43 protein-coding genes, 1 tRNA gene and 2 rRNA genes (2 of these 46 running past the window's edge) are annotated in these 57,671 nt (G+C 41.6%); 25 read left to right on the forward strand and 21 right to left on the reverse strand.

Annotation, left to right across the window (positions count from 1 at the left end):
* The 3 genes from N5852_RS01505 to N5852_RS01515 all read left to right on the forward strand — a co-directional run.
* Positions 1–1,985 (forward strand): 23S ribosomal RNA (locus N5852_RS01505); it begins 828 nt to the left of the window's first position.
* Between the two features lie 75 nt (positions 1,986–2,060).
* Positions 2,061–2,175, forward strand: a 5S ribosomal RNA gene (gene rrf, locus N5852_RS01510).
* A gap of 152 nt (positions 2,176–2,327) precedes the next feature.
* Positions 2,328–2,404: transfer RNA gene (locus N5852_RS01515), tRNA-Met, on the forward strand.
* A gap of 270 nt (positions 2,405–2,674) precedes the next feature.
* Here the strand turns inward: N5852_RS01515 and N5852_RS01520 are convergent.
* Positions 2,675–3,331: an IS1595 family transposase gene (locus N5852_RS01520; RefSeq protein WP_262098614.1), complete on the reverse strand. Its 657-nt coding sequence runs from the start codon at positions 3,329–3,331 to the stop codon at positions 2,675–2,677.
* 77 nt (positions 3,332–3,408) lie between these two features.
* The gene (locus N5852_RS01525; protein WP_262098615.1) at positions 3,409–4,314 is read right to left on the reverse strand and encodes a hypothetical protein; all 906 of its coding nucleotides are present in this window, start codon (positions 4,312–4,314) and stop codon (positions 3,409–3,411) included.
* A 554-nt stretch (positions 4,315–4,868) separates the two neighbouring features.
* Here N5852_RS01525 and N5852_RS01530 point away from each other — a divergent pair.
* Positions 4,869–6,098: an MFS transporter gene (locus N5852_RS01530; RefSeq protein WP_262098616.1), complete on the forward strand. Its 1,230-nt coding sequence runs from the start codon at positions 4,869–4,871 to the stop codon at positions 6,096–6,098.
* A 97-nt stretch (positions 6,099–6,195) separates the two neighbouring features.
* On the opposite strand, the gene N5852_RS01535 is transcribed toward N5852_RS01530, so the two are convergent.
* From N5852_RS01535 to arsC, 12 genes are all read right to left on the reverse strand, one after another.
* Positions 6,196–7,194 (reverse strand): KpsF/GutQ family sugar-phosphate isomerase, encoded by a 999-nt coding sequence (locus tag N5852_RS01535; protein WP_262098617.1) that lies wholly within the window; start codon positions 7,192–7,194, stop codon positions 6,196–6,198.
* A 193-nt stretch (positions 7,195–7,387) separates the two neighbouring features.
* A complete protein-coding gene (galU, locus tag N5852_RS01540) occupies positions 7,388–8,275 on the reverse strand; it encodes a UTP--glucose-1-phosphate uridylyltransferase GalU (RefSeq protein ID WP_262099653.1) in 888 nt (295 codons plus the stop codon).
* A gap of 145 nt (positions 8,276–8,420) precedes the next feature.
* The gene (locus N5852_RS01545; RefSeq protein ID WP_262098618.1) at positions 8,421–9,593 is read right to left on the reverse strand and encodes a vWA domain-containing protein; all 1,173 of its coding nucleotides are present in this window, start codon (positions 9,591–9,593) and stop codon (positions 8,421–8,423) included.
* A complete protein-coding gene (locus tag N5852_RS01550) occupies positions 9,590–12,007 on the reverse strand; it encodes a DUF5682 family protein (protein ID WP_262098619.1) in 2,418 nt (805 codons plus the stop codon). The genes N5852_RS01545 and N5852_RS01550 overlap by 4 nt, the downstream gene beginning before the upstream one ends.
* Before the next feature lie 111 nt (positions 12,008–12,118).
* Complete coding sequence (locus tag N5852_RS01555) at positions 12,119–13,198, reverse strand: ATP-binding protein (RefSeq protein ID WP_262098620.1); 1,080 nt, start codon at positions 13,196–13,198, stop codon at positions 12,119–12,121.
* Positions 13,195–14,670 (reverse strand): DUF5691 domain-containing protein, encoded by a 1,476-nt coding sequence (locus N5852_RS01560; protein ID WP_262098621.1) that lies wholly within the window; start codon positions 14,668–14,670, stop codon positions 13,195–13,197. Before N5852_RS01560 ends, N5852_RS01555 begins: the two co-directional genes overlap by 4 nt.
* A 4-nt stretch (positions 14,671–14,674) precedes the next feature.
* The gene (locus N5852_RS01565) at positions 14,675–16,090 is read right to left on the reverse strand and encodes an SWIM zinc finger family protein (RefSeq protein WP_262098622.1); all 1,416 of its coding nucleotides are present in this window, start codon (positions 16,088–16,090) and stop codon (positions 14,675–14,677) included.
* A gap of 445 nt (positions 16,091–16,535) precedes the next feature.
* Entirely contained in the window at positions 16,536–18,806 is a 2,271-nt protein-coding gene (gene ptsP / locus N5852_RS01570) for a phosphoenolpyruvate--protein phosphotransferase (RefSeq protein ID WP_262098623.1), read from the reverse strand.
* A gap of 394 nt (positions 18,807–19,200) precedes the next feature.
* Entirely contained in the window at positions 19,201–20,454 is a 1,254-nt protein-coding gene (locus tag N5852_RS01575; RefSeq protein WP_262098624.1) for an aspartate kinase, read from the reverse strand.
* A 454-nt stretch (positions 20,455–20,908) separates the two neighbouring features.
* Positions 20,909–21,229, reverse strand: coding sequence for a septal ring lytic transglycosylase RlpA family protein (locus tag N5852_RS01580; RefSeq protein ID WP_262099654.1), 321 nt, complete (start codon positions 21,227–21,229; stop codon positions 20,909–20,911).
* Positions 21,230–22,131: 902 nt separating this feature from the next.
* Positions 22,132–23,271, reverse strand: coding sequence for a phosphatidate phosphatase App1 family protein (locus tag N5852_RS01585; RefSeq protein WP_262098625.1), 1,140 nt, complete (start codon positions 23,269–23,271; stop codon positions 22,132–22,134).
* Between the two features lie 227 nt (positions 23,272–23,498).
* Positions 23,499–23,864 (reverse strand): arsenate reductase (glutaredoxin), encoded by a 366-nt coding sequence (arsC, locus tag N5852_RS01590; protein ID WP_262098626.1) that lies wholly within the window; start codon positions 23,862–23,864, stop codon positions 23,499–23,501.
* A 669-nt stretch (positions 23,865–24,533) separates the two neighbouring features.
* Between arsC and trxB the strand changes: the two genes are divergently transcribed.
* The 6 genes from trxB to N5852_RS01620 all read left to right on the forward strand — a co-directional run bounded on the left by trxB (position 24,534) and on the right by N5852_RS01620 (position 31,421).
* The gene (gene trxB / locus N5852_RS01595; protein ID WP_262098627.1) at positions 24,534–25,487 is read left to right on the forward strand and encodes a thioredoxin-disulfide reductase; all 954 of its coding nucleotides are present in this window, start codon (positions 24,534–24,536) and stop codon (positions 25,485–25,487) included.
* A 224-nt stretch (positions 25,488–25,711) separates the two neighbouring features.
* Positions 25,712–26,617: a LysR family transcriptional regulator gene (locus N5852_RS01600; RefSeq protein WP_262099655.1), complete on the forward strand. Its 906-nt coding sequence runs from the start codon at positions 25,712–25,714 to the stop codon at positions 26,615–26,617.
* A gap of 518 nt (positions 26,618–27,135) precedes the next feature.
* Entirely contained in the window at positions 27,136–28,017 is an 882-nt protein-coding gene (locus tag N5852_RS01605) for a DUF4167 domain-containing protein (protein WP_262098628.1), read from the forward strand.
* A gap of 770 nt (positions 28,018–28,787) precedes the next feature.
* Entirely contained in the window at positions 28,788–29,609 is an 822-nt protein-coding gene (locus tag N5852_RS01610) for an RNA ligase family protein (RefSeq protein ID WP_262098629.1), read from the forward strand.
* Entirely contained in the window at positions 29,609–30,730 is a 1,122-nt protein-coding gene (locus tag N5852_RS01615; protein WP_262098630.1) for an AAA family ATPase, read from the forward strand. Before N5852_RS01610 ends, N5852_RS01615 begins: the two co-directional genes overlap by 1 nt.
* A 103-nt stretch (positions 30,731–30,833) precedes the next feature.
* Positions 30,834–31,421 (forward strand): HutD/Ves family protein, encoded by a 588-nt coding sequence (locus tag N5852_RS01620; RefSeq protein WP_262098631.1) that lies wholly within the window; start codon positions 30,834–30,836, stop codon positions 31,419–31,421.
* A gap of 16 nt (positions 31,422–31,437) precedes the next feature.
* Here N5852_RS01620 and pcaQ read toward each other — a convergent pair whose 3' ends face one another.
* Positions 31,438–32,361 carry a pca operon transcription factor PcaQ gene (pcaQ, locus tag N5852_RS01625; protein ID WP_262098632.1) on the reverse strand — a complete coding sequence of 308 codons (924 nt, stop codon included), beginning with the start codon at positions 32,359–32,361 and terminating at the stop codon, positions 31,438–31,440.
* 104 nt (positions 32,362–32,465) lie between these two features.
* Here pcaQ and pcaD point away from each other — a divergent pair, with 104 nt between their 5' ends.
* The 10 genes from pcaD (at position 32,466) to N5852_RS01675 (ending at position 42,228) form a co-directional block, all read left to right on the forward strand.
* Positions 32,466–33,275 carry a 3-oxoadipate enol-lactonase gene (gene pcaD / locus N5852_RS01630; protein WP_262098633.1) on the forward strand — a complete coding sequence of 270 codons (810 nt, stop codon included), beginning with the start codon at positions 32,466–32,468 and terminating at the stop codon, positions 33,273–33,275.
* Entirely contained in the window at positions 33,268–33,669 is a 402-nt protein-coding gene (gene pcaC, locus N5852_RS01635; RefSeq protein WP_262098634.1) for a 4-carboxymuconolactone decarboxylase, read from the forward strand. The genes pcaD and pcaC overlap by 8 nt, the downstream gene beginning before the upstream one ends.
* Positions 33,659–34,399: a protocatechuate 3,4-dioxygenase subunit beta gene (gene pcaH, locus N5852_RS01640; RefSeq protein ID WP_182418305.1), complete on the forward strand. Its 741-nt coding sequence runs from the start codon at positions 33,659–33,661 to the stop codon at positions 34,397–34,399. The genes pcaC and pcaH overlap by 11 nt, the downstream gene beginning before the upstream one ends.
* 1 nt (position 34,400) lies before the next feature.
* Positions 34,401–35,027, forward strand: a complete 627-nt coding sequence (gene pcaG / locus N5852_RS01645) for a protocatechuate 3,4-dioxygenase subunit alpha (protein ID WP_262098635.1) — start codon at positions 34,401–34,403, stop codon at positions 35,025–35,027.
* A 142-nt stretch (positions 35,028–35,169) separates the two neighbouring features.
* Positions 35,170–35,970, forward strand: coding sequence for a shikimate dehydrogenase family protein (locus tag N5852_RS01650; RefSeq protein ID WP_262098636.1), 801 nt, complete (start codon positions 35,170–35,172; stop codon positions 35,968–35,970).
* A gap of 36 nt (positions 35,971–36,006) precedes the next feature.
* Positions 36,007–36,831 (forward strand): sugar phosphate isomerase/epimerase family protein, encoded by an 825-nt coding sequence (locus N5852_RS01655; protein WP_262098637.1) that lies wholly within the window; start codon positions 36,007–36,009, stop codon positions 36,829–36,831.
* Between the two features lie 33 nt (positions 36,832–36,864).
* The gene (locus N5852_RS01660) at positions 36,865–37,902 is read left to right on the forward strand and encodes a Gfo/Idh/MocA family protein (protein WP_262098638.1); all 1,038 of its coding nucleotides are present in this window, start codon (positions 36,865–36,867) and stop codon (positions 37,900–37,902) included.
* Positions 37,903–38,045: 143 nt separating this feature from the next.
* The gene (locus tag N5852_RS01665) at positions 38,046–39,782 is read left to right on the forward strand and encodes an FAD-dependent oxidoreductase (protein WP_262098639.1); all 1,737 of its coding nucleotides are present in this window, start codon (positions 38,046–38,048) and stop codon (positions 39,780–39,782) included.
* A 13-nt stretch (positions 39,783–39,795) separates the two neighbouring features.
* On the forward strand, positions 39,796–41,520 hold the full coding sequence (locus N5852_RS01670) for an FAD-binding protein (protein WP_262098640.1): 1,725 nt from the start codon (positions 39,796–39,798) through the stop codon (positions 41,518–41,520).
* A 90-nt stretch (positions 41,521–41,610) separates the two neighbouring features.
* Positions 41,611–42,228: an NIPSNAP family protein gene (locus tag N5852_RS01675; RefSeq protein WP_262098641.1), complete on the forward strand. Its 618-nt coding sequence runs from the start codon at positions 41,611–41,613 to the stop codon at positions 42,226–42,228.
* 82 nt (positions 42,229–42,310) lie between these two features.
* Here N5852_RS01675 and N5852_RS01680 read toward each other — a convergent pair whose 3' ends face one another.
* A complete protein-coding gene (locus N5852_RS01680) occupies positions 42,311–44,344 on the reverse strand; it encodes a TonB-dependent receptor, heme/hemoglobin family (RefSeq protein ID WP_262098642.1) in 2,034 nt (677 codons plus the stop codon).
* A 354-nt stretch (positions 44,345–44,698) separates the two neighbouring features.
* On the opposite strand from N5852_RS01680, the gene N5852_RS01685 reads away from it, so the two are divergent.
* Both N5852_RS01685 and N5852_RS01690 read left to right on the forward strand, forming a co-directional pair.
* Positions 44,699–45,667 (forward strand): arsenic resistance protein, encoded by a 969-nt coding sequence (locus N5852_RS01685; RefSeq protein WP_262098643.1) that lies wholly within the window; start codon positions 44,699–44,701, stop codon positions 45,665–45,667.
* Positions 45,668–45,818: 151 nt separating this feature from the next.
* On the forward strand, positions 45,819–48,764 hold the full coding sequence (locus tag N5852_RS01690; protein ID WP_262098644.1) for an autotransporter outer membrane beta-barrel domain-containing protein: 2,946 nt from the start codon (positions 45,819–45,821) through the stop codon (positions 48,762–48,764).
* 50 nt (positions 48,765–48,814) lie between these two features.
* On the opposite strand, the gene N5852_RS01695 is transcribed toward N5852_RS01690, so the two are convergent.
* The 3 genes from N5852_RS01695 to N5852_RS01705 form a co-directional block, all read right to left on the reverse strand.
* On the reverse strand, positions 48,815–49,933 hold the full coding sequence (locus N5852_RS01695) for an FRG domain-containing protein (protein WP_262098645.1): 1,119 nt from the start codon (positions 49,931–49,933) through the stop codon (positions 48,815–48,817).
* Between the two features lie 857 nt (positions 49,934–50,790).
* Positions 50,791–52,044, reverse strand: coding sequence for an aminopeptidase (locus N5852_RS01700; protein ID WP_262098646.1), 1,254 nt, complete (start codon positions 52,042–52,044; stop codon positions 50,791–50,793).
* 696 nt (positions 52,045–52,740) lie between these two features.
* Positions 52,741–53,193 carry a DUF2569 family protein gene (locus N5852_RS01705; RefSeq protein WP_262098647.1) on the reverse strand — a complete coding sequence of 151 codons (453 nt, stop codon included), beginning with the start codon at positions 53,191–53,193 and terminating at the stop codon, positions 52,741–52,743.
* Positions 53,194–53,571: 378 nt separating this feature from the next.
* On the opposite strand from N5852_RS01705, the gene N5852_RS01710 reads away from it, so the two are divergent.
* Positions 53,572–53,988 (forward strand): ATP-binding cassette domain-containing protein, encoded by a 417-nt coding sequence (locus N5852_RS01710; RefSeq protein WP_262098648.1) that lies wholly within the window; start codon positions 53,572–53,574, stop codon positions 53,986–53,988.
* Between the two features lie 457 nt (positions 53,989–54,445).
* Positions 54,446–56,290 carry a hypothetical protein gene (locus N5852_RS01720; RefSeq protein ID WP_262098649.1) on the forward strand — a complete coding sequence of 615 codons (1,845 nt, stop codon included), beginning with the start codon at positions 54,446–54,448 and terminating at the stop codon, positions 56,288–56,290.
* Positions 56,291–56,546: 256 nt separating this feature from the next.
* Here N5852_RS01720 and N5852_RS01725 read toward each other — a convergent pair whose 3' ends face one another.
* Positions 56,547–56,753 carry a DUF1737 domain-containing protein gene (locus N5852_RS01725; protein ID WP_262098650.1) on the reverse strand — a complete coding sequence of 69 codons (207 nt, stop codon included), beginning with the start codon at positions 56,751–56,753 and terminating at the stop codon, positions 56,547–56,549.
* Positions 56,754–57,017: 264 nt separating this feature from the next.
* Here N5852_RS01725 and N5852_RS01730 point away from each other — a divergent pair, with 264 nt between their 5' ends.
* Positions 57,018–57,284: a DUF6460 domain-containing protein gene (locus N5852_RS01730; protein ID WP_262098651.1), complete on the forward strand. Its 267-nt coding sequence runs from the start codon at positions 57,018–57,020 to the stop codon at positions 57,282–57,284.
* A 350-nt stretch (positions 57,285–57,634) separates the two neighbouring features.
* Here N5852_RS01730 and N5852_RS01735 read toward each other — a convergent pair whose 3' ends face one another.
* Positions 57,635–57,671, reverse strand: partial view of an XRE family transcriptional regulator gene (locus N5852_RS01735; protein ID WP_262098652.1) — the end only. Its footprint extends 692 nt past the window's final position; only the last 37 of its 729 coding nucleotides appear in the window; its start codon lies off the right edge, out of view — the gene reads right to left on this strand; it ends in the stop codon at positions 57,635–57,637.

Below are 57,671 nucleotides of genomic sequence, written 5' to 3' on the forward strand. Positions count from 1 at the left end.
TGAAAGGCCAATCAAACTCGGAAATAGCTGGTTCTCCGCGAAATCTATTTAGGTAGAGCGTTAGTTGTATTCTCCAGGGGGTAGAGCACTGGATGGGCTAGGGGTCCTCACCGGATTACCAAACCTAACCAAACTCCGAATACCTGGAAGAACTGACTAGCAGACACACGGCGGGTGCTAACGTCCGTCGTGGAGAGGGAAACAACCCTGACCACCATCTAAGGTCCCCAAGTTATGGCTAAGTGGGAAAGGATGTGAGGATCCCAAAACAACCAGGATGTTGGCTTAGAAGCAGCCATCATTTAAAGAAAGCGTAACAGCTCACTGGTCTAAATAAGGGTCTTTGCGCCGAAAATGTAACGGGGCTAAAGCCATACACCGAAGATGTGGATTTACACGTAAGTGTAAGTGGTAGCGGAGCGTTCCATAAGCCTGTGAAGGGATACCCGTGAGGGATCCTGGAGGTATTGGAAGTGAGAATGCTGACATGAGTAACGATAAAGGGAGTGAGAGACTCCCTCGCCGAAAGTCCAAGGGTTCCTGCTTAAAGTTAATCTGAGCAGGGTGAGCCGGCCCCTAAGACGAGGCCGAAAGGCGTAGTCGATGGGAACCACGTTAATATTCGTGGGCCTGTGGGAAGTGACGGATTGCGTAAATTGTATCATCTTATTGGATTGATGATGCAGTGAAGCAGTTCCAGGAAATAGCTCCCACATTATAGACCGTACCCGAAACCGACACAGGTGGACCGGTAGAGAATACCAAGGCGCTTGAGAGAACTATGTTGAAGGAACTCGGCAAATTGCACGCGTAACTTCGGAAGAAGCGTGACCCTTTAGCGGGCAACCGTTAGGGGGTGGCACAGACCAGGGGGTAGCGACTGTTTACCAAAAACACAGGGCTCTGCGAAGTCGCAAGACGACGTATAGGGTCTGACGCCTGCCCGGTGCTGGAAGGTTAAGAGGAGATGTGCAAGCATTGAATTGAAGCCCCAGTAAACGGCGGCCGTAACTATAACGGTCCTAAGGTAGCGAAATTCCTTGTCGGGTAAGTTCCGACCTGCACGAATGGCGTAACGACTTCCCCGCTGTCTCCAACATAGACTCAGTGAAATTGAATTCCCCGTGAAGATGCGGGGTTCCTGCGGTTAGACGGAAAGACCCCGTGCACCTTTACTATAGCTTTACACTGGCATTCGTGTCGACATGTGTAGGATAGGTGGTAGACTTTGAAGCAGTGGCGCCAGCCATTGTGGAGTCTTCCTTGAAATACCACCCTTATCTACATGGATGTCTAACTGCGTTCCGTTATCCGGAACCAGGACCGTGTATGGTGGGTAGTTTGACTGGGGCGGTCGCCTCCTAAAGAGTAACGGAGGCGCGCGATGGTGGGCTCAGAACGGTCGGAAATCGTTCGCTGAGTGCAATGGCATAAGCCTGCCTGACTGTAAGACTGACAAGTCGAGCAGAGTCGAAAGACGGTCATAGTGATCCGGTGGTCCCGTGTGGAAGGGCCATCGCTCAACGGATAAAAGGTACGCCGGGGATAACAGGCTGATGACCCCCAAGAGTCCATATCGACGGGGTTGTTTGGCACCTCGATGTCGACTCATCGCATCCTGGGGCTGGAGCAGGTCCCAAGGGTATGGCTGTTCGCCATTTAAAGCGGTACGTGAGTTGGGTTCAGAACGTCGTGAGACAGTTCGGTCCCTATCTGCCGTGGGTGTAGGAATATTGATAGGATCTGTCCCTAGTACGAGAGGACCGGGATGGACGTATCTCTGGTGGACCTGTTGTGGCGCCAGCCGCATAGCAGGGTAGCTATATACGGAAGGGATAACCGCTGAAGGCATCTAAGCGGGAAACCCACCTAAAAACGAGTATTCCCATGAGAACCGTGGAAGACGACCACGTTGATAGGTCAGGTGTGGAAGTGTGGTAACACATGAAGCTTACTGATACTAATCGTTCAATCGGCTTGATCGTTCCCATTACCTATATCCAGTTAATAAAACAGCAGAAAATCAAAACCAGCTTCAATTTGTTCATGCCTTTCGCCGACCTGGTGGTTATGGCGGAGCGGCTGCACCCGATCCCATTTCGAACTCGGCCGTGAAACGCTCCAGCGCCAATGGTACTTTGTCTTAAGACACGGGAGAGTAGGTCGCTGCCAGGTCTGCAAAATGCATGAATGAATATAATCTCTTCACCATCAAAACTCCGTATTTATTCTTATCTGATCTTCCTTAAATAACCGTTCTAAACGCTTAATCAGATAAGGTCCTTTGCTCGAGCAACATCATTACTTCAAGCAAAGTCTATAGGTGACGCGGGGTGGAGCAGCCCGGTAGCTCGTCAGGCTCATAACCTGAAGGTCGTAGGTTCAAATCCTGCCCCCGCAACCAAATCCCCAGCAAAAATTTATAAACAGTGTTAAAACCTATTGTAATAACCGCCTCAGAGCGGTCTTTGGCGTTTATACATATAGGGTTACACTCGCTTAACTAGCGAAAAGATCCTATCTGCACTCGAAAAGCCTAAATACCCCCGCCAAAAACAAACATAACATCATCGTCGTCCGTCAAAATAAGTACGAGCCAAAAAGTATTACTAATCATCGATAGGATATTGTTTATATATATTAAGGGGCTGGCATAGATAAGGTTTAAGTATAATTATTTCATCCAATTTGACAATACTTTAATCAAGTTCTGTGTTGGTCGATAGTTAAAACGCCACTCACAGTCTTTTAAATAGAGGTGAAAGTGCTCTTTTGGGATGCCATTAAAGCGACGCATATGCCCCTTGGCTTGGCTCCAGAAGTTCTCGATTCCATTGATATGATTGTGCTCATCCACAAAGGTTTTTGAATGGTTGATCCGCTCATGGTGAAACTCAGATACATCAAGAACATCATAAGCAGAAAAGTTGTCTGTATAAACAATTGAATCTGGCTTAATTGATTGCCGAATAATCGGTAAAAGTGTTTCAGTACGGGCATTTGGTATAGGAAAAGCATGAACTTTTCCATTACGTTTTAACAATCCGAATACGGGTGTTTTCCCACCAGCTCCTCTCCCTCTTTTGCCTTTACGCACCCCACCAAAATAACTCTCATCAAGTTCAATTTCACCGCACATGAGTTCGGGCGTTTCTTGTTCAAGGCGGGTGGCTATTTCCTCTCGCAGCTTGTGGAAATAAAGCGTAGCGGTGTTCCTGTTTACTCCTGCTAAAACGGCAGCAGAACGAGCCGTTGAACCTGCTACGAAATACTTAATGAGTTCTTCTTGTTTTACTTGCAAAAGACGACTTTTGCGACGTGACTTACCCATTTGACACCAATAGCTTTTTTTAGCTATCTATGCCAGCCCCTATATTTATTTAAGTATTATTTACGCTAACTCTACACCTACGTAAAATTTAGAGCACTAATTGCGCAAAGCAAGCGGTGATCATTAACATGATAATATTTTGGATTGGTTTTGTCTTGGTCTGCGATAAAAAAAAGCCACGCTTTTTTTTTAAATTCACTATTATTTTTAGCATCTGTTATAGTTGAATTAAGCTGATTAATAAGAATTGTTTTAGCTCTTTGTGACCAGTTTTTCCAATCTACATGAAGCGTATAAGTTGTCTTTGGCTTTTTATTCTCCCATTTCCCATTGATAGTGATAATATCTAGGCAGGAATTATCTTTTAAGGATTCGTTATAATTGGTCCAAAATAATGGTGCATAAAAAATCTTATTTTTACTGTTTAAATAAATTTCGTGTGGTAGATTTTTAAAGCAGGTGTTGTAATTATTACCGAAAACTCCATCTATGGCAAGTTTCATATTACGATCATTAGGAAAGTTTATAAAGGCATGGGCTATAGGATAAAGGCTTTGTGCCGGCTGTCTTTTATGAGAATTTCCGGCTTCTGTTAGTGTAGAATTGTGTGAATTACGAGTAGAAGCTCCTTGAGTAGAACTTTCTTTTCCTATTTCATTATCAACTTTCAAATGCTTACTATTTAGCTTCAAACCAGTTGGTGAAAGAACAGGCGAAGCATCCAATTCACTGCGAATGCTGCATTTTTGAGCTTTTCTTATCAATTCTGTTGATTCTACCGCTCCGCAATTTTCTGCATGACGCTCACCTTTTTTCGACCTAAAATATGCCTGCACTTTAGTATTTTCGGCTCGCCAAGATGCTGGTATCATATCTAAATAGCACCCCCAACATTCATAATTTTCGGTGTCAACTTGAGCTTGATTTAATAAATCTTTGGCATATTCAATTTCTTGAGTTTTTTTGTTTCGAGCACTTTCCATTTTTTCTTCCAAATAAAAGTTTAAAAACAAGTATATTTATATAAGTTGTATGATAATTATAGGATTAATAATAATGATAGTATAAATATTTATTTTTTGTTAAAAATATTATTATAATATGTTATTCTTATGGCATTTTAAATATTTTTTTGGTTTGATATTTAAGTTATATTTTCTAGTTTAAGTTTTGACTGCTTGGGTTTTTAACCCGTAATAAGAGCTTATGCTTTATCTTTTTGGAACGGGATCAATATAGATTACAGCGGTAAAGATGTTTAGATATTCAATTAGTGCATAATGGCATTTAGGCTCAGGATCTATTAATTTTGCGGAGATATGTATAATGAAAAAGAAATTTATGAAAATGTAGAACAATAAACATTTAATGGTATAAGCTGAGCTATTAAATGCGATAAATCTTTATATAAAATATAGAATATAGATATTATTGAGCTCTATAAATTTTTGCAGCAGTTGTAGAAGTGAAATTGACGCCTTACTTTTTCCCTATTTTATATAGTGATAATGAAGCATAGAGCAAAAGTTGATGCAAAATGCATGAAGAAGCCGCAGCCTATTGGAAAACGAATATTATCATTGTCACTCTTGGTGCTTTTACCACTATTGTCGGCATGACATTGCTGTTACCTATATTACCGCTTTATATTGCTGATCTTGGTATTGATAAACCGTCTTCCATTGCGTCATGGTCGGGTATCACCTATGGCATAACCTATTTTGCGGCGGCTTTTGTTGCACCACTTTGGGGGCGGCTTGGCGATCTTTATGGCCGTAAATTGATGTTGGTTCGTGCAAGTTTTGGCATGGCGATTTCTATTGCTTTAATGGGCATGGCAACATCAATCGAGCAATTATTTTTCTTGCGGCTTTTAACTGGCCTTGCTGGTGGCTATGCCTCTGGCGCCGCTATTTTAGCAGCCACACAAGCACCGCGTGATCAAACGGGGTGGGCAATTGGCCTTGTTTCATCTGGTATCATGGCGGGTAATTTTTTAGGGCCTTTAATTGGTGGTATTTTGCCAATTTATATTGGTATAAGAGCATCTTTTTGGGTTGTTGGTTTGGTTATATTTGTAACTTTTTTAGCAACGACATTTATGTTGAAGGAAAATAAAAGCCTATTTCAAAAACGCAATATTCCAGATAAGGCGCAAGATAAGCCTTGGCGTAGCGTTATGACCATACCCGTTATTATTGCCTTAACCACTGCAATGCTGCTTATGTTTGCAAATATGTCAATTGAGCCAATTATTACGCTTTACGTGCAACAATTGCTGACTATTGATGTTAGTCATTTGCAGATATATAAATTACAAGGTGTTACTTTTTGGGCTGGCATTATTATGTCGGTGACGGCGCTTGGCAGTGCATTGTCCGCTAAGCGTTTAGGTAGTCTTGCCGATAAAATTGGTTATCAAGGGGTTTTGATTGTCGCCATGCTTTGTGCGGGGCTCTTGCTTGTTCCGCAGGCCTTTGTTACCTCACCCTTGCAGCTTGCAATTTTACGCTTTTTTTTAGGTGTTGCTTTGGGTGGGCTTATTCCGTGCATCACCGCTAGCTTACGGCAAAATATTAGTGACGACAAGCTTGGGACAGTGCTTGGCCTATCGGTTTCTTGTCAATATGTTGGGCAGGTTTTAGGTCCATTAATGGGGGGCTATATTGGTGGCTATTTTGGCATGGAACCGGTATTTTTTATTACCGCTCTTGTGCTTATTCTTTGCGCTTTAGGCAATGTGGCTTTATTGGTAAACAAAAAATAGAGCACGGAGCTTGTTTTCGTCTTTTATCTCAACGCTCTATTTTTATATGTTTTATGTAAATATTGTTTAAATCGGCCAAGATAAAGTCTTGGCCAACTTACAATGTCCCAATGCGCAATAAATCGTGGAAGTGCAAAATCCCAATAGGTTTATCATTTTCAACCACCAATAAGGCGCTAATTTTATATTCATTGAGTAAGGCCATAGCCGACGCAGTAATCGCATCGGGATTTACAGTTTTCGGCGATTTTGTCATAACATCATCAACCTTTAATTGCGAAAGGTCGCGGTTACAATTTCGCGCAAGATCCCCTTCAGTCACGATACCGCTAAGTTTGCCATTATCATCAATAACTGCAACGCAACCAAAATGTTTTGCCGCAAGTTCCTGCATGGCAAGCGGCATAGGTGTGCCCGATTTTACTAAGGGCAGGCTGTCATTTTTATGCATGATATCACGCACAAAGCTTAAACTTGCGCCAAGTGAGCCACCTGGGTGATAAATTTTGAAATCACTTGCAGAAAAATGTCGCGCTTCAAGTAACGACACTGCCAAAGCATCGCCAAGGGCTAATTGCATGCTGGTAGATGTTGTCGGCGCAAGGCCGTGGGGACAGGCTTCCTCAACTTTTGGTAGGAGCAAAAGAATATCTGCTTGGCGGCCAAGGGCTGAATCTTCACCGGAGGTTAATGCAATAAGCGGAATTTTAAAGCGGCGTGAGTGGTTTAATATGCCTTTAAGTTCTGCCGTTTCACCCGACCAAGAAAGCGCAAGAATAACATCATTGCGGCCAATCATACCAAGATCGCCGTGATTTGCTTCTGCTGCATGAACAAAAAATGCCGGCGTTCCAGTAGAGGCGAGGGTGGCTGCAATCTTTGCGCCAATATGGCCGCTTTTGCCAAGTCCAGTTACAACCACGCGACCATTTATGCCAGCAATATTTTGAACTGCCGTTAAAAATGGCTCTGAAAGACCATCGTTTAAAGCTTGCTCTAATGCGTCAAGTCCAGCTTTTTCATTTTGTACTGTTTTGAGTGCAGAATGAATAACTGATTGCTTGTCGAGGCTTATTGTGTCTGAAATTTTTTCCATGATAATATTAAATAAATTAAATTTCTATCGCCGTCTATAAAATTATCAAAAAATGCTTTCAGGTTTGTAGTTTTCAGTTTTAATAAAGTTGTGATTATTTAATAATAAAGTCAGGATATCGCCTATTTAGAGTTGCGCCTGACTTTAAAATTAAGCTGAAATATTACAAATCAATCGCCAAGATTTACAATTATCATTTTTGTGCATTATTTAATAATTCGGTTAAAGGACCTATAATCCTATCGCGCATGTCCTCGCGCTCTAAACCGAAGGCGACATTGGCTTCAATAAATCCAACTTTTGAGCCGCAGTCAAAGGTTTTACCTTGGAAGTGATAGCCATAAAATTCTTGGTCTTTGGCAAGCTTTTTCATACCATCGGTTAGCTGGATTTCATTGCCTGAACCGCGTTCTTGGTGGGCAAGAATATCAAAAATTTCAGGCTGAATAATATAGCGTCCATTGATAAATAGATTGGATGGTGCGCTACCTGGTTCTGGTTTCTCAACCATTTCGGTTATTTGAAAACCATTGGCAACTTCATTACCTTTGCCGACAATACCATATTTATGAGCTTCTTGTGGGGCACATTCTTGTACAGCAATAATATTGCCACCTGTTTCATTATATAAACGCACCATCTCAGATAGGCAGCCCTGTTTAGATTGCATAATCATATCGGGCAATAAAAGTGCAAATGGCTCATCGCCAACCAATTCACGCGCGCACCATACAGCATGACCAAGGCCAAGCGGTTCTTGTTGGCGAGTAAAAGATGTTGTTCCCGGTAATGGTTGCAATTCATGCAAATGGCTTAGTTCTTCTTTTTTGCCACGTGCTTCAAGGTTTTGGTATAGTTCCACTTGTGCGTCAAAATAATCTTCAATCACCGCCTTATTACGACCGGTGACAAAAATCAAATGTTCAATACCTGCGGCACGTGCCTCATCAACTACATATTGTATAACAGGCTTATCAACAACGGTCAGCATTTCTTTAGGCACTGTTTTCGTGGCAGGAAGGAAACGAGTGCCAAGACCGGCAACAGGAAAAACCGCTTTACGAATTTTGCGCAAGGAAATACCCCTTTAAATTATAAGTCAATAAAACACCCGATAGAGTGCTTTAAAATCTGACATATATTTATTTTAATTACAATACACCCTTTTGCCGCATTTGTAACGATATTTGATATTGGTTATAAACATAAGTGACAAGCGGGGTGTTTTAATGCGCGCTTTGGTCAATGAGTGGTGCAATATCGTTGGCCTCAGCCCATTGGTTTAAGTCCTGTCTTTGCAAGGCTGCTGCCATTAATGAGGGAAAACGGTCTGGCGTACAGGCAAAGACCGGACAATCCATCGCAGCAAGGCTTTGGGCGTGTTGATGGTCATAAGATGGTTTGCCATCATCTGATAATGCCAGCAGGACAATAAGATTAACGCCAGAGCGTTTGAGTTCTGCCGCACGCGCCAACATCTGCTGGGCGTTGCCGCCTTCATAAAGGTCGGTAATGAGTACCAGATGGGTTTTCGCCGGTTGTTCAATAAGATCCGCACAATAGCCAAGCGCCATATTAATATCAGTGCCACCGCCCAATTGCACACCAAATAGCACTTCAACTGGATCTTGCAATTGCTCGGTTAAATCAAGGATAGCCGTATCAAAACAGACAAGTTGGGTGCGAATTACCGGCAAGCTTGCCATGACGGCGGCAAAGATAGATGCATATACCACTGAGCTTGCCATTGAACCAGATTGATCAACGCATAAGATGACATTGTCTAGATCCGCCAATTTGCGTGACTGACGGCGAAAGCCAATTAAAGTTTCCGGTACAATTGTGTTAAAGTCTTTTTGCCAATGGCGAAGATTAGCGTTAATGGTGCGCGGCCAATCAATATCGGCAAAGCGTGGGCGCCGTGTCCTTGCGCCGCGTTGCACTGCGCCGCGAATGGTTTCGGTGGTCTTTTGTTCAAGCTGTTTCATTAATTCATCGACCACTTTTTTAACCACTTGCCGTGCGGTATCTTTGGTTTTATCGGGAATAACACCGCGCAGTGAAATAAGGTCGGCGACAAGATGCACATCAGCTTCCAAAGTGGTTAAGAATTCTGGCTCTAGCATCATAGCGGTTAGATTAAGCCGCTTAAAGGCATCACGCTGAATGAGTTGCACCACCGGCGTTGGAAAAAATTCGCGTACATCACCAAGCCAATTGGCGACGCGCGGCATCGAACCACCAAGACCGCCTTTGCCTTTTTTGGTTGTTTCGCCATTGCCGTAAAGAGCGCTTAGGGCTAAATCCAGCCTTTGATCGCTTTTGCTTAATAAATCACGATTATCCTCATCGCTACCTAGGGCCAATTGCCAGCGTCTTTGTTGGTCGGTTAAGGTCATTGGCCTTCTCCCTTATTATGGCGGGCTATCGTGTCATTTTGTAAACCAAGAATGGTTTCTAATAAGGGGAGCGCGGCATAAAACGCTTCTGGTACATTGGAAGCTACATTATCATCCTTTAACATATTCTGCCCTTGTTGGGCAAAAGTTGCTGGCGTTGGACTTTGCACAGCTGCTGTTTTAACAAGTGCAGTCAAACGACGGCGAGCAATGGCATCAAAACTACTAAAACCACGGCGAATGATCGGTAGTAATTCAGTAAAGATCGACTCTTCAATTTGCAGCAGCCAGTCATTGACCACCGCAATAAGATGGGTATCTTGCAACAAAATTTCAGGTGAACCCGATAGAAAGCTTTCCAGAAAAAGCCCTGCATCTTGTGGTGCAATTGGCGGCGTTAAATGGCGAGAAAAATGCGTTGCAACAATTGTTTGCTCCAAGGCTCCGCGCTCATGCAAAAGCCGTAAAACCCGACCAGCAATCGCGGGGCTGGTCATATCGTGGCTAATGATTTTTGTTAAGGTGAAAATCCAGTTTTCTAAAATGGTTTTATTGTCAAATTGGCTGATTGCCGGATCAAGATCTGCTATAGTATTGGCAAGTGTACTTGCTTCATCCTCGTTTAAATTGCGAACCGCCATTTCAAGATTAACGTGGATTTCATTTAGCAGTGTTTCTACCAATTTACGCAATTCATTTTCAGGAATGCGCCGTGCTGTGCCGTAACGCAATACAGAAACAAGCGGTGGTATAGCCTTCATCAAACTGCCAATATCGCTATCAACAACTGCAACTTCTTGTAAGCGAGCAATAATAATTTCCGCCGCTTGAGGCAAATCGGCAAGTAGGCAGCCCTCAACAATTTTTGCAAGTTCGCCAATCGCTTGACTAGCGCGTGCTTTGGCAATAGCAGCATTGGCTGATGCCATTTCAATGGTTACACCATAGACCATGGCTTCAGCAAGAGCGACTGATAATTCTGGCTGCCAACGCAACCGCCATTGCTCGCGAAATGTACCGCGTCCGGCGGAGCTTGCCGTTAATTGACCCCACGGCACTTCAATAAGATTAAGGCGATGCAATAAAGTTGATTTAATAAGCCCTGCCTCACTGCGCAAATCAACTGATATATCACTATCTAACGCTTCAGGCTTTAGCCTTGTCTTTTTTTGCCAGCGTTGCAAATCTTCCATCAATGGTAATTGCGGCACGCTGTCATCAAGGCTACCAATTTTTTCACCAATAAATAGCTTTTTATCAATGAGGTGGAATGCAGCAGCTTCGCCTTGGCAAAGAGCGGCAAGGCTAGCATCACGCATATCATCAATATCAGGAATGCTGCGGCCATGTAACGTGGCAAGGGTTAGGGCAAGCCTTGCTGCTTCAATCACCGATGCTGTTGCACCAGAAAAACCTTGGTCGCGCAATAAACGGCCAACTTGTGCTTGCCAATGGGAGGCGAGCTCTGCCGCATCGACATTTTGATCGCCCTCATATTTTGACCATAAATGACCATACCAGCCGGGTGCGGCAACACCTGCGCCATAGCCAGACCCTGTTGCTAATCGTGTTTCGCTCCACGGTGCCCATGTTGCTGCAGTTTTTATTGGCTTTAGACCTTTTAAACAATCTCTATCAGCAGATTGCGCATGTTTTTCAGCCAAAGCCGGCACGTGCCATGCTCCGCAAATAACAGCAATTTCGCCATTATTTTCTTTGATGGCTTTGGCAATTTCAAGGCGCATATGGGCTTCACGCATCTGCTCGCGCTCAACTGCCATTGGACTACGCTCTAACGAAAAGCCGATTTCATTGCGTAAAGCGCTCATCGCTTGGTTAATGGCTGGAAAAACATCGCTGGCAGCACCGCGCTCTTCAATAAGAGCATTCCACCAGCTTTCGCCATCATCATAACCAGCAAGCTTGGCTAGCAATTCTAGTGGATCATTAATCTCTTGTTTGTCATTGCTTATGGTTGGTGAGACGACAAGCTCTGCATTTTGAGCTTCATCATCATTTAAGTTATTTTTATCGTCGCTTTCATCTTCTTTTGCAGCTTTATCAGTAGCTTCTTGCTTATATTTTTCATAAAGGGCAAAAGACATGCCAACCGGCAAATCAATGAAACGAACTTCTTTACCGTGGTCAAGCGCCCAGCGCATGGCTTGCCATTCAGGTGAATAAGCGGCGAAGGGGTAAAATACGGATTGCGCAGGGTTTTCGGCTTCATAAATGAGCAATGCCAATGGCGGTGTCATGCCTTTATAATTGGCAAAATGGATAAGATTATTGGCCTCTGGTGGCCCTTCAATCAACACCACGGCCGGATCAAGGGTATTAAGCGCATGCAAAAGGCTTGCCGCAGACCCTGGCCCATGGTGTCTAATACCATAAAGATGAACGCGCTTATCCATATAATCCAACCTAGTTATACTTGGTTCATTTCAAGATTTCAAAACTCACAAAGCATACATGTTTTTATCATTTGGTTTTGTGAGCTGTTTTTTAACAATTGGCTCGCAAAATTATACGACATCACGCAAAGCGGTATAAAGATCATCCCAATTTTTCCGCGTGCGCACGACATTTTCCATATATTCTTGAAGCGCTACACTATCGGCACCGGGGTCTTTAACAATGGCGCCGACAAGATTACCAGCAAGGCTCACCGCATCAACACGGCCAGAACCAAAATGTCCAGCTTGTGCCCAAGCCGATATTCCAACCGAAATAGCCTCAGCGGTAGAAAGTGATCCACTAACAGTTTTAAGTTTTAACTTGCCATTAAGGGTTTGGCCTTCACGCAATTCGCGGAAAATTGTAACAATACGGCTGATTTCTTCCGCTGCAGGTTCAATTTCTGGTAGTTTTAAACCACCACCAATTTCGCTAACCCGTTTGGTTACAATAGCGGTTTCTTCCTCAATGGTGGCAGGGGCGGGTAAAACCACCACATTGAAACGGCGCTTTAATGCTGATGATAATTCATTAACGCCTTTATCGCGATTATTGGCGGTGGCGATAACGTTAAAACCTTGCTTGGCTGAAAAAGCAAAATCAAGTTCCGGAACAGGTAGTGTTTTTTCTGAAAGCAAAGTGATAAGTGTATCTTGAACATCTGATCCCATACGGGTTAGCTCTTCAAGGCGTACCAAGGTTCCTTCCGTCATCGCACGTAAAACCGGCGTGCGCACCAAGGCTTCTTGCGATGGGCCATGGGCCAAAAGCATGGCATAATTCCAGCTATAACGAAGCTGATTTTCATCGGTTCCGGCAGTGCATTGCACCAAACGCTCTGATGAACCTGAAATTGCTGCCGCTAAATGCTCCGACACCCAGCTTTTTGCCGTGCCGGGCATGCCAAGCAGCAGTAAAGCGCGATCGGTAGCAAGAGTTGCAACGGCGGTTTCCATCAAACGGCGATTACCAATATATTTTGGTGAAATTTCTGTGCCGTCCTTGGTTGTGCCGCCCATTAAATAATCAACGACAGCATTGGGTGACATAAGCCAACCTGGTGGACGCGAACGGTCATCATCCTTGCGTAAAGCTTCAAGCTCATGGGCATAAAGATTTTCGGCATTCTTTCTTAATTGCTCACTCATTGGGCTGCATCCTTTGCTATGGCTGTCGCAAATTTGATATAATATTGAACATTGTCCACGCTTCCTGCTGGACATAAATTAATATAGTCTTGTAAAATTGGTATGGCTTCTGGTGGTGTTATACGCGCAATTGCATTCACCATGCGTGATAGTGGAATATAATTATCGTCTTCTTTCATATCTTTTCGTTTGAAAAGATACATTTTAATATAGCGACGAAATAGATCAGCCTGTTGAAATGCCTCAAACTTATCAATTGGTAAAGGCTTTTTGATTGTGTCATAAAGCTGTTCAAGTAAACGGACGTCTGGCATTGTTTCCATTTTTTCAGGCTGAAAAAAATAATTGAGAAAAAAATTACGCTCTTTTTCTGTTGTTATATGAACATGATTGTCTGCCGAATAGACAAAAAAGAACCAAATATCAGCGGGAAATAAATGGGCAAAACGCTGCAACACATCATATTGGCCATGACTAAAAGCACTCACTGCCAAACCAGCAATTAAATCTTCATCATCGGCGGCGGCCTCAAAGAGGCTTTCTGCATCGTTAAAGTTTAAGGCATTGCAAAGCAATTCTAGCGGCACATCACGAAAAGATTGAATAATATTAAATTGCCAACCTTTCGATTTATTATATTTTCCTTGCGCTATATCAAAATCCAGCGATAAAACGGCGTGGCGCTTAATGAACCCCTTCTTTTTTAATGTAATAGCATTGATAAGACGGTTTTGTTGTTCAAGTTGTTTGTCAACGCTCGGTATCTCTTTTAAGAGTCGTTTGGCGTGGTCTTTCACACTGGCAGAGCGATCCTTTGCAAGGGATTCTAAAAATTCCTGATCCCTTTTATCAATATGCATACGCATATACGTTAAGAGATCACTACGTAATGCCGCAGGTTGGGTTGCAAAATATTTTTGCAAAAATGCTAGCCCTGCCTCAGGATCTCGCTGCCTTAAATCATAAAAATACTCAAGCTTCATTAGGCGAGGAGCATTGGGCCAATCCTCATCCGCATTAATTTGGAAAATACCCTCGGCTTCTATTTCGCTACCGCATAAGGATTGATAGGTTGGTCCTAAAAGTTGGGTATAATTTTTGGCAAAACTTGATAAGCGCAAAAAATCAAAGGGATGTGGGCTTATCCGATAATGGTTAATCAAAAAAGCGATGGGTTCGCTAAGGGCGCCAGCCGCACCACTTTTATCCATCAGCGATATTAATGCGCGGCGGCTTTGCGGCGACATAAAAGGCCATGATTGCGCTAATGGTTCAAAGCCTTGTAAGTCATCAATCAAGCTTGGCGCCTGAAAGCGCAAAGCCTGTGCAGCAAGGGCAAAAGCTGCCAATTGGCGTGTGTCCATATTTGCCGTTTTGTCAACCAATAGCGGCAGATCATTGTCTTTTACCGGCCGCCTTGTTGTCCCCAGCATAAAGGATTGTGCTAAAAGATGGGGCGAAAAATCCGTCATTTAATTATGCCCTCCAAAGCCCGATAGTCGTTTGCGCTGATAGTGCGCGCAGCCATGTGCCATCCCAAAGCGCAAATAGCGTGAAAGCACCAACACCGCCAAGCAAGCGCATTTCATCGATACTATCTTTATGCACTGGTAAACAAATTTTATTACCCACCACATAAAGCCCATCATTTTTTTGGTAAAGATGCACATTATCAGCCATCAGCAAATCTTGGGTGAGCCATGGCTTCAAAGTTAGCGCCTGTTGGTAATCGTTAAAGCTTTGTTGTAAATCTTGCCCACTGGCGGTTAAACTTGCACCTGTTTCAGTTGCGCTGGTTTGTTCTGCAATTAGTGCGCGTCTTGGCACGGGCGAAGGATAAAATACGAGCTCGGCTGAAAAATAATCACCAACCGCAAAAGCTAAACCGACTGAGCCAACGCTTAACGGAAAAAAGTCTAATAAGACTGCCTTTTGCCATTGATCATTGCTATCTTTGCCAATCAACCATATTTCATTGCGGCGCAATTTATCGGGCTGCACAACACTGCTGGCGCCAACCACCTGCCAATCGGCTTTAATGCACAAAGCTTGCGCGTCTTGGCATAAAGCTTCTTTTTCAACATTCCAACCTATCGTTTCCAAAAGATCACTATGGAGTAGTGGTGGTAATGCTTCACGATTGCGATAGGCCATGGCAATAATATGCAGCACGCCCAATTGCTTTAAAGTAAAATCAGCGCGCAATGCTTCATTTAGGCCAAAAATTGCGCTGGACAATTGCTCAACGCGGCTTGCAAGACCGCCAGCTTTGGCATCGACAAGGCGCGCTGCCAATATACGGCAATCACTAATTGCGCGCACATCAAAACCATTAAGCCCTCGTGATATTTGGTCACTCAGCCAAATATCAAGCGCATCTAAACCATCGCCTACCAATTTTTCACGCTGTTTGCGGCTACGCTCGCGCGCATCAGCCGAGCGTTTGGCAGCCTTTGCAGCATCTTCGGCGTCTAATGGCTTTTCCACCTCCAAACTGGCAAGGTCGGCAGAAAGTTTAGGCTTACCATCGGCTTTGTCACTACCAGCTTTTGCTGCAGTTGATGGACCGCGCCGGCGCGATAACCAATCGCTTACCCAGTCGGGGCGTTCAGCTTCTACAAATTGCGTTGGGGTTTCCGCCCGCATCCACATGATTGCCAGACTGTGTTTACACGGAAATTTACGGCTTGGACAAGTACATTTATACCCCATATCGCTTTCGCAAAATACGGTGCGATAAGGCGTAGAACCAGAGCCTTGACACTCTCCCCATACCAATCCGCCATCATCACAGGCAAGAGTTGGCCATTTGGAGGCTTTACGAAGCTTTGAGGCCGCCGCAAGCGAGGCTTGATCTGGTGCTATTTGTTCGATTTTTTCAATAGAAACCATAAACCCCCGCTTAGATTTTTAAGTAAATGAAGACTAACTTAGCAATTTAAAATTGCAATAAGCTAATTTGGGTTTGCCCACAGAAATTCTAAGTTATTGGCGGTACAAAATGAAAAATGCAGGAGATATTCTTGTTTGCTATAAATATGGCGGTGAGCATAGATTTAGTTTATAAAGCAATCATATGATATTAAACTATATATTTAAGCCAGATGAAGGTATTTTTATTTGCTCATCATTAAAAAAAGAAATTAATAATGATGATATGGAAATTTGCTCATGCAATGGGCGACCAGAAAAATTGAAATGGTGAGCCTTGTTCATGCATTAATTTTAGCAAAAAAGCTTTGGTAATTTTAACTGTTAAAAGGTTAGAAAACGTCACATTTACAGTGACGTATTCTAATTAATTATACTAAAGATCATATTGCTCGTTTTTAAGTCCTTAAAGGCTAATATTATTATCCTCGGCATATTTTAACAAAAATTCGCGCATATTAATACCCGTATCACGGCTATCTAAAATATCATCGAGGTTTTTACGCAAATCTTGTGCATCAAGCGATAATAACATTGCTTTTACCGGCCCAATCGATGATGGCGTCATGGAAATTCGGTGATAGCCAAGTCCGATTAGAGCCATAGCGGTTATCGGTTTTCCTGCCATTTCGCCGCAAAGCGTAACGGGCTTTTCTGCTCTTTCACCAGCGCGGATAATATTGCGTAAAACCCGTAACATTGGCACCGAAAGCTGGTCAAAGCGGTTAGCAACTTGCGAATTACCGCGATCAACCGCCATGAGGAATTGAAATAAATCATTGGAACCAACGGAAACAAAATCCACCACTTCCATCAATTCATCGAGTTGGAATAAAAGTCCTGGAACTTCTACCATGGCACCAAGCTTGATCCGTGTTGGCTGGTCATAACCAAAGCGATTAAGATAATTAATCTCGCGGTCAATAAGTTCTCTGGTACGGTGAATTTCGCTTACATCGCTTACCATGGGTAGCATCACCCGCAATTCACGGCCGATAGATGCTTTTAACAAGGCGCGTAATTGGGTGCGCATTAAAGCAGGCCGATCCAGCGTTAAGCGAATTGCGCGCCAACCAAGAGCGGGATTTTCTTCCTGCTCTTTAAAGCGGAAATAGGGCAAAACCTTATCGCCGCCAATATCTAATGTTCGGAATGTTACTGGCTTATCACCGATTTCCTTATAGACCGAGCGATAAAGCTGCTCTTGCTCGTTAGAGCGCGGAAAGGTTGATGCGATCATAAATTGCAATTCGGTGCGAAAAAGCCCCACGCCTTCAGCGCCAGACTCAAAAAGCTGCGGCAGGTCCACTAAAAGCCCAGCATTAATCAACATGATGATTTTTTGCCCATCGCGGGTTAATGCTGGTACATCACGCAAATCACGATAGGCTTGCTGACGACGCGCGCGAAAACGCGCTTTTTCTGCATAGGCTTTTTCAACATCAATGGCGGGGCGCAAATGCAAGCGCCCTTCCTCACCATCAATAATGACCGGATCACCATTTTCAGATAATGACACAGCACCTTTTGCTTGCCCTACAACTGGAATACCCATGGCGCGAGCAACAATCGTTACGTGACTGGTTGGTGCACCATCTTCTAAAACAAGTCCACGCACGGAGCCGCGTGGGTAATCAAGCAGTTCTGCTGCGCCCATGGTGCGCGCGACAATAATGGCATCTTTGCCAACACTTGCAGCTATATCTTCGCGGCTACTTCCCATCAGCTGATAAAGCAGACGATTGGCAAGGTCATCAAAATCTGAAAGGCGCTCGCGCAAATATGGATCGGTTAAATTAAGCATACGGGCGCGGGTATCGCTTTGCACTTTTTCAACTGCGCCCTCAGCACTCAAACCATTGCGAATAGCTTCTTCAAGGCGGCGCATCCAACCATTATCATTGGCAAACATGCGGTAAGCTTCGAGCACATCGCGATGCTCTCCTTCACGCGCTACATCACCGCGCGCTAATAGATCATCAATTGACAATCTTAGCGAATCCATCGCAGTGGTAAGCTTTTGCAGCTCAAAATCAATATCTTCATTGAAAAGATTGGTAACAACGATGCGTGGCTCATGCAAAACCACTGTACCAAGGCCAATGCCCTCATTTAACGCGCGTCCGTTAAGCGTATAGGGGCGGCGCAAATCAATATCAACACTGTTAAGGGATACACGCGGTAAATCACCAGCGGCAATCATTTCGGCAAGCACCATGGCAACCGTTTCTAAAGCTTCAACCTCGTCATCATTATAAATGCGCTGTTCGCGGTTTTGCACCACCAAGACACCCAAAGTGCGGCCAGCACGCAATATCGGCACACCAAGAAATGAAGAATATATTTCTTCTCCCGTTTCTGGCAGATAGGCAAAGGCTGGGTGGACTTGTGCATTGGAAAGGTTTAGCGGTGTTGCATTAGCGGCAATAGTGCCAACAAGACCTTGGCCAAGGCGTAATTGCACAAGGTGAACCGCTTCAGGGTTAAGCCCTTGGGTTGCATAAAGTTCCAAAAATGCATCGGAGCGTAACACATAAAAAGAGCAGACATCCGTCACCATATTATGAGCAATTTCACGCGCAATAAGGTCAAGGCGTGCCTGTGGCTCCATGGCATCTGCCATGAGTTCACGCATTCTTCTCAAGAGTAGTCTTGGACCGGTTTCGACCTTTGGCATTGGCTTGACGGGCTCCCACTCATCGGCAAGATCACTTCTTAAATGATTTTACCTAACCACATAATAATATTTCATTTCGACGCTTTTTTAAATAAGCCATAAATTGCATTCTTCTGATGCTTGATGCGGCTATTGATTATTTAAAAATATTCGTCGAATAGAGCATATTCCATTAGAACAAAAAAGATGACATGTCACATGTAATCGTTATCATATCATTAAAAGCCAAACACATTTTATTGTAAATGGGCTTTGTTAGAAAATAATCGATTTATCAATCTGTATTTAACAAGCCCTCAACTTAATGGTGAGGGCTTGTCTTTTTTCATTACATAAGATTAGACTTTTATCCAACCAGTTATCAAATTGGCAAAATCAATCTCGCCTTAAATTCCTAGTCCTTATCAAGACCATAAATTGCATGCAATGTACGTACAGCAAGTTCGGTATAAGCGCTATCGATCAAAATTGAAATTTTGATTTCTGATGTGGTGATTGCGCGGATATTAATACCTTTTTCAGCCATAGCTTTAAAGGCGGTTGCAGCAACACCAGCATGGCTTCTCATGCCAATGCCGATCACGGAAACCTTAGCAAGGCCAGTTTCTGACTGGATAGCATCAAATTCAATATCATTTATATCGGATTCAAGAATTTTAACTGCCTTTTCCACATCGCTTGATGGAACGGTAAAGGTCATATCGGTTTTTGAGCCATCTTCAGAAATATTCTGCACGATCATGTCAACATTGACATGCTCTTCAGCCAAGGGGCCAAAAATAGCGGCAGAAATGCCGGGGCGATCATCAATACGGCGCAAAGAAATTTGTGCTTCGTCTTTAGCAAAGGCAATGCCTGTTACAACCTGTTGTTCCACGATTTCATCCTCATCGCAAATAAGTGTTCCTGGTGGATTGATTAAATCGCCCATTCCCGGAGCATCGGGGTCTTCAAAACTAGAGCGCACAAAGGTACGCACTTTATGAACCATAGCAAGCTCAACCGAGCGCACTTGTAAAACCTTAGCACCCAATGATGCCATTTCAAGCATTTCTTCAAAGGCAACCTTATGTAAGCGGCGGGCCTTTGGCTCAATTCTTGGATCTGTGGTGTAGACGCCGTCAACGTCGGTATAAATATCGCAGCGATCAGCTTTGACGGCCGCAGCAATAGCCACAGCACTGGTATCAGAACCGCCGCGCCCAAGCGTTGCAATACGATTATCAGGTGCAATACCCTGAAAACCTGCAATAACTGCAACTTGTCCCAGCGCAAAACGCTCCAGCAAAACGGTAGGGTCAATGTCAAGAATACGAGCTGAACTATGGGTGCCATCCGTACGGATTGGAATTTGCCACCCCATCCATGAGCGCGCATCAATACCCATATCTTGTAAGGCGATAGCTAAAAGACCTGCTGTTACCTGTTCACCCGATGCCACAACCGTATCATATTCGCGTGCATCATGCATGGCAGAGGCCTGCTTTGTCCATGCTACCAATTCATTGGTTTTTCCTGCCATTGCTGAAACAACAACAGCAACTTCATTGCCTGCGTCAACTTCACGTTTAACGTGACGTGCTACATTACGGATGCGGTCGATATCTGCAACGGAGGTTCCTCCGAATTTCATCACAATACGCGCCATTTTGCGTCACTTGCCACTTCAAATTGGGGCCTATGCTTAAAAAGCAATAGCTACCCTTATGTTTACTAAGAAGAACATCACGATCATGCGATATCCCAGCCCACTTACCATTGATTGACAACTATTTTTAGACAAATAGCAGTACAATTTATGCTAAAAATTCCAAGATAATGCGAAAGCAATTTGGCGTTTCTAATATCTTGATATATTCGCATATAAAACCTTAAGGGGTTTTCAATTGCAAGCATTGCGGCCATGAATAATGATCATTTTGCTATTAATATGATCACTACGCTTTACCACTATTTTTTCCTTATAGAAAAAACAGCAATTTCGCAAGCTAACAGTTTGGCAAATATATCAAATTTTGTGGGTATAAAGCAGCAGATTAGAAGCACTCGAAACAATAGTTTTATGGTGCTTAATAATGGCGGTGCTCGGTAAGGGCAAGAGCCTAGCTAATGCGCTCATAGCAAACAGCAGTATGACCAGCACTTATATAGCCAAGTTCACGCGCTGCACCTTTAGATAGATCAAGTACACGGCCACGAATGAAAGGTCCGCGATCATTAATGCGCACAACAACTGATTTACCATTGGCTTTATTAACAACGCGAATTTTGCTGCCCAATGGCAAGGAACGATGCGCGGCTGTCATCGCGGATGGGTTCATGCGTTCGCCAGAAGCCGTTTTGGAATACAGCGCATACCATGAAGCGCGTCCACATTGGCTGGTAGCAGATGCAGTTTGAGGTATAAGAGTAAAAAGCGGCATTGCAATTGCGCCAAGCAAACACACAGCTCGGCTAAGGGCAGAAGACATATCATTTCCAATTGTTATTGATAATATTGGTTAATGTCTGTTGACCTAAGGGTAATATATGGCGATGCTGTGTTGAAAATTTGATAATATCAAACCAATAAATTTTTAAAAAAATTGTATCATAATGATAAATTTAATGTTTTATTTGTATTTATATTAAATTTTTTCCAAAATATATTAAGTTTTCATTTTTTTTATTTTTATCTTCGTATAAGTCAATTGATGTAATTCAATTGTAAATAAATAATATTGAAAATTATGTATTCAATATTTTAAAAAATATCATACAAAATTTGAACGATGATCAAATCTTTTTAGAGTAGTTATTCGTTAAATTCTATCAGTAAAAGGAAAGGGAACTCAATTGCCTAATTTCTGCTTGAGTGCGCCCGAATTGGGGAGATTTCCTTATTATGGTCATAATTCAGCTAAGTTATTCACAGCCTTCGCGTAAATTTAAAAGATTTCTAAGAAATATTTCCACTTTATTTTTAGGAAATTTGGCGCAAATTGGGAAGTTTTGCCATAATTGAGCGATTTTTAGTATGTTTAAAAGCAAAAAAAATAATTAAGGCACGTGCAAGTTTAACACGTACTCGAATTTAGCGGAAGAAAGTTACGAAATACAGTCAAATAGCGATGATGGCTTTGTCAGCTGATCTTTCACTTTTGTGTTTTAAGCCGATGTTTCAAAAACTGAGAATAAGAAAAGATTGTTGGTGTTCTATTTAATATGCTCGATTATGTGAGTAAGATCATATCCCAAAACACCAGTTCACAATAATATCGCAATTAGACGCAAAGCACCTTTATTTAAAATTTAAAGGTACTCACCTACTTTGGCTTTTATTTGATCAATAGCCGTTAGTTTTGCGCCATTGATTGACGGCTGAGCGCATCTTTTCAACTGAATTTGTAACAAGCCATTGCTCTGCTGGTAAACCGGCAAAAATTTCTGCATAATTTTTGCCTGCTCTCTCAGCGGAAACATCTCTGATACAAATACCAATAATTTGACTAGGATATTTACGCATGAAATCCGCATAGATGGTTGGGTCATGTTCGCCGGAATCGCCAATTAGAATAAAATGGCGGTTTGGATAGGCCTTCACCAAGCGGTCTATCGATGATGGTTTGTGCAAGCGTGCTGCACCGCGTGGTACAATTTCGGTCCAGCGTGTTGTTTCGCGCAAATGCATGCTACCTTCGGGATAGCCTGCCTTATTCATAAACTCCGATAAAAGCGGATAAAGCTGAATAGGTGATGATGAAACATAATGGAAAGCAACATTTCTATCACTGGCAAGATCGCTATACCAATCACTCATGCCATCAACAGCTACAAATTCTTCCAAAAATGTCTTGATTAATACCTGCCGGGTTTTGCCAACCTTGGTTTCCTTAATCGTATCATCAATATCTGAAATGATTGATAAACCGCTTTTGGGTGCGAAATAAGCGGTAGCTTGATTATGATTGGCTGGCTTGCCACGCCCGTTCAATTCAAAAAATATTTTTTGGTTTTGATTACCAAAGGGCTGTGGCGGCTCAATGGCCACAACATCACCTGTTCTACCGCTACGCTTAGTCATTGGTAGGCTGTGGCGATTGCCAGCAATGTCGGTGATCAGGATTTGCTTTCCACGTTCTGAATCAACACGGAATAATTGCGTGCGCTCATAAAAACGTTGGCGTTCTGCAGGGGTAAGGCTTGACAGGTCAATCCCTAAAAAAAGCGCAAGCATTTGGCTCAAGCCGGGTCGTCTTTGTTTTTCATAGACCCAGGCTTGTACACCTGCAACATATTTGCCATCGCTTTGCTCATAAGCAATATCGGGCAAAAACATTACATATTCGTCACTTTTTAATAAAGGGTTCGCGGTCGCAGCTCCTATCATTGGCACGATAAAACCAACAGTTAAGATTAGCTTGCGAAAGGCAGGGGAATCAACCCCCCTCATACGTCTTTTTTGTTGAATACCGAGATCTGTCATATTTTCAATACGTCCAGTCCTTTTACACTTCTCAAAAAAGGAAGCGGCTTGCAATAAAACTTATGTTAAACCAATTTTAAAAGCCCTAACCAACAATGTTGATTATAACGAAGTCCAATTCTTTTTGTTTCATTCAAATAGGCTATTTTCAATGCTTCTCATTTCCTTCAGTCTATATTTGCAGTCATATAAATCTCGTGCAATCATTTAACTTTGCACTAGATCTTTCAATCTTGAACCAATAATTCATTAACACTTGTTGCCGGCCGGCATAATTTAACACCGTTTGGCGATACGACAATAGGTCGATTGATAAGCTCTGGATGCTGATGCATGAGCGCAGAGATCTGCTCGTCATTAAGGGTGAGGTCATCAAGACCAAATTTATTATAGGCTTCTTCCTTTGTGCGGATAAAATCACGCAACTCTATATCGGAGCGTTTAGCCAATAAATTAAGCATTAATGCTGTTGGCGGTGTTTTAAGATATTCAATGATGTGAGGCTCAATGCCGTTTGCTCTGATCATATCAAGTACATCACGCGAAGTGCTGCAGCGCGGATTATGATAAATGATAACATCAAAAGCTTGCATATATAATCCTAATTAACTGATAGCAGCGAATTTTAGTTTATTGGCAAAATTAGTTTATGGGCATAAAATGCTATTAAAACTTGGTATGTTGCACTTTCTGTCAAAATTAATTCTACAATAAACTCGCCTTTATCAAAGATTGTTGCATCTGTTTTTGAATGCCAATAATTGGTTTTCAAAAAATTTGGTTTTTTTTAATTTACTAAAGCAAATATGTGTCTTCGATAAATTGTATAAAACCAGACTACATTAATCACAAAGTTTTTCAAATAGAAATTGTCAGTTACAACATTATTTTAAAAAAAAATTATAACAATTTTATTACAATCAAACAATTTCATTACAATCATATGTGTCTTGGATGTAAGACTTTACTCTTTTGCCAATACAGCTTGATTTATCTAGGGTGGAAGTCGCGCTCATCAATATATGAAAATGCATAAATACGAATTTAAGGTTTTTTTATTTTTCGATTATTTTTGGCTAGCAAAATAGGATCAATGTTTCTACTGGCTTTTGATATCAGCAATGTCAATCAATTGAACTGTGTTTAAGCTATATCAAAATAGGGTGGCGGCTTGCAAATTAGTCTATATTTACCTAATCTTATTATATGTTACATCTGGTTTTTGTAAAAAACTTTTATCCTAATGCCAAGAAAGAAAAGCTATGTCAGAGCGTCATACACCTGTTTTAATTATTGGATCAGGCCCTGCCGGTTATACTGCAGCCATCTATGCGGCACGTGCAATGCTAAAGCCAATTATGATTACTGGTCTGCAACAGGGTGGACAGCTTACCATTACCAGCGATGTGGAAAATTATCCAGGCTTTGCCGATCCAATACAAGGGCCGTGGTTAATGGAGCAAATGGCAAAACAGGCCGAGCATGTTGGGGCAGAAATAATATTTGACCTTGTCAGCCATATTGATCTTTCGAAGCGTCCTTTCAAAGCAACGACCGATTCCGGTAAAGTTTTTTTTGCTGATACTGTTATCATTGCAACAGGTGCACAAGCGCGCTGGTTAGGCCTTGCCAGCGAACAAACCTTTATGGGTGGCGGGGTATCAGCTTGCGCCACATGTGATGGTTTCTTTTATCGTGGCAAGGATGTTGTTGTCGTTGGTGGTGGTAATACGGCGGTTGAAGAAGCACTTTATCTTTCTCATATTGCTAAAAAGGTAACTGTTATTCATCGCCGTGATAGCTTCCGTGCTGAAAAAATCATGCAAGACCGTCTTATTGCTCGTGAAAATGTAGAGATTATCTGGAATCATACAGTAGAGGAAATTGTCGGAACTGAACCAAAGGGGCCGATTGGTGCGACCGTGAATGGTGTTCGCTTACGCGATGTTACAACGGGGATTGAGCAACAGCTTGGTACAGATGGCGTATTTATTGCTATTGGTCATGCACCTGCGGTGGCATTGTTTGAAGGGCAGTTACAACAAAAAGAAGGCGGTTATTTATGGACGCAGCCAGATTCTACCGCGACTAATATTGCCGGCGTTTTTGCGGCTGGTGATGTGGCTGATGATGTCTATCGTCAAGCGGTAACTGCGGCAGGACGCGGTTGCATGGCGGCACTTGAGGCAGAGCGTTTCCTTGACCAAAATACTTAAATTTAAAAAAACATAACCAAGATAGTTAGAGTAGATTTGGTTTGCTGCCCATTGAGTTAATTGCTTTAATTTCAAGTTAATATTTGTGCATCATAAACACGCCTTATTACCTTGCCATATTAAGGACAATGAATACAGTAAGTATAAATGTGGCACATTATAAGTTAGATTTTTATCAATTTCATTATTGATAAAAATCTATGCATTGGGAAGAGGAAGCAGTTGTGGCGGCACCACTTGATTGGGATAAATTACGTATTTTTCATGCCGCAGCAGAGGCGGGTTCTTTTACGCATGCGGCGCAAACCTTGCATCTTTCCCAATCGGCGATTTCACGCCAGGTTGGCTCGTTGGAGCAGGATGTTGGTGTGCCTCTTTTTCAGCGCCACGCCAGAGGACTTATCCTCACCGAGCAAGGTGAAACGCTTTATAGAACCGCCCATGACGTTTTGATGAAGCTTGAAAATGTGCGTTCAAAACTGATAGAGAGTAAAGAGCGTCCCAGCGGACACCTACGTGTAACCACCACATTTGGTATGGGGTCTGGTTGGTTAGTTGAACGCATGCCAGAATTTTTAAGTCTTTATCCCGATATTCAGTTGCAATTGCTGCTTGACGACGAGGAATTGGATCTCACCATGCGGCATGCCGATTGTGCGGTACGTTTACGCCAACCGCAACAGCCTGATTTGATCCAAAAGCGTTTGTTTACCGTGCATATGCATGTCTATGCATCTGCCGCCTATATTGCAGAACATGGTCGGCCAACGGCACTTGAAGATCTTGATAATCATCGGATAATTTCTTTTGGTGAACCCATTCCATCATATTTGGCGGGTTTAAACTGGCTAGAAATTGCAGGACGCAATGGCGAATCGCCGCGCACGCCTACTTTGCAAATCAATAATATTATCTCTGTTAAACGGGCAGTTATGCGCCACATTGGTATTGCAGTTTTGCCTGATTACATTGTCACCAGTGACGATCAATTGGTAAGGCTTTTTCCCGATTTAACTGATATTCCATCATTTGATACATTTTTCTGTTATCCTGAAGCATTACGTAGTTCCGCTAAGCTAAATGCATTTAGGGATTTTATTTTTTCCAAAGCGCGCAATTGGTCTTATTGAGGCGCATAAGATTGGTGTCTCAATTGGTTAAATGGAAAAAAGTAGTAGAATCATTTGTTGTATTTTTGCAACTTCAATAAAAAAATAAAGATTTTGCGTTTACCTTTGAGAAATATTCTTTATAAGAAAAATAGAAATGTTTTATTTTCTATATTTCACCTAATTAGAGACTTTTTAGATTAATTTTAAAAAATAGCTTGATTTATTGAAAATTTTGTGGAGAATATCGGATATTAAAAACTAAATGGTTTTTAACTTTGAAAAAAGCTTGGCAATTGCGCCAATGATGGTTAACTATCCAAAACAACATGATAGAAAAGTGAAGTGATTTGTGTTTTAAACACAATATCCGCTATCGTGGTTTGGTTCTTCAGCATAATATTCGCTTAAGAGGCAAATTTCACCGCTATTATTGACGTTATAAATGTCAATATTAAAGTGGTTTTTTCAGTGAATTACAACACTGGCACAAGATCTCTATACAAGACAAGATCGCTATAACCAAAAAAGAGTAGATTATGAGGCCACAACAAAATAGGCGTATGCGCGGACGTAGCAATAATAACAACAATAATAATAACAATAATCGCAGAGGCCCAAATCCATTAACAAGAAACTACGAAAGTAGTGGGCCAGATGTCAAAATTCGTGGAAATGCCCAGCATATTGCTGATAAATATTTGACATTGTCACGGGATGCGCAATCATCGGGCGATAGGGTTATGGCTGAAAACTATTTGCAGCATGCTGAACATTATATGCGCATTATTTTGTCTGCCCAAGGGCATATCCAGCAAAGTTCTAATCGTGAAGAGCATAATGATGACAATTTTGAATTGGTGAGCGCTGATACAAATGAAGTTGTCGAAAACGAGCCAGCTGGAACAGGTCCACAACCTATTGTTGATCATGATCCTGAAGTGGCTTCATTTGATACAGGAACTGCGGAACATAATGGCAAAGCGCGCGATCGCTCTTATAATGGCCGCAACAGCAATGGTTTGCGCCGTAATCCACGGCAACCTCGTAATCCCCGCAATAGTGAACGTAATTATGAGCGCGATAGCTCAAACCAAAATAGATCAATAGCGGCTGATGTAAACAATAATGCACAAGAAGAAGTTGCCTCAATTGCTTCAGCATCTGTTGTTCCAGCATCGCGTAATGATCAAAAGAATGAAATCGAGGTTAAGGCAGCGGAGCCGAAAGTTGTTGCTGTTGAAACTGCAGCACCTAGTGTTGACGCAAAAGAAAAGCCAGCTAGTAAGCCACGGGCAACTCGCACTCGCGCAGCTAAAGTGATTGACACCGATAGCGCTAATGCTGATGAAGTCGTGGTAGAAAAGCCGCGCCGTAAGCGCCGCACGACCAAAGCTGAAGTTGAACAAACAGAAGCTTGAGTTTTTAAAATAACAAAATAAAATTTTAAAATTTCATTAGATATTGGGTTGATTTTAAAGGGGATGCATGGTTTTACTTGCTTCCCCTTTTTGTATTTTCTGCACTTAATAAGTGCTTATCTTGCAACTATTCCGATATTAGAGCGCATTTCGATCTGATTGGATCAGATATGCGCTCTAATCCATTGTTTACACCGCGTTTTTTGTCGGAAAACCGCTTTATTGTATTGATGTATAATTATCACTTACTCGATTTATCTTAAGGTATATTAAAATACATTTGTTTATCATAATTGTAATTATATGAAAGCTATGGTAACCGTTTCGTATCAAAGGAACGGAATAATGTAATAGATAGTTTTTTGCCGCATAATTAATAATAAAGAAAAGAAATCACCTTTGATTTCTCAATCAATTATTGTTGGCACATTTCTCACAAAATATGAATATTGGTTGTCAAAGAATGTGATCTTTGTCAGGAGCCGATTTGCTTGGGTTTTATGCAATTATGCATGAGGCAATGGTAAATCATGTCTTTGGTAAAAGTCACTTTATTGAAGACAGATTGGCTCCGCCAAATATTAGGGCGATTAAGCTCTTGTCATAATGCTTGGCAAGGATTGGTTTATTGCGTCTTTATGCGCAGAACTAATGATGCTTTTGCTTGTCTTTACAATAGTTTTCTTTGGGCAACTCTTAGAGCATTTTTAACTAAGGCCGTTTTCACGCTTTTGGTTGGAAATATTCTGTGTTTAAAAGAGTTATCTATTATGTCTCATTTATTCAATTCTATCCGCAAATATCCCTCGACACCGCATCTTGATGGATCAGGCTTGCAAAAAGGTGATAAACAAGCGGATATTATACCATTTTCAGCGCTTTTGGGGCGCAATGTGGTTTATGAAGAAAAACTGGATGGTGCTAATACGGGCTTTGGTTTTCATGATGATGCAACGCTTTTTGGTCAAAGCCGTGGGCATTATCTAGATTTAGCACGGCGCGCTGGTCGTGAACGGCATTTCAACCGCTTCAAGGATTTATTGCTTGCACTAGAAGACGCGCTTTTTGATCGTTTGGCTAACCGTTATATTGTCTATGGTGAATGGCTTTTTGCAGGTCATACTTTGTATTATGACTGTTTGCCGCATTATTTTCATGAATTTGATGTGTTTGATACGCAAAACCAAGTCTTTCTTGATACGCCCTCGCGCCATCAATTATTACTGGATTTGCCATTTTGCCATGTGCCGGTTTTATATCAAGGGCCAGCTCTAAGTCTTGATCATCTTAAAAGCTTTATCCAGCCATCGCTTTATCGCAGTTTAAATTGGCGAGACCATTTGGCTGCAACCCTAAAACGCGAGGGGCTCGATGAGGCACGCAATATGTCGCGTTTTGAAGCCAGTGAATTGTCAGAAGGTATTTACGGCAAGGTGGAAGAAAATGGCATTGTCACCATGCGCTTTAAGTTTGTGCGGCCAAATTTTGTGCAAACGATCATTGACAATAATAGCCATTGGCATTCGCGTCCGATTGTACCAAACGGCCTCATTAAGAATGATGCACTTTATCAAATGAAAGGAGATGAGTGATGAAATCTTGGCTTAAAAGCATTTTCGATGGCGATATCCAATTAGCAAAAGCCATATTTCCTTTTGCTGATCTTCTTGCCAATTGCCCTCATGATCCAGTCTATCATGGTGAAGGCGATGTTTGGATTCATACGCAAATGGTGGTTGATTGTATGATTAATCATCACGGTTTTCAAAGTAGCGATAAAGAGCAACAAATTATTTTGCTGCTTGCTGCTTTTTTGCATGACCTTGCTAAACCGCGCACAACGGTTGAATTGTGGGATCCGATTGAAAAACGTATCCGCATTAGTCAGCCGGGGCATGCTCTTAAAGGCGCGCATCGGGTGCTTGATCTTTTATGGCATAATGGTGTTGCTTGGCCAATTATTGAAAAGGTCTATTGGTTGATTGCTTGGCATCAAAAGCCTTTCCATATTTGGAAAAGTGATAGGATGAAGCGTCAAGCTATTGAGTTTTCATGGATTTATGATTGGCGGCCGCTGCTTATTTTGGCAGAGGCTGATAATCTTGGTCGCATTTCACCGCAGGTCCAACAAACCGCATTTAAGCTTGAACTTTTGCGGCAATTTTTGAACGAAGAATCCATGCTTAATGCGCCATATTCTTTTGCCAATGATGAAAGTCGGATTTCATATTTTGAAAAGCCTGACCGCTATGAGGACTATCAGGAATATGAAAAGCCAACGGCAACAGCCCATATATTAAGTGGTTTGCCGGGGGCAGGCAAAGACACCTATATTGGCAAGCATTTGCAAGAATTACCGGTGCTATCGCTTGATGCGATCAGGGAGGAAATGGGAATTCTTTCAACGAAAAATCAAGGGAGAGTGGTGCAAGCAGCGCTCGAGCAAGCAAGGGAATATTTGCGGAGTGAACAAAGCTTTGTTTGGAATGCTGTTCATATTAGCGAGCTTAATCGCGGCCGCGCCATCAAGCTTTGCCGCGACTATGGTTTCCGTGTTGAAATTCATGGGCTTGTGACCAATAGTGTTCAGCTTTATAGCCAAAACAAAAAGCGTGAAGCTAGGGTGCCAGAAAACATCATTGCTGGTCTTGCTGCCAAATGGGAGCCGGCAACATTGCTTGAGGCGCATCATGTCCATTGGATCATTACCTGATTGACCAGAATAGCCGAGTGTTTTTGAACAAATGCTCGGCTATTTAATTGAGTTTTGCAGCAAATATTATATGCTTGTTAAAAATCTTATTATTGGGTGTCAAATGAAGCACATTAAAGCAAGTGACTATAAAGTAATGCCATGGAAAAATGGCGGAGGTGAAACCCGTGAAGTGGCATTCGGCAATAGTGAAAAAAGTACCCAACAAGCTCCAGATTGGCGGGTGAGCATTGCTACCATTTCAAAGTCTGGTCCATTTTCCACCTTTCCAGATATTGACCGTACAATTGCTTTAATAAAAGGCGATGATGTTGTTTTAACCATTAATGACATGGATAATAACACGGGTAAAATCGTCCTTAATCAAAATGGCGATTGTTATTCATTTATAGGTGAAGCCAAGGTTTATGCAGAGGTGAGCGGCGGCGCATCGACTGATCTTAATATCATGACCAATCGTCATTATTTCCAGCATCATATGCAGCGTTTAAACCAGCCTTTACCGCCACTTAATGCGGCTCAAATTATTAAGATATTTTTGGTTGCAACCGCAGGCACAGACTTAACCATTGGTGAAAAACTGGTAGCTTTAGGCGAGTTGGATACGCTTATTTTTGATGGTGGCGATGTGCTTGATAATTTGCCACAAAATGCCAATGTCATTGCCATATTTGTTATGAACAACGCATAAAATATAGGCTTAAATTTTATTTGCCAAAACTTAATGCAACGCGCCTCACTTCATTCATAAAAAATTCAACGGCAGGGGATATCGTTCCTTCCGCTCGCAAGGTCATGCCAACTGGCCCAAGGGTTGATGAAGTATCAATTGGCAATGCGGCTAATGCACCGCTGGCAATATCTTCTAAAACAACGCCTTCCGATATCACCCAAACTGTATCACTTGCCCGCACATAAGAACGGCTAAATGAGGTTGAAACTGTTTCAGTAATAATGTTAAGGCGCGGCAAATTGGCAATCAAAATCAATTTATCGACGGCAGGGCGAATAATTGATTGCTCGGATGGCATGATGAAATCATATTGGGCAATTTTAGCTATATCGAAAGTTTTAAGGGCTAAAAGTGGGTGATCGGGGCGCACCGCAAAGCATATTTTTTCTGAATAAAGATGCTCGAAGTGTAACCCCATCATTTCTGTTGGTTCCCCCATGCGGCCAAGGACAATATCCACTTTACCCTCGCGCAAATCACGGATAAGGTAGCCATTAGAGCCAGTTACAATCACTGGCTTACCCCCAAGTTTCTTGGTGTTGTAGCGCAAGATTGCTCTTGGCAATAGCCGCGCCGATACGGTTGGTAAAGCACCAATTTTTAAAGGAAGTGCATTGCGTTCTTTAGCTTCTTGTATTTCTTCAATACCTTGATTTAACGCCAGCATCGAATTTTCAATATGAGTTAAAAAACGCTTGCCAATTGGGGTTAGCCGCAAAGTGCGGTGGCTACGATCAAATAATTCGGCATTTAATATGGTTTCCAGCTCTTTAATAGTTTTTGATACGCCGGGCTGGGTAATCGCCAACACATTAGCCGCACCGCTAATACTTTTTTGCCGTGCAACTTCTTGAAATGTTTTTAAATGGCGAAGCCGAATAAGATCACTGGGTAGCATTTTATCACCGGGTTTAAATAACCTATAAGTTATATTTCTTGTATAATTTATCATTTTACATAATCTGTCAATTCATTTAGAACAATTATTAGGAGGACAGACCAATGCAATTTACCATCGCCAATGATATAGTCATGCATTACCAAACTGCTGGTCGTCAAGACGGCGAGCGCCTTGTCTTTATCAATTCGTTGGGAACAGATTTTCGTATTTGGAATGATGTTATTGCAGGTCTTAAAGACGATTATGCTTGTCTTTGCTATGATAAACGCGGGCATGGGCTGACAGATCTTGGTTTAGTTTTGCAAGATGATTGTTACTCGATTGATCTTTTAACGGATGATTTGCATGCTTTGTTGCAAAATATTGGTTGGGATAGCGATATAACGCTTATTGGCCTATCGGTTGGTGGTCTTATTGCTCAAAATTATGCCTATCGTTTTAAGGATAGGGTTAGCCGTTTGGTGCTCATGGATACGGCGGCGAAAATCAGCACTGAGCAATCTTGGAATGAGCGGATCAATACCATAAAGGCGCATGGTATTGCAGCTATTGGCGAACAAATCATGATGCGCTGGTTGACCGATGATTTTAAAAATAATCAGCAAGCTGCCTATCAAGCCTATCGCAATATGTTGGAGCGTACACCAACAAGCGCCTATTGTGCCGCCTGTGCGGCTTTGCGCGATAGCGATTTACGTCAGCAAACTGCAAAATTAGCGCTTCCTACTCTTGTTATTGCTGGCGCACAAGATGGTTCGACACCGCCAGAATTGGTCAAAGAAACTGCACAATCGATTAAGGGGGCGCGGTTTGAACTTATTGACGCATGTGGCCATTTACCGTGCATCGAACAGCCGCAAGCAACAATAAAATTATTAAAAAGTTTTCTTTCGGAGGAAGTCCATGGGTGATAATGAGCATAGTGAACGCTATCAAAATGGTTTGAAAACACGTCGGCTTGTGCTTGGCAATGCTCATGTTGATAAAGCTTTGGCAAGTGCTACACCGTTTGATGACGCTTTTCAAACCTTTATTACTGAAGGCGCATGGGGAAGCCTTTGGTCACGCGATCACTTTTCTAAGCGCGAGCGCTCAATTGTAACGCTTGCCTTGCTTGCTGCTCTTGGCCATGAAGAAGAATTTGCCATGCATGTGCGTGCAACGCGCAATACAGGTGCAAGTCCTGAAGATATTCTTGAAGCTTTAATGCATGTCGCAGTTTATGCCGGTGTTCCTGCCGCCAATAGCGCTATAAAAATCGCTAAAAAAGAATTGCAGGAAGTGGAGGAAAATAATGACAAATAATTTTTTTGAACGGGGTGGAAATTATTTTCAACGCGATAGAGAATGGCACCCAGCCGCCTATACGCCAGATTATAAAACTAGCATCTTACGTTCGCCGCGCAATGCACTTTTATCCTTGCCTGCCACCATATCTGAAATAACTGGCCCAGTTTTTGGTCATGATATTTTGGGGCAATATGATAATGACCTTATTCGCAATTACGCCAAGGATGGCGATCCAATTGGTCAGCGTATTGTTGTTTATGGCCGTATTTTGGATGAAAATGGCAAGCCGCTACCCAATACTTTGCTTGAATTTTGGCAGGCAAATGCTGGCGGACGTTATCGTCATAAAAAAGAAACTTATCTTGCTGCAATTGATCCCAATTTCGGTGGTTGTGGGCGTACCATTACCGATGAAGAGGGACGCTATATGTTTCGCACCATTAAACCTGGTGCTTACCCTTGGCCAAATGGCGTTAATGATTGGCGCCCCGCCCATATTCACTTTTCGCTATTTGGCCATGCCTTTGCTCAACGTCTTATCACCCAAATGTATTTTGAAGGCGATCCGATGATTTGGCAGTGCCCGATTGTTAAGACAATTCCTGATCCTGCGGCTATTGATCGGCTTATTGCAGCTCTTGACCGTAGTGCCACTATTCCAATGGATAGCCTTGCCTATAAGTTTGATATTGTCTTGCGTGGACGACGTTCAACTATGTTTGAAAACCGTATGGAGGGCAATTAAAATGGCACAAGAACTAAACTATTTAAAAGAAAGCCCTTCGCAAACGGTTGGCCCTTATATCCATATTGGTGCAACGCCCAATTATGTTGGTATTCATGGCGTTTATCCTGAAGATTTAGGCAATAAAATGATTAATGCGCACACCAAAGGCGAGCGTATTATTATTGAGGGGCAAGTTTTTGACGGGGGCGGCGAGCTAATCAAAGATGCTTTAATCGAGATTTGGCAAGCTGATGCGGATGGTCTTTATAATTCGGTTAACGAAACGCGTGGCGCAGCTGATAGCAATTTTACTGGTTGGGGACGTCAACCAGCGTCAAGCGACACAGCTTTCTTCCAGTTTGAAACCATCCGCCCAGGTGCGACACCCTATCCCGATGGGCTCAAACAAGCGCCGCATATTACCTTTTGGATTGGTGCGCGCGGTATTAATATGGCGCTCCATACCCGTGCTTATTTTTCCGATATGGTCGAGCAAAATGAGCAGGATCCGCTCTTAAATCGCATTGATGCCAAAAAACGCCGTGAAACATTAATTGCACAAAAATCGATGCGTGATGGCGTGCCTGTTTTTACCTTTAATATTATTGTTCAAGGTGAAGGCGAAACGGTGTTTCTTGATATGTAGATAATTTGCCCTTGCAAATTCTAAGTAACTGTAAATTTTAAGCTTTTTCAAGACTTGAATTATGTAAGGGCAAAAATAACGGGAGATGTGGCCAATCGGCCTTTGGGTTAGGTTTTACCCATATCAAAATTGGGAGGTTTTGATGACAAAATTAGATGGATCAACGCGGCTTTATTTTGTGGTTGGTGATCCAATAGCACAAGTACAAGCACCTGTCGGAGTGACCGCAGCTTTGCAAAATTTGGGGCTTAATGCGGTTTGCGTTCCAACCAATGTTGCAAGCCAAGATATAGCAACATTTTTTAACTCTGCCAAAACGGTTAAAAATCTTGATGGTATTTTAGTCACCATTCCTCATAAAATTTCAGGTTCGCAATTTTGCGACCATTTAAGCGATAGGTCTAAATTTTTACATGCGGTTAATGTTGTGCGTAAAGATGAAAACGGTCTTTCAGGCGATATGGTTGATGGCCTTGGCTATATTGCTGCTTTAAATGCCAAGGGTTGTGAGTTTGTTGGTAAGCGTGTTTTATTATGCGGCTTGGGCGGTGCAGGCAGTGCTATTGCTCATGCCCTTGTTACCAATGGCGTTGGCGAACTTGCAATTTTTGACATGGATGAAAACCGTCAAAATGATAATATCGCACGTTTAAATGCCTTGGGGCTTTGCCGTGTTGTTAAAGGTAGCCGCGATGTGAGCGGTTTTGATGGCGCCATTAATGCAAGCCCAGCTGGCATGCGTGATGATGATCCGCTACCCTTTGATGTAACAACCCTTAGCGCTCATACTTGGGCTGGCGATGTGATTGCAAAACCCGTTGAAACAGCTTGGATTATTGAGGCTAAAAAGCGCGGTTCACCAACTGTGCTTGGTGTTGATATGTTTGCCAAGGTGCGGGATCTTGTCGTCAATTTCCTATTGGCAAAAGATCCAAACGCGTAAATTGAAAATGCATTGCTCATTTAAGGATGCAATAAGATGCCGCATTATTTTTCGCTTGCTTTTCTAACCGTTGGCAATATTTCACCGGTTGAAACTATTAAAATTGCTGCTCAATATGGCTATAAAGCGGTTGGTTTGCGCATGTTACCTGCTGCTCCAACCGAGCCTGCCTATCCATTATTAACCGATAAGCAATTGCTAAATGATACAAAACAAGCATTGCTTGATTATGATATGGCCGTTGGCGATGTCGAAATTATTCGCCTTAAGGACAAAACCAATATTGCTGATTTTAAACCCTTTATCGAACGCGCTTATGAATTGGGTGCAAAAAATATTTTGGTTGCTGGCGATGATTTTGATGTCGCAGGCCTTAGCGATAATTTTGCCGAATTTTGCCAGCTTGCTGCAACCGCCAATCTTACCGCAGACCTTGAATTTATGCCATGGACGGCAGTTAAATCTTTAAACGAGGCTCGTAATATTGTTGAAAAAGCGGGCGAAAAAAATGGCGGAGTGCTGATTGATGCCTTGCATTTTGACCGCAGCACGTCAAGCCTTGATGATGTGGTGGCGCTTCCCCCATCAATGATTCATTATGTGCAATTATGTGATGGGCCTGTGCCTTATGGCAAAAGCGATGAAGAGCTAATTACCATTGCAAGGGGCGCACGGCTTATGCCCGGCGATGGCGGCATTGATCTACCAGCCTTGATGCAGGTTATACCGCAAAATACCCCAATTAGCATCGAAGTTGCCAGCCATGAAATTATTAACGCCTTTGGCGTTGAAAACTGCGCGCGTATGGCGATTGAATCTGCACGCAAAATTTTAGACCTTGCACAGCGAGACTATGTCTAAAACGCGTCTTTGGGAGGCATAAGGGAGAGAGAAATGGGAAGTAAAATTCGCGTTGCAGTTATGGGCGCAGGTCTTATTGGCAAACGCCATGTCACTATTATTGCACAAGATAAAAATGTGGAATTATCGGCAATTATCGATCCTGTTGATGCCGCAAAAGACTATGCGATAAGCCTCAATGTTCCGTGGTATCCTGATATTAAAACCATGCTATTAAGTGACCGTCCCGATGGCATTATTATTGCTACCCCTAATCAATTTCATGTGGCCAATGGGCTTGAAGCAATAGCTGCCAAAATTCCAGTTTTAATGGAAAAGCCAATTGCAGATAATATTGATGAGGGCTTAAAACTGGTTGAAGCGGCAGAAAAAAATAATGTACCGCTTATGGTTGGCCATCACCGCCGCCATAATCCCATGCTGCAAACGGCTAAAAATATTATTGACTCTGGTAAGTTAGGCCAAGTCCTTGCTGCTCACTGCATGTTTTGGATTTTAAAGCCTGATGATTATTTTAATGCACAATGGCGGCAGATAAAAGGGGCAGGGCCAGTTTTTGTCAATATGATCCATGATATTGATTGTTTGCGTTATCTTTTTGGCGATGTCAAAACCGTGCAAGCAGTTGAAACAAAGCAAATTCGTGGTTTTGAAAATGAAGAAAGCTGCGGTGCATTATTGCATTTTAAAAATGGTACTATTGTCACCCTTTCCATTTCTGATGCGATTAGCGCGCCTTGGAGCTGGGAACTTACCGCACGTGAAAATCCTGATTTTCCCCCAACGCAGCAAAATAGCTATTATATTGGTGGCACCCATGGTTCGCTTGCACTGCCAAGCCTTGAATTGTGGAGTTATACCAATGAGCGCACTTGGCTTAAACCAATTGAAAAAAGCGACAATGACCGCCCATTGATTGATCCATTCATTTTGCAATTGGAAAATTTCCGCGAGGTTATTTTGAAAAAAGCGCAACCCTTGGTGTCTGGGCGTGAGGGATTGGAAACTTTGCGGGTTACTTTTGCCGTTAAACAAGCAGCACAAAGCGGCCAAACCATTCATCTTGATTAGAGCACATCTGTTTATTGTTGAAGCGACATCGTGCTTTAAATTCTTCAATTTGACGCATTATCCGGACGCCAATGTTGAACCAACTTTAGCTGGAAATGCTCAGGCTTTTAGTTTTTGCAGATCAGCAGAAAAGAGCAGTTATAATGCAAAACCGTCCTTCTAGCGATATGGAACAGATAGAATGTGACCTACTGGTTATTGGTTCTGGCGCTGGTGGCTTATCAGCAGCAGTTACCGCCGCTTATCACGGACTTGATGTCTTGGTGGTGGAGAAAGACGTTTATTTTGGTGGTACTACGGCTTTTTCTGGTGGTTGGCTATGGATACCACAAACATCGCATGCCAAAAAAGCTGGTATTATTGAGGGGGATGATGCGCCACGGCTTTATTTAAAAAATATTATGGGCAGCCGCTATAATGACGTGATGGTGGATACCTATTTGAAAAAAGCCCCTGAAATGGTGGATTTTTTTGAAACAAAAACTGATGTTGCTTTTAATGGCGGCAATGCCGTTCCTGATTTTCATGGCAAGGTCGATGGCGCAGTCATTGGCGGTCGCTCGGTGGTTGCAGCACCTTTCGATGGACGAAAATTAGGATCTCTCCTTTATAAATTGCGCAAACCCATTCCGCAAATGACGCTTATGGGCATGGCCATCGCATCAGGCGCAGATATGCGGGCATTTTTAACTGCTTTGCGCTCAATATCGTCCTTTAGCCATGTAACAAAGCGGCTTATGCGCCATTTTTATGATTTGGCATTTTATCGTCGTTCAACGCAAATTGTTAATGGCAATGCGCTGGTGGCACGTTTGTTAAAATCGGCCCAGCATTATAATGTCAGGCTTTTATCTGACACTCCAGCTTTATCCTTGATAAAAAATAATGATGATGTTTGTGGCGCAATTATTGCGCAAAATGGTGTCAAAAAACAAGTCTTTGCTAAATATGGCACGGTGCTCGCAACGGGCGGCTTCCCTCACGACCAATTAAGAAAGAAACGGCTTTTTGACCATGTGCAAAATGGCTCGCCCCATGAAAGTGCCGCGCCTTTAAGTGTTGATGGTGATGGCTTAAAAATGGCTGAAAATATTGGAGCCTTGGTTGATGAAACATTGATATCATCAGGGGCTTGGGCGCCAGTGTCCTTAGTCCCTAACCTGCAAGGTGGCTTTAACCGTTTTCCCCATTTGGTGGAGCGTGGTAAGCCAGGGCTTATTGCCGTGCGACAAGACGGAAAACGTTTTGTTGCAGAGGATATATCCTATCATGATTTTATGGTCGGGCTGCTCAATGCAACCCCAAAGGGCGAGCCAGTAAAAGCCTGGCTGATTGCTGACCATAGGTTTATCCGCCGTTACGGGCTTGGTGCGGTCAAGCCTTTTCCTGTGCCTTTTTCTAAATGGCTTAAAAATGGCTATTTAAAACGTGCTAATAGCGTGGCAGAACTTGCCCAAAAATGCGGTATTGATGAAGGTGCTTTACAAGCAACCATTGCCAATTATAACCGCGATGCTAAGCAGGGTATCGATAATGAATTTCACCGTGGCACAACGCCCTATCAATTGGCGCAAGGCGATAAAGATCATTTACCCAATCCATGTATTGCGCCCATAGTGAAAGCTCCATTTTTTGCCGTTGAAATTACCGCTGGCAGTTTGGGAACTTTTGCTGGCCTTATTTGTGACGACAAAGCGCGGGTACTTGATGGTCATGGCGAGCCAATTAATGGGCTATTTGCAGCAGGCAATGATATGAATAGCATTTTTGCCGGAACCTATCCAAGCGGCGGCATAACCCTTGGGCCTGCAATGACTTTTGGTTACATTATTGGTGAAAATGTTGCCGTTGCGCGCAATAAAGTACAAGATAAGGCATAGGGGAGGATTAAACATGTCAGGGAGTAAGCCAAATGCGCCTTTATCTCAAAACACTATTGAGGAAGTAGATGTTTTGATTTTTGGTGCTGGTGCTGGCGGCATGAGTGCAGCGTTAATTGCTAAGCTTGAAGGGCTTGAGGTTTTGCTATGCGAAAAAACCACACAAGTTGGCGGCATTACTGCAACATCAGGCGGTACAACATGGGTACCGGGTACTAGTCTAAGTGTTGCAGCTGGTGTTGCTGATAGCGCCAAAGACGCTGAAAAATTTTTAAAAGCCATTATTGGTAATCGCGGCGGTGAAGCTAAGCGGTTAGCTTTCTTGCGCTCTGGCGCAAGCGCAATTGATGATTTTACCCAAAAGACCGAAGTGCAATTTGTGGCTTCCAAAGCCCATCCTGATTATCTTGATGGTGACGGCGCAGCCTTCGGCGGCAGGGCTTTATCGCCTTTGCCGTTTGATGGCCGCTTGCTTGGCAAGGATTTTGAGCGGGTGCGACCACCGCGCCCTGAATTTATGGGGCTTGGCGGCATGATGGTTGGCCGCGATGAATTGGATATCATCTTAAATCGCTTTAAAAGCCTTGCCAATTTAAAGACAACTTTAAAAATTGTTAGTCGTTATTTTAAAGATCGTTTGCGTTTTTCACGCGGGACTCGCGTATTAATGGGCAATGCGCTGGTTGCACGGCTATTTTTTAGCCTTAAACAGCAAGGCTGCATGCCAGAATTTGAGCATAGTCTTAAAGAACTTATACGAGAAAACAGCCGCATTATTGGTGCTAAAGTCGCAACGCCTAACGGCATACGTATTATTCACGCGCGCAAAGGCGTTGTTTTGGCAACAGGTGGCATTGCTAATAATAAGGAATTGCGCCAATCGCTTTATCCTGAAGGGACAAGGGTGCAGTGCCTTGCGCCTTTAAGCAATAATGGTGATGGTGTTGACAATGCCATTAAAATTGGCGCGCGGCTTGATGATGGTTGTGATAGCCCTGCTTTATGGATGCCATGTTCATTTCATAAAAAGCCAAATGGTGAAATGGCGGTTTGGCCGCATATTATTTTAGATCGCGCTAAGCCTGGGCTTTTGGCTGTAAACCAAAAGGGCGAGCGGTTTGTAAATGAATCCAATAGTTATCATGATTTTTGTATGGGGGCGTTGCAATCCAATAAAATGGTGCCAACCATACCAGCCTATTTGATTGTTGATGATGCCTTTATCCACCAATATGGTTTGGGCCTCGTATTGCCGGGCGGCGTTGGACTTAATCGACTTATCCAATCGGGTTACATCATTAAGGCCGATACATTGGCGGCTTTGGCGCAAAAAATCAATGTCGATCCTCAAGGGCTCATCAATACGGTAAAGCAATATGATGACGATGCATTAACCGGTATCGATCAAGCTTTTGGGCGTGGAAGCAGTGTTATGAACCGCTTTAACGGCGATAAAGATAATAAGCCCAATCCTTGTATGCGCGTTTTGGGTAAAGGGCCATTTTATGCGGTGAGTGTCCGCCCCTATGATCTTGCTAGCAGTGGCGGCATAGATTGCGATGAATTTGGCCGCGTTGTTGATAATGATCAAAAACCGATAGAGGGGCTTTTTGCTTGTGGCAATGATGCAACCTCCATTTTTCGTGGCACCTATCCAGGCCCTGGTACAACCCTTGGGCCAGCAATGGTTTTTGGATGGCGCATTGGCAAATATCTTGCCGGTTCACTTAAAGACTAAAGTCAGTTTTACGGCCGGCTTATCGAGATAAGCCGCTTTAATTTATACAAACCAAAAAGAATTTATATAACCCAAGAAAGGTCAATTATTATGGAACGCTATGAAATTGCAACATTGCAGCTTGCCATGGGGGGCGCTGCCAAGGCCGCCCCAGCTATTGAAGAATTTTGCTCGCAATCGGGGGCAAAGGGCAAGCTTTTAGGGGCTTTTGCCACTGAAGTTGGACCACTAAACCAAGTTATTCTATTGCGTGGTTTTGATAGCGAAGATGATTTTAATAGTGAGCGCCAGCGCACCTTAAATGCCGCCAATCCTTTTGGCGCTTCAGAATGGATGAGCAATTTGGTTTTGGATAGCTACATTCCTTTTCCATTTTTAAAGCCAGTTGAAGCTGGTGAGTTCGGCCCAATTTATGAAATGCGCAGCTATGTCTATAAGCATGGCGGTTTACCGCATATTTTAAAAGCATGGGAAAATGCCGTGCCAGCGCGTGAAAAAATATCGCCCCTCACGATTGCACTTTATAGCATTGATGGCGAGCCAAGGATTACCCATATTTGGCCATTTAAAAATGCGAGTGAGCGTTTTGATTTACGCAGTGAATCGGTCAAGCAAGGTGTTTGGCCTCCAGTTGGTGGGCCACAATGGCTAACGAGCGATATGCGCTCGCTTCTTGCTGTACCGCTTAGTATTTCCCCTTTACGCTAAACTATTTTAAGTACAAAATTTTATGCATGAAAAAAGCAGCCATTATATCAATGGCTGCCTTTTTAAATTTTAAAAAAACCTATTAGAAGCGGAACTGGGTTGAAATGAGGAATGTTCTACCCTGACCGGAATTCGCCGAGCTTAAGAATGGCGTATAAGTTTTGTTAAACAGGTTGTTGACCTTAAAGGATAATTCAATATCTTCTTTGAATTTATAGGTGGTGAAGATATCAACAAGGCCATAGCTGCCATCTGATTTATCAACACCTGTATAGGTTGAAACCTTGCCTGATGATACATATCGATAACGACCACCAACAGTGAGTTTACGCTCGAATAGACGTGCACCACCACCGATTGAAAAGACATTATCTGGCAAATATTGGCTAGCACCAAGGCCAGGTAATATGCCGGGAAGATCGGACTTTGTATGAGTATAGCTTAAATTAGCAAAGGCAAAGCCAGCATCATAAAGGGCTTCAGCTTCAAAACCGCGGACGCGGGACGTACCAGGCACATTATTATACCAAGTTTGGCAGCGACGGTTTGCCAATGGATCACAACCATCACGCCCTTCACTGACGATATAATCTTTAATATCCATGTCATAATAGGCAGCTCTTGCACGGAAGAAATCACCTGCAGTAAAGACATCAGCCTTTTTGACATTTACACCAAGTTCCCATCCCTTTTGCTTTTCTGGCTCAAGATTAGGATTGGCAATAAAGCCAAAGGTTGTGCTGCCTGGATGAATGCCGCCAACCATAGTTTCTTGCAAAGTAGGGCTGCGCATAGATTGTGAATAGGTAACATAAGGTTGTAACCAGTCGGTAACATTAACCGCCAAGGTGATGCGCGGATCAACCGAATTATGCGATTGGTCCACAAGGGAAGTGCCATCTTTTGCATCACCATTCATTTTATAAAAATTATAACGCAAACCAGCAGTTAGATCGACAATCTTATAGGAGAAGGTTGTATCAGAAAAAACGCCGCCACTGCTTGCTGTACCATTACTTGGATTAACGCCAGAATTAGCTCCTTCAATCTTATCGCGGAAATATTCAACGCCATAAAGCCATTTGACGCCAACCTCTCCAAGATTAAAGCGTGATGTATTGGAAACATCAAAGCCAACACCACGATCTTCAATTTCACGGCCGCTAGAGCCTCCCCATACACCGCGTAAATTTTCAAAATATTCCATTTTTAAACGGTTGTAATAAGCATTGACATGCAAATCGACCAAATCATTATCCGCAGGATTATAGGAATAATTGGCGGTTAATGTAGTATTTTTGACATTTTGATTATAGGAATTTGCACCAAAATCATTATTATAGAAAACACCACCAAGATTAAGACGATGATCGGTACCATAGCCAAATTCAGCTTTAACCAAACCGGAAGTTAATTCTTGACCGGTATTGCTTTGACGGTTGCCATCACCATCCTTAAAATCGCGTGAATCACGGCGGCTGATTGCTGCTGCAACACCAGCAATATCATTGCGCACACCGCCAGCAATCATCTCAGAAAAGCCAACGCCATTGCTGCCCCATGATGCCTTACCAAGAACGCCATAATTTTGACCGGGCTTGATAATATCTTCAACGCTTAAAGTGCGCAAGTTAACGCTACCAGCCAAAGCACCGCCGCCAGCACCAACAACGGCACCGCGCTCTACATCAATTTCAGTTAATAGGTTTGAATCAACATAGGAATAGCCAGAAGCATCATGGCCGGTAAAGCGAAAGTTTTGACGCACGCCGTCAATCATGGTGTTAACGCGGCCAGAGCCTTCAAAGCCACGAATATTAATTGCAAGACCGGGCTGGCTAGGATTATCCCAAGTGAAAGTACCTGGAATATCACGGATAACATCCTGTAAATTGCCACTACCATAGCGGTTAATGTCTTCAGCTGTAACAACACTTACGCCAGCTGGTGTCATTGCTCCATTGCTGCCGGTAACCGTTACGGTTTGCAATGTATCACTATTTTCGCCGCTATGACTATCTTGGGCATGGGCAATATTGGCCACCAAAAGGATGACCGAATTGAGTGCTATACCAGCCATTAAAAGATGCTTTTTCATTTTAAAAGCAACGCGCATAAGTATTCTCCAAAAATAGAAAAAAATTTAATTGAACCATTTTTATTAAATGAACAAATGCACCAATCTTAAAAATCGGAATTATCTTTAGAATCGTTCAATTTAAAGGAAGCTAATACTTGCCTTTAAATTTTAATAATAGGATTTAATATTTTAAGATGGTGCAGATATAATATGGCTGGCTATTTTTTAAAATTTTTGCTGGCTTTATACTGTATTATACCTATGTTCTACATAAACAGATTTTTTCTATCAAACATGACTATAATAATCAAGTATTAATTCACGGAAAATTTATCTTAAGTGTGTAATTTGGAATAATTGGAAAATTGGCACCAATAAGGGGGTTTTTGCTTGCAAAAATTTTTAAAATTACAAACGCAATTGGAGCATTGGCAAGCATGGATTTATTTTGCCAGTGTCTTGCTGGCACTTCTTATTGTTTTGGGTAATCCCAATAGCCAAAAATTTACACCTTTTTTTGAAAATCTCATCAATCCAGCCCTTGCTTTCATGCTTTTTGTCACATTTTTGCAAGTACCGCTTGCGGCTCTTGGTGGGGTGTTCAAAGATTTACGCTTTTTATCAGTTTTGCTATTTGGCAATTTTATTGTCATTCCATGCCTTGTTTTTGGTTTAAGTCAAATTTTCCCTTTGGATTTTTTAATGAAGCTTGGCGTTTTAATGGTATTATTATCACCTTGCATCGATTATGTAGTGACTTTCACTCATATGGGTAAAGGAGATGCGCGCGCGCTGCTTGGTGCAACGGCACTTTTATTATTATTGCAAATGATGTTTTTACCGCTTTATTTATCACTTTTTTTGAGTAAAGAAGCAGCAAATTATATCCAAATTGCTCCCTTCATTGATGCATTTTTATGGCTGATCATTATGCCCTTATGTCTTGCAAGTCTTGTGCAGATTTGGGCAAAAAGGCAAAAATTCGGCTTTCGTTTAAAACAGTATTTTGATTGTCTTCCAGTTCCCGCTACAGCCATGGTGCTATTTATTGTCATTTTAGCTATTGCACCGCAACTAGGCTTGGCTGGCAAAGCGCTTTTGACTGTTTTGCCGATTTATATCAGCTTTGCAATTTTGGCGCCAATTCTGGGGTTAGTTCTTGCCAAAATTTGCAATCTAGATAAACCACAAAAACGCAGTATTGCCTTTAGTATGGCAACACGTAATTCTTTGGTGATTATGCCGCTTGCCTTAACAATTCCAAACGCCGTGCCATTATTACCGGCGATTATTGTTACGCAAACCCTCATAGAGTTGCTATGCCAATTGATTTATGTTGAGATAAGCAAACGTCTTTAGTGTGTAAAACATAGGTTATATTTCTTACAAATATCATTATTTACTCATGTTATTTTTCTGACATAAATATGTCATTTATCTGTAACATCGCTACGGCATTAGCACCCTTAATTATTAACTTTGGCAACATTGGATATTGAGGGCAGCTTTAATGCTAAAAACCACACAGAAATTCCTTTCCTATCTTTTATTGAGTTCGGCTTTAGTGACGATTGCAGGGGTGCAAGCACAGGCGCAAACCAATACAAATATCAAAGCGACAGAATTGCTTATGGGTTTTAGTCAGCTAAATTCAACCGAAGCTGGCCGCAATGCCTTACGTGAAAACTTGGAAACAACGTTGCGCATTAATAATCAGGCAACAGCAGCAGAGCGCCAACAGGCAATTTATGATGATACAACCGGCTATCTTGTTGGCTCGCTCTATAATGGTCTTTTAGCAGCAGATGCGTTGGGGCCGCAGCTTGCACAAGTCTATAAGGACAATAATTCGGTCACTGAGCGCTTTCAGGTAACGACTTTTTCCCCAAACTTTTCCAAATATATGAGCGCAATGAGCGCGATTGTTGTTGGCGGCGATTCTGCCGTGGCAAAAAATTATTTTGCCAATGGTAGTTATGATGGTAATCCCGATCATCCGCTAACCGGCATTACAATGCCAAGTGATGGCATATTTAATACCTATGATGTTGCTTATAATCCATTGCCAGAAAATGCCAATAGCGTTGGTGACAGCCGACCACTGCAAGTTGCACCAGATCGGGTTGTGGCTTTTGATGGCGTTAATTATTTTGGCAAGCCAGTTAATACCGCAACTAATATTTTCCCCGGTGTAAGCCATAATGCCGCGTTTCCTAGTGGCCATTCGGCAACTGGTTTTGTGACAACGATGAGCATGGCAATGATGGTGCCAGAGCGTTATAAGGAAATGATGCTGCGCGGTAGTGAATATGGTAATAGTCGTATCGTGCTTGGCGTGCATTATGCGTTTGACGTGATTGGTGCGCGTATTCATACGCTTTATGCTTTGACGCAAGCGCTCAATAATAATCCAGATTATTTAAATAGCGAAGTTCCTGGTATTTTGGGTGGTCGTTTTGCCTTGCCATCAGATTTTAAAGCACTTTTTGATGCTGCCCAGCAAGATTTGCGTAATCTTTTAAATGAAGGTTGTGCTGGTGATCTGACGCTTTGCACCAAAACCACCGATGGTTTTGCCCAATCATTAAAAGATAAGGAAGTTTATCGCTACCGTTTAACTTACGGTTTGCCAACTGTTGGAGCCACCAATCTTGATGCCGTTGTGCCAGAAGGTGCGGAAGTTTTAATTGCCAACCGCTTTCCTTATATGAGCAAGGAACAATTGCGCGAAGTTTTGGCAACAACTGAAATTCAATCAGGCCATGCTTTAGATAATGGCAGTGGTTATGCACGCTTAAACCTTTATGATGCAGCAGATGGTTATGGTGCTTTTAATGGTCTTGTTACCATTAATATGGATAGCACCAAGGGCGGCTTTAATGCCTATGATACATGGGGCAATAATATTGGTGATTATGTTGCGCCATCAACAGGCGTTACAACTCAAGGCTCATTTACTAAAAATGGCACTGGTATGCTTGAGCTCTATGGCGATAATAGCTGGAGCGGCACAACAACTATTAATGGCGGCTCGCTAATCTTTACCGGCAATTCAAATCTTAGTGGTGCAATGATCAATAATAGCACCTTGTCGCTTACTTCAATTAATCGCCCATTGCCGGGGCATCAATTAACCGTTGGTTCTTATCATGGCGGTGCGGGCAGTGTACTTGAAATGGCAACCAGCTTTGGTGGCGATCAATCAGCTACCGATATGTTGCATGTTACCGGAGACACAAGTGGTACAACCGCATTGCGTGTGATGCGCACTGGTGGCGAAGGCGCAGAAACTTTAAATGGCATTAAACTGATTGAAGTTGATGGTGCATCTAATGCACAGTTCACTCTTGCCAATGGTGACTACATCACTCCCGAGGGCAAGCAATCGATCATTCTTGGCATTTATGGCTATTCCCTTTATAATAGTGGCGGTATTACTGGTAATGATGGCAATTGGTATTTGCGCTCGCATTATCAACCTGCTGTGCCAGTCTATGAAACTTATGGCCAAGCCTTGTTAGATTTAAATGCAGTTTCTACCTATCGCGAACGCGCTGGTGGTCGCTATTTCTTTGATCCATATAGTGCTGCCAATAATACAGCCGAGGCAGGCAAAGCTGGCTCACTATTTTGGGGGCGCGTTGAAGGTGGCCATAGAAAATTTGACCCTAGCCGCAGCACCAGCGGTGCCGATCATTCGACCAATATGGTTAAGTTAGAAGCTGGACTTGATCTATTGCTCAGCGAAAATAGCAATGGCAAATTGCTTGGCGGCATTTTTGTTAATTATACCAATGGCTCCACCAAAATTGACGCCAATGTAGGCGATGGCAAGATTAAAACTGACGGCTATGGTTTTGGTGCTAATCTAACTTGGATCGGCGAAAACGGTTTTTATGTCGATGGTCTTGCCAAGATGAATTGGTATAATAGCGACCTTGATTCAAATATTTTACAAGGCTTGCGCTCGGATAATGATGGCACGGGCTATGCATTGTCTATTGAAGCTGGCCGCCGCTTTGGTTTGGATAATGGCTGGATCATTACCCCACAAGCGCAGCTAAGCTGGTCATCGGTTGATTTTGATGATTTCACTGGCCCTTATAATGTACGTGTATCATTGGATAAAGCCGAAAGCTTAACTGCTCGTATTGGTCTTGGTTTTGAACGCGAAACCATCATCAAACAGCAAGATGGCAGCCAGAATAAAAGCAATATTTATGCAATTGCCAATATCTATCAAGATTTCGCCGATGGTGTAAAAGTAAAACTTAATGACAAAGCCTTTGAAAACCGCAATCAACGCACTTGGGGCGGTGTAACTATTGGTGCTAATTATAGCTGGAATGATGATAAATATGCGCTTTTTGGTGAGGGCACAGTTAAAACCAGCTTACAAGATTTTTCAGATAGCTATGCAATAAAGGGCAGCGTCGGATTTAAAGTAAAGTGGTAGTTTTGCACTTATGATAAAAATAAAAACGGCTGCTTCGGCAGCCGTTTTTATTATTTGATTGTTTCGTGAATAAAGCAGTGATCAATTTTTTCGGGACTAAAGCTTGCCTTAGCTGCCTCTGCAATATTATCAAGGCTTGGAAAAATTTTTTCTTTTGTAATGTCTTCTCTCTTAAGTAAGCGTTTAAATTCCGTTACATGTTCTTGGGGAAGAATAAACTTTCGCAAAATTCCATGTTTTTGATTGAATTTTTTAATTTCGTAATTGCATGGCAAAGGGAAAACATTGAGACCAGCAATAATTGCATCTTCGTAGCTTGGCCATCTACCTTCAGATGCATAATAGTTTTGCGCAAAATGCCAATTTATTGAGGTTAAAAGCCCTTCTTGCGCTCTAATATAAATATTTTCACGTCTATTAGCAAAAGTTGCATAAATAAGCAAAGGTATCATGGTCTTTTTGGGTCTTAAATCCCAATTGTCTTTGAATAAATGAGATAGGGACATTAGGTCTAAAGCAAATATGACAATATCATTTTGGCAAGATGTATCATTATAAGACGCAAAATAGCTTGCAATAAGCGGGTTTTCAGTCCAGTCTAACATCCGAGTTGGAATGTTATAATGCTGAGCCAAAGCTATGTCTTTGTCACTTGATGGATCAACTTTTGCTAAAACATATTTTTGCATGCCGCCGTCACTAATTTCCCTGCTAAAGATATTGAATGGGTGATGGTATTCATGGTAGCGGCTAAAAAATGTAACGTCTTCAAAGTTTGGGTGAACCGGATATGCATTTAACCAAGCGCGTCGTTTGAATTCGTTTAACAATGCAAATTCCATATGTACCCATGCACATGCTTCCATTTGATTTAATGATAATAATTGTGCTTCTGATAGTTTTTTGCGCCCCTTTAAAGATTGAAACTTTTCGTATTGTTTTTTTAGATATTCAATTTGTTTGAGTAGAGTTTTGAAATAGGGCTGATCATCACTATTGCGCCAGACTGATGGTATGAGAGACCAATTTGCATTACTTTGTCCACGAAACACCCAGTGTGGGTTTTTGCTATTGTGCCAAAGATCATTACTCTTGCGCATTATCTCTAAAAAAAGTTTCGGGCAATTAATAATTGTGCCGTGATCTTCATCTTGTATTTTATTTATCAATATTTTTTCCCCTTCCGCTTATGTAGGGAACAATACTCGCCGCAAAAGTAGTATGCAATAGAATTTAACCCTATATCAGAATAACCACTGACGGAGATGGATGGATTTGCCATTTTATAAAAAAATGCTAATATGCTGCATGTTATGCGCTGGAATTTATCATTTTCGACAGCGTGCTTTTAAAAAGGCTAATTTGTTTATCTAATACAATAAAAGACTTTTTAAGTGTGCCTTTTATTTCAGTGAAAGTTATCAGTTTTTACTTATAAAATCGCGAATATATAGCTTATGAGATTACGCATTTTACCTTTGGCGCGTTATGTGGGTAAATTTTTATCCGTGATCAATATTACTTATTGCTAACTGAGACTCGATCAACGTGTTTATCTTTACCGATTGATAGCGCCTGAGTTATTGATATCAAAAAATAGCTTTTGGTTTACGCCCCAAATTTTATTGCTCAAATGATCGCTTCTTTCATAAAATGAAGCGAGTTAGCATCGACTTTTATTGATCTATTGGGTTTTATTTGCCTAAAAATAAATGGCGATATAGGCTTTTTAATGAGGTAGCCTTTTTATGTCATATCACTGCAATAAATCTGTGCGATACATAAATTATCGGTGTTATTGTCATGGCTTTGACCACGGATGTACTGGCAAAGCCTGACAAAGGGTCGGGCACTCCATTTCCCGACCTTTGCTTTTTTAAGCGGATGATTTTTTCATCCGCTTTTTTTTGCGCATTTTGAAGCTTTTGTACAAAAATTTTAGCCAGTTTTGTTTGTCGATGTCGCACGGCAATACTCAACTTAAAAATGTTACTGCTTCAATAATCAAAAGGCGTGGTATAAATCTTTAAACATTAAAGGCCCATTCACCTTGGCGGAATACTGCAACGCGGCTACCATCTGGCTTTATGCCATCAATATCCATATCTTTGCCACCAATCATCCAGTCAATATGGATGAAGCTGCGATTGCCGCCAAGCTGCGCAATCTGCTCTGCGCTCAAAGATGCACCATCCTTAAAACATTTTGAATAGCATTGGCCCAGCGCAATATGACAAGCAGCATTCTCGTCAAATAAGGTATTATAAAACAATAAACCACTTGCAGAAATTGGTGAAGAATGAGGCACAAGCGCAACTTCACCTAAGTGACGGGCGCCTTCATCGGTATCAAGTACTCGATTTAAGACCTCTTCGCCCTTTGATGCCTTGGCTTCAACCACTTTACCATTTTCAAAACGCATGAAAATATCATCAATTAAACTACCTTGATGCGACAATGGCTTGGTAGAGCGTACATAACCATCAACCTTGCTATGATGAGGCGTTGTAAACACTTCTTCTGTTGGAATATTGGGGTTACAAATAATACCATTTTTTGCCATTGATGCACCGCCATGCCATTCATGCTCATCGGCAAGACCAACGGTTAGATCGGTTATGGCGCTTTTAAAATGCAGCGCAGCAAAATTTTGACCATTGAGCCATGAACTGCGAAGGCGTAAATTGGCATTATGACGTTGCCAAGCACCCACCGCATCTTCATTATCAACACGGCTTGCTTTAAAAATAGCCTCGGCCAATTGGTGGGTTGCTTCATCTTCGCTCAAATCTGGAAATACTACTTTTGCCCATGATGGATTAGGATAGGAAACAATATTCCAATTTACATCAAAACCGGCAATTTTTTCAAGCGCAGGTTGATAGGCAAGCGAGGTTGCTTTGTTAAGGCGCGATACTTTTTCAGGATCTTCATTGGAAAGCAATAGTGGATTATCACCAGCAATGGCAAGGCGGGCTGCGCCATTTTCAAAAGCTTTTGCCATGCCTTCATAAAGCCAACCGGCTGCGCGGTCAAAGCTTGCATCTTGGGCATTGTGAAAACGGGAAAGGCTTAAAACTTCATCACCAAAAAATGGTATTACGACACCGGCGCCCGCCTTATAGGCATGATGGGCAATGCGGCGTACCAAAGGCAATGCAGCGATCGGCGCCGTTAAGACAATGTCTTGTCCTTCTTTTAGACCAAGCCCAACCTTAACTGCAACTTCTGCCAAGCGGTCAAGCTTTGTTTCATCAATAATTGTCTTTGGTTTTTGCATGGAATTTGACCTCGTTTAATTTATAAATCATTCTACTAAATTACTAAAGCTAAGCTATATTATTTCTTAATTGGAATTAAGCCTATCACTAGTCGCTTTACAAATGTCTTAATGATGCGTGAAATTAGCGTATGAAAGTTTGCTTCACGCGTTTTGATTTCCATATATAGATTAGGAGAATTATATCTAAGGCCAAACTTAAAAAATTGGTAAAATATATGTTAAAAAAACGTATAAAAAATTCGATGTTAAAGATATAATCCAAGTTTTTCTCTTGGAATATACATCCTGCATCATAAATAATATTTCCAAGTAGAAATATTATGAACATATAAGGAAAATAGCTATATTTTTTGAAATAACCAATGGTGGCAATTAATAAAATAACATACAAAAATAATTGCAATGTAAAATCTACTTTAAATATAGAAAACGCAAACAATTTATCAGAAAAATCTATATTGTAAATGCCTATAATACTATCGATGCAAATGAATATAAAAAAGATGAGATAGAGCCCCACCCAATAAAGCGCTCCACCAATTTTTGGCGCACTATTTGGCTGTTTCTCAGCATTAATAGGATGACTACCCACGTTTTTTAATATCATAATGTTTCCTACTTAATCATAAAATGGGCTAAGTATATAAATTTATGCAAGACGTTTTTTATAAAATATTTGGTTTTATAAAATGACTAATTAATAAATGTATTTTTTACCCGTTTTGAAAGGGTAATATAGATAAGGAAGATGATATCCAAAGCTGTCCACAACCAATAAGTATAGGGGATAGTAGTATTAACATCAGAATAGCCATATTTTAAGATATACGTTACTTGCAATGCCCAAATAATATGATGACATATTTTATAGATTAAAAATGCACTAAAAAAGGAAGGGAAGTAACGCCTTTCTTTAATTAAGCCGATAAAAGCAATAGTCAACAAGATTTTTTCAAAAAAGAATGGTGCTTTAAAAACGGATTTTAAAAATTGAAATGCTCGATCAATATCAGATATATAAAGAATATCACGTAAGATGTTAAATACTTCGCCAACGACTAAATATGTTAAGTAAATGGCAACGATGTACAGCAAGCCACCAATGGTAGATTTATTGGTTGATTTAAATCCAGTTAACGCCTTCATCTCACCCCACTATAGCTTAGATAAAAATTATTTTAGCTATTTAATATGAAATATAGTTGAAATTTTATTGCATCAAGTTTTATCTTTTACAAGGTGGAAAATAAATATATTGTCTTATTGAAAACGGTTTTGCGTAAGTCCATTCATAAAACCAATTGAAATTTTCTTTTATTTTGCAACGATAAAATATACTGACATAGTTATGGTAATCATTTATCTTATGATAAAATGATCAAAATCGATATCAAATAAATATAGAAATATTTTAATTTAATTTTTTTATATTTGTATTTTACAATAAATTTTGTTTTATCAGTCAATTTACAATCAAAGCATTTACAATAAAAATAAGCGTATCTATAGGAAAGAGACCGGTTCGTGACACAATTTTTCTTGGACATATCGAATATATCGCTTAAGTTTGCCAAAGTTAACGCTTTAGATACTGCTTCTTTTTGTGCCAATAAAGGTGATGTCATTTGTCTTATAGGCCAATCGGGGTGTGGAAAACCGAGTTTGCTACGCGCAATTGCTGGTATTGAGCGCCCCGATAGCGGTTACATCAATATTAATGGCCGTGAAATTTCGGTGCCAAACTGCTTTATTGAGCCAGAAATGCGCGATATTGGTTTTATGTTTCAAGATTATGCTTTGTTTCCTCATTTAAATGTTATGGATAACATATTGTTTGGCTTAAAGCGTGCCGATAAAAATATTGCACGCCAACATTGTAAGCAAATTATTGAACGCCTTGGCCGCCCATCTTTATGGAGAAGCGGCGCGCGGCACCTATGAAGAAGCGTCGATCGCCGCACTCCTTATTGTGGTTATTGGAATATTACCTGTAATTATTCTATCGCGATTAGGGCGGATTAAATCTAATTTGTAAGGTGTAGTTTTGGTTGAGCGTGTTGGTTTAAAAAAAGTAAAATGATTTTTATTAACTTTTACTACGATTGTCGGGTTATTAAATTAAAATAGATTATTGATAGATATAAAGCCAATAGTCATTAAATATATATAATATAAGAAATATATAATATATAATAAAATTAAAAAATATCAAGCAGAAATATATGTGTATAAATTAATTATTATTGAATAATATTAAGCTATAAAGTAACAATTAGGTAAAGGTAACGGATTTTGCATTGATTTAAAATTAATTATATTTTAATTTTATGCATATCCGTTTCTTTTTCTGGGCTTAAAGCTTTCTTCTTTAATATATTTTTTGATGTGGGGTAGTAAAATGGCTATTGGAAATTTCTGGTCTGGTTGGAGTCTTAAATCTACTACAGGTACAAAGCAGATTGATGGCACTGATAATAATGATATTGTCAAGGTGTGGTCAAATGTAGAAAGTGCTGCAGGCGCTTCAACCAGCATTGATGTTGGCGATGGCAATGATAGTATTTTTGTGGGCGGCCGCTTAACTGGTCGTGGTTCAAACTCAATCACCGGTGGTGATGGCAATAAGCTTCTTAATGTTTGGGGCGGTCTTGATGCAACCAGTGGTGCTGAAAACAGCATCGTATTTGGCGATGGCAATCACGGTTTGACCTTCTTTTGGGGTATGAAAACGAATACTACAGGTAGCAACTCCATCAGCTTAGGTGATGGCACAGATGTTATTTCTATTTTAGGCAATGTGCAATCAAGCAATCTCAATAAAATTTCCGTTGGTGATGGCACAAAAACGCTTAAAATCACCGGCAGTGTTACTGCTGCAAGTGACGCATCTAATCTGTTTTCAATGGGTGAGGGTACTCATATTGCCAGCGTTTGGGGCAATGTTGATGCGGCAGCAAATGGCGTAAATTCCTTTGCATTTGGTGCAGGTAAAACAGTTTTATCTATTGGCGGTCGTCTTATTGCTAGTGGTTCAAACCGTATAACTGCTGGTAACGGCGATCATGTTTTGACCTTTGCACGTGGTGTAGAATCGCGCGCTGGTGGCGAAAATTCTGTAAAGCTTGGTGATGGCAATACGGTTTTAACCGTTGTAAACGGCGTTTATTCAAGTGGATTGAATGAATTTGTGATCGGCAATGGTGACCATGTTATAACAATTGCTGGTAACTTTACCGCAAATAATACCGGTACTAATAGTTTTACTGTAAATGGTGGCAAAACAGTTCTAACCATTGCAGGTCTTGTTGAAAGCTATCATCTTAACGATATTACAACCAGCACAGGCGATGATTTCTTAACCTTTGCTCGTGGTATGATTAGCCATCAAGATGGTATTAACAATATTAGCACTGGTGCGGGTAATGATACTTTACTTTTCACAAGCAAAGTGACCGCTGCTGGAACCAATCATATTGATACAGGCGATGGTGACGATAAGGTTGTTTTTGGCCGTGGGCTAGATGCGCAAAATGGCGGTAAAAATGAAGTGTTTACCGGTGAAGGGCATGATGTTGTCGAGATTTATGGCAATGTATTGGCTTCCGGAACTGGCTATAACCTTATTGATACAGGCGCAGGTAATGACCGTATTTCGCTTAATGGCTTTATTCAGCAGGGTGCGTTGCAAATTAATGCTGGCGAAGGTTATGATACATTAGAGCTTAACTCGCTCACTGTTGCTGGCTTTAATACCTACTACCAAACATGGCTAACCGACATGTTCAATACAGATGGAATGGCAAATAGCAATATTGATGTATTGCGCGTTGATTCTGTAAAATCATTTGGCTTTGCAAATCTTGATTGGCTTGGCACTTTGATTAATGAATTTAACGAAAGTCATGACAACCAGCTTGGCTTGGAAGTTGATATTAGTGGTTATGGTCGCAATATTAATGCTGGCAATCTGTTTAGTGATGATTTTAGCTCTGCAGTTACAGCACTTGACCTAACTGGTAACGGCAAAAATACATTAAGCTTTAACGGTTCGCTTTTTGATAATGGCTTTGATGATAAAAGTCTTAACATTAAGGGTGACGGTAGTGATGTTGTTAAACTTGATAATAGCTGGTCGCTTACTAATGGCAGCTATACCGATGGTGCAGGCGTTGTTTATAATGTCTATTCCCATGGGGACGAAAATCTACACATCCAAGCTGGCGTTAACGTAACAATCGTTTAAACTTTTGCTTTAAAATATTTACACCGCCTCTTACCTATAATTGGGCAAGAGGCGGTGTTTTTATTATCAGTCTTGTTTGCTTAGAAAATCTTAAGTCGCCCTTATCGATAATTATGCCTATTCAAAAATGCAGTTGAAAATTTGCTGTAAGAGTTGCTTATTGATAATGACACACTAATTTAACTGCAACGCTTATATCTTAGTCGTTGTAGTCATTATTTTAACTAAAGCGCACCTGCAAAGATGAAAAATAGTTTTAATATTGGCTAAGTTTCATATTTTCCGTATATTCAATGCCGTCAACTTCTTTAATTACGGCTTGCCCGCATTGCATAATGCCTGTTTCAGGATTGGCAGCATAAGTCGGGCTACCATAGAGCATCCAGCCATTATTGAGAGCCGCAGTCACTTTGTGACAAAAGCTTGCATCATCCGGCCCGGTTAAAAAGCGATATAATTTCATTATAGCTCTCCTTGAAAGTGGTCTAAATGAATATAGAGTAAAATTTTCCGCTTGCATAGATCATGAGTTTGAGCCAAAAAGTCGCTTTTAAAAAAGTGGCTGAACCATTTGTTTGTGACATGAGGCGTTCAAATTATATTTGTCTCATAGACTACAAAAAACAGCCTTGAAACCTCCATTTTTATAATCAATGATGTAAAGCTGATTTAACTTTTATGTAAAAATGCTTTATACTATTTAAAAAGCAATGGATAGGAATATGACATGGGCAGATGGTTGCAATCATTTTTGGGTGACACACCTGGTCGGGTTTTGGTAAAATTACTGATCTTCTCACTTATAATCGGTGCTCTACTCAATTTTTTTGGTTGGACGCCAGTTAATGTTTTTGAACGTCTTTGGGATACCCTTGTCCACTTATGGCACAGTGGTTTTTCTTCCGCTAGCCAATTGTTCAGTGTCATTTTTGTTGGGGCTGCCGTGGTGGTGCCGATTTTTATTATTATCCGTATTTTGAGTTTGCGGAAATAACGCCCAGTGCTGGTTTTAAAAAGGGTATGGCAGCAACAAAGTGTGGTGTGAATTGGCTAGGGTCAGGACCTATTAATTTGAACGAAATGGTATGAGTAAATTTTAGGGAGAACCCAAAGATTAAAGGTGAGAAGATCCGCCGAGAAATATGAATATTTTCAAGGATGTTCGACAAAGTTATAGCGAAAATTTACTTGTATGCTGAAAGGACACAAAAACAGCTGTAATCTACTGCGTCGTAAAGCTCAAATGGGTATACCACCCACTTCTCGCTTTCCTCGCCCTTTATATCAAAAATGTATATTTTGCTGTTTATTGTGCTTGTTTCTTTATATTAATAGGTCCTGACCCTAATCAATCACGCCAGCTAAAGCAATAAAATGCACC

The organism is Bartonella sp. HY328 (assembly GCF_025449335.1).
Classification (GTDB): Bacteria; Pseudomonadota; Alphaproteobacteria; order Rhizobiales; family Rhizobiaceae; genus HY038.

What these genes read in the sequence shown, in the direction of transcription:
- N5852_RS01675 (WP_262098641.1), top strand. Translation starts at nt 41,611, where the DNA reads ATGGAACGCTATGAAATTGCAACATTGCAGCTTGCCATGGGGGGCGCT.
- pcaC (WP_262098634.1), top strand. Translation starts at nt 33,268, where the DNA reads ATGGGTGATAATGAGCATAGTGAACGCTATCAAAATGGTTTGAAAACA.
- N5852_RS01705 (WP_262098647.1), bottom strand. Translation starts at nt 53,193, where the DNA reads ATGAAGGCGTTAACTGGATTTAAATCAACCAATAAATCTACCATTGGT.
- N5852_RS01560 (WP_262098621.1), bottom strand. Translation starts at nt 14,670, where the DNA reads ATGACGGATTTTTCGCCCCATCTTTTAGCACAATCCTTTATGCTGGGG.
- ptsP (WP_262098623.1), bottom strand. Translation starts at nt 18,806, where the DNA reads ATGCCAAAGGTCGAAACCGGTCCAAGACTACTCTTGAGAAGAATGCGT.
- N5852_RS01680 (WP_262098642.1), bottom strand. Translation starts at nt 44,344, where the DNA reads ATGCGCGTTGCTTTTAAAATGAAAAAGCATCTTTTAATGGCTGGTATA.
- N5852_RS01730 (WP_262098651.1), top strand. Translation starts at nt 57,018, where the DNA reads ATGGGCAGATGGTTGCAATCATTTTTGGGTGACACACCTGGTCGGGTT.
- pcaQ (WP_262098632.1), bottom strand. Translation starts at nt 32,361, where the DNA reads ATGCTACCCAGTGATCTTATTCGGCTTCGCCATTTAAAAACATTTCAA.
- pcaH (WP_182418305.1), top strand. Translation starts at nt 33,659, where the DNA reads ATGACAAATAATTTTTTTGAACGGGGTGGAAATTATTTTCAACGCGAT.
- arsC (WP_262098626.1), bottom strand. Translation starts at nt 23,864, where the DNA reads ATGCAAGCTTTTGATGTTATCATTTATCATAATCCGCGCTGCAGCACT.
- N5852_RS01520 (WP_262098614.1), bottom strand. Translation starts at nt 3,331, where the DNA reads ATGGGTAAGTCACGTCGCAAAAGTCGTCTTTTGCAAGTAAAACAAGAA.
- pcaD (WP_262098633.1), top strand. Translation starts at nt 32,466, where the DNA reads ATGCAATTTACCATCGCCAATGATATAGTCATGCATTACCAAACTGCT.
- N5852_RS01555 (WP_262098620.1), bottom strand. Translation starts at nt 13,198, where the DNA reads ATGAGTGAGCAATTAAGAAAGAATGCCGAAAATCTTTATGCCCATGAG.
- N5852_RS01550 (WP_262098619.1), bottom strand. Translation starts at nt 12,007, where the DNA reads ATGGATAAGCGCGTTCATCTTTATGGTATTAGACACCATGGGCCAGGG.
- pcaG (WP_262098635.1), top strand. Translation starts at nt 34,401, where the DNA reads ATGGCACAAGAACTAAACTATTTAAAAGAAAGCCCTTCGCAAACGGTT.
- N5852_RS01620 (WP_262098631.1), top strand. Translation starts at nt 30,834, where the DNA reads ATGAAGCACATTAAAGCAAGTGACTATAAAGTAATGCCATGGAAAAAT.
- N5852_RS01535 (WP_262098617.1), bottom strand. Translation starts at nt 7,194, where the DNA reads ATGGAAAAAATTTCAGACACAATAAGCCTCGACAAGCAATCAGTTATT.
- N5852_RS01585 (WP_262098625.1), bottom strand. Translation starts at nt 23,271, where the DNA reads ATGACAGATCTCGGTATTCAACAAAAAAGACGTATGAGGGGGGTTGAT.
- trxB (WP_262098627.1), top strand. Translation starts at nt 24,534, where the DNA reads ATGTCAGAGCGTCATACACCTGTTTTAATTATTGGATCAGGCCCTGCC.
- N5852_RS01530 (WP_262098616.1), top strand. Translation starts at nt 4,869, where the DNA reads ATGCATGAAGAAGCCGCAGCCTATTGGAAAACGAATATTATCATTGTC.
- N5852_RS01665 (WP_262098639.1), top strand. Translation starts at nt 38,046, where the DNA reads ATGCAAAACCGTCCTTCTAGCGATATGGAACAGATAGAATGTGACCTA.
- N5852_RS01670 (WP_262098640.1), top strand. Translation starts at nt 39,796, where the DNA reads ATGTCAGGGAGTAAGCCAAATGCGCCTTTATCTCAAAACACTATTGAG.
- N5852_RS01615 (WP_262098630.1), top strand. Translation starts at nt 29,609, where the DNA reads ATGAAATCTTGGCTTAAAAGCATTTTCGATGGCGATATCCAATTAGCA.
- N5852_RS01545 (WP_262098618.1), bottom strand. Translation starts at nt 9,593, where the DNA reads ATGACCTTAACCGACCAACAAAGACGCTGGCAATTGGCCCTAGGTAGC.
- N5852_RS01575 (WP_262098624.1), bottom strand. Translation starts at nt 20,454, where the DNA reads ATGGCGCGTATTGTGATGAAATTCGGAGGAACCTCCGTTGCAGATATC.
- N5852_RS01720 (WP_262098649.1), top strand. Translation starts at nt 54,446, where the DNA reads ATGGCTATTGGAAATTTCTGGTCTGGTTGGAGTCTTAAATCTACTACA.
- N5852_RS01690 (WP_262098644.1), top strand. Translation starts at nt 45,819, where the DNA reads ATGCTAAAAACCACACAGAAATTCCTTTCCTATCTTTTATTGAGTTCG.
- N5852_RS01655 (WP_262098637.1), top strand. Translation starts at nt 36,007, where the DNA reads ATGCCGCATTATTTTTCGCTTGCTTTTCTAACCGTTGGCAATATTTCA.
- N5852_RS01660 (WP_262098638.1), top strand. Translation starts at nt 36,865, where the DNA reads ATGGGAAGTAAAATTCGCGTTGCAGTTATGGGCGCAGGTCTTATTGGC.
- N5852_RS01605 (WP_262098628.1), top strand. Translation starts at nt 27,136, where the DNA reads ATGAGGCCACAACAAAATAGGCGTATGCGCGGACGTAGCAATAATAAC.
- N5852_RS01525 (WP_262098615.1), bottom strand. Translation starts at nt 4,314, where the DNA reads ATGGAAAGTGCTCGAAACAAAAAAACTCAAGAAATTGAATATGCCAAA.
- N5852_RS01650 (WP_262098636.1), top strand. Translation starts at nt 35,170, where the DNA reads ATGACAAAATTAGATGGATCAACGCGGCTTTATTTTGTGGTTGGTGAT.
- N5852_RS01725 (WP_262098650.1), bottom strand. Translation starts at nt 56,753, where the DNA reads ATGAAATTATATCGCTTTTTAACCGGGCCGGATGATGCAAGCTTTTGT.
- N5852_RS01610 (WP_262098629.1), top strand. Translation starts at nt 28,788, where the DNA reads ATGTCTCATTTATTCAATTCTATCCGCAAATATCCCTCGACACCGCAT.
- N5852_RS01580 (WP_262099654.1), bottom strand. Translation starts at nt 21,229, where the DNA reads ATGCCGCTTTTTACTCTTATACCTCAAACTGCATCTGCTACCAGCCAA.
- N5852_RS01700 (WP_262098646.1), bottom strand. Translation starts at nt 52,044, where the DNA reads ATGCAAAAACCAAAGACAATTATTGATGAAACAAAGCTTGACCGCTTG.
- N5852_RS01565 (WP_262098622.1), bottom strand. Translation starts at nt 16,090, where the DNA reads ATGGTTTCTATTGAAAAAATCGAACAAATAGCACCAGATCAAGCCTCG.